Below are 55,021 nucleotides of genomic sequence, written 5' to 3'. Positions count from 1 at the left end.
CTGCCTATATCATTCTCCAGTATATAGCTCATAGTTTTAAAAGCAGCTATACTTAATTTCAAAGAACTCAAATCATATTTTAAACATTTATTACATATAATTCCGTTGAATTTAGTGCTGAATCTAAAATCCCGCTCATATATTCGTTGATTACAATTTACACAATCATGCAAATAAGGCTTATACCCTAATATATCTAAATATTTTAATTCAAAAATAAGTACAAGCTTTTCTAGTTCCTGATCTGAATAGGAAATTTGCTTTAAAATATTTACAAGAAGGTTAAAAAGACGTGGGTTTGGCTGTCCCTCTTGTACTGCTTCTCTGCATAGATTTATTATATATGAAGAATATCCCAATCGTTTTAAATCATTTCTTAAGCTATAAAAAGTTTCAAAAACATTACACTGGGATAGCGTATACAAATTCTTTCCTTTAAATAATAAATAATCCCCATAACAAAAAATTTGGGAGGCGGACAGTAGGCTGCTTTTAGTCCTTCGGCAGCCTTTACATAATACCTGTAATTTACCCATGGTGGGAGAAAATAATGTTAATATTTTGTCAGCTTCCCCGAAGTTCGTGTGCATTATAACCACTGCACTAGTATTTACTAGATTCACTTACATCCTCCCGCTTACTTTACATTAATTGTTTGGTTTTTAGTCCTATTTGAATACAACTCCTTATCCGGATTATTTATTTGTTTGTATAATAAATATATATTCACCATTCCAGATTTCTCAAATATGTTCCACAATAGATCAGTTATCATTTTGTTCCTCCTTTATGAGGTTTTCATAATATATTTTGCCCTGCCCGGGAAGTTGTATTCTATGAAAAAATAACCGCTAAATCAAACTAAAAACATAGTAAAAATATTATTTGTTACTTATAACCAAAAAATTTTAAATAATTTGACTTGTTTCTCCAATCTTTATTAACCTTAACCCATAAATCCAAATAAACCTTAGTACCCAGCAAATTTTGTATTTCAGCCCTTGACCTTCTGCCTATTTCTTTTAACATATTACCCCGTTTACCTATCACTATCCCCTTATGTGAATTTTTTTCACAAATTATATTAGCAGATATATAAATTATATTCCGATTGCTCCTCTCTTTAAAAGTATCAACCTCTACCATGATACCATGGGGCACCTCTTGTTCAAGCAGTTCTAATATCTTTTCTCTTATTATCTCGGCCACTATAGTCCTTTCAGGCTGATCTGTATACATATCATCGGGAAAATATTTAGGGCCTTCCGGCATAACTGAATAAATCTTGTCTACTAATATGTCAACATTAGTACCTCTTAAAGCGGATATCTCAATTATATCATTGAAATCATATAATGATTTATATTCGGCCTCTTTTTCTTTTATAATCCGATTATCAATTATATCAGCTTTATTGATTATCAAAAACACCGGTGTATCTACATCATTAAACATCTGAATAATCCTAGAATCTATATCTTTACTGCCTCTAGATAAATCTGTGACAAATAAAATTATATCTACTTCTTTAAAAGTATTTGTAGCAGCCTCCACCATATAATCCCCCAATTTATTTTTAGGTCTATGAATACCCGGGGTATCTATAAATATAAACTGATATTTTTCACTAGTTAATATGCTCTTTATTGTATTTCTTGTAGTTTGAGGTTTATTAGATACAATAGCAACCTTTTCCCCCGTCAACTTGTTGAGCAAAGTAGACTTCCCAACATTTGGCTGACCAACAATTGTAATAAAACCGGATTTGAATTTACTGCTCAAATAACAACCTCCTTATATTTATACTGTTATATAGATAACCAATTATAAAAATAAAATTATGATTAGAGTCAATGACCTATATCTTTTTTTGAAAATGAAAAAGGTATAAGTTCTGATATATTGAAAATTTTATAAGTTCCATCAGACTTTGCTACAATAACTAGGGTATCTTTGTTTGAAAACTCAAATATTACCTGCCTACAAATGCCGCATGGGAAAGTCAATTCCTGGGAGTCTCCTACAATTGCAATTGCTCTTATCTCCCTTTCACCCTCCGAAACTGCCTTATATATAGCTGTCCTTTCGGCACAGTTAGTAGCACCGAAAGATGCGTTCTCAACATTACACCCTGTATAAATATTCCCATTTGATGTCAAAACAGCAGCCCCTACTTTAAAATTAGAATAAGGAGAATAGGAACTTTTTCTTGCTTCATTTGCCATCTTTATCAGACCATAATTATCAATCATTATTTCACTTCCATCTTTATAAATTATGTTGTTGCTTAATTGTTCCTGCTGCACTAACATTCCGCAACGTTATTTATGTGAAAATTTGAAAGATCAAAGTAGTTATCAATGTTCCTAGCACAGCACCTGCTATCACCTCGTATACATTATGTATCCCCGATTCTATTCTGCTTTGAACTACAAGAATTGCAAGCAGTATTGAAAGAGAAATTATAAGGGTATTTTTTACAATAAAAGAAATTATTATAACTACTGAAAAAGCTATTGCACTATGCCCGCTAGGCATACCTCCCTTAAGAAAAGTGCCTTTTTTGCTGCGGGATTTTAATATAATTACTGCAAAAGAAACTATTATAAGGGTAATAAATGTAATATGAGCAGGCGAATTTGTAACTTTGTTAATTATATTATTGACAGATATATTCAACCTTTCAAAAAATAATAGATATCCCACAAATATCGCATTTATAGAAGTCACTAAAACAGATCCGGCTGCTACATTCTTGGCAACTTCCGCTTTAGGATGATAATCTTTGCATAAAATATCAACTACTGCCTCAACGGCTGTATTCAGTAACTCTGCTGCAATAACCAAGGATATCGTAACGAATAAAAGTATTATCTCATTTTTTTTAAAATCCATAAAAAGGCTGGCCAGCAGAACAACTATAGAAATGGAAATATGTATTTTCATATTCCTTTGTGTCTTAAATGCATAGATTAGCCCTTTTATTGCATAGTTAAAACTATCTATAAGATTTTTTGATTTCTTATACATAAATTTATCTCCTATCTTCTAATAGATAGAGCATCTAATACTTTTTCTTCTTTATCCCTCATTATCTTTGTTTGTTCCTCATCCATATGGTCATAGCCCAATAAATGCAAAGTCCCATGAACTAACAAATAAGATAGCTCCCTTTGAACTGAATGGGCGTATTCGATAGACTGTTCAACCGCCTTGGAAAAACAAATGACTATATCACCTAAAGGCGCCTCTTCACCTGGAATACAATCTAATTTATCGATATCTATAGGTTTGCCCGGCTTAAGGTCATATAGGGGAAAAGACAATACATCAGTAACTTTATCTGTTTTTCTATATTCATAATTCAGATATTTTATCTCGCATTCGTCCACTATCGACACGCTGACTTCAAAATTTATTGCTATATCTTCCTGTTTAAACACCTCTTGAACTACAATATTTATTAAATTATTGTATTCACTCATATCATAAGTATCTTGTCTATTGTCTATTAGCACCATGCCTATTCCACCTCATGTTTTGAATTTAAATCTGGATACTCTATTCGCTCGTGGAAAATTCCTACCAAGACTTCAGAAAAAGCCAATGCTATTTTATTTAAATCTTTTAATGTCAGATCAGATTCATCTAATTGTCCATCATCTAGTTTTTCCTTGATTATCTTTCTTATGAATCCGTCTATTTCTCCCTTTCCCGCCCCATTCATTGCTCTAACAGCAGCCTCAACAGAATCAGCAAGCATGATAACCGCCGATTCTTTAGTTTGAGGTTTGGGGCCTGGGTATCTAAAATTTTCCTCATATATTTCATCGGTTTTATTTTTTGTTTTCGCCTTATGGTAAAAATATGCCACTAAAGTAGTTCCATGATGCTGGACTATGATATCACATAACACTTTAGGAAGCTTATTCCTCTTGGCTATTTCCAGTCCATCTTTTGTATGTGATGTAATAATCAAAGTACTTAGATTTGGATTTATTTTGTCATGAGGGTTTTGGTTGTTTAATTGATTTTCCTTGAAAAAATACGGTCTCTTTAACTTTCCTATATCATGATAGTACGCACCCACCCTAGCCAATACAGGATTCCCCATTACTGCTTCCGCTGCCCTTTCAGCAAGATTACTCACGATTATACTATGATGATATGTTCCAGGAGCCTCTACTAATAGTTTTTTTAGTACCGGCTGGTTAGGGTTTGATAACTCAAGCAGTTTTACATGTGTTATTATACCAAAAAGGTTCTCCCACATCGGCAATGTTCCGATTGTTAAAACAGATGACAACACCCCATTGCCAACACCCCAAATACTCTCGCTTAATATACTATTTATCTCTGTATTTGATATTATCCCAAGAGATAGCATCATCAGGAAATTAGTCATACCTACTATCAGCCCAGCCCATACCAGTGAATTTCTCTGTTGAGAATTTGCTACCTTATATACACCTATTGAACCTGCCACAATTGAAATTATAATGAAATTTACATCATTGCCTGTTGCTAACCCGATCAAAAGTACTAAAACTACATTTATTACAATAGCTATTCGCGCATTTATCAATATACATAAAAGCATAGCAAATGCAGAAACAGGTATAAGATAAAGGTTGATCTTTGCTGTCAAATATGCCACGAATAAAAATAAAATTGATAAACAGCTCAGTAGCAACATATAACTGGGCTTTTCAATCAATTTTCTTTCATACAGTACTAAATACAATATGACTATTAGTTCCAACATAAATATTATAATTCCGATTCCAATATATATGGTAAAATCTATCTTTTCATTCTTTAGAATACCGAGACTATCAAGTACTGCAATCTGCTCCCGAGTTATTATCTCTCCTTCTTTTATTATATTTTGGCCCTTCTTATATATCTGTTTTTCTACCTTTTCAGCAGCTTTTTCTCTCTCCATAGTGGTAGTAGTTTCATCATATATTAAATTAGGTTTAATAGCAGAACAAATTATATTATAACCTAATGTTCTTACCTCGTTCGAGATATCCAAATCTTGGAGTTCAACCAGTATATCACTTTTTGCTTGGTAAAGTGAGTCTGACTTAATCCCAGCACTCATAATTTTTTTGAGCAACGATAAACCTTCTGATTGAATGAGGTTAATCTCTTCTATATCCGATGTAAATGCAGTTGTCAAATCCTTAGTAGATACTTTAAAAGGGAATTCGTCCTTGTATTTTAAAAAAAATTGTTGGTTTTCATCTGGTATATCTGTTGAAATGTTATCATTAACATTTTTTTGTTCTACAGTATCATCTTGCATAGATTGGGCGTTTTGTCTGATATTTTTTAAAATATTAAAAAAATCATTATATTGGTCTATGGCATTTTGAGTTATATCGGTATCTAATTTATAAGTATCCATCACTTTTTCCATTGCTTGTTCTTTCAACCGGTCAGTAGTCAATATATCCACAACATCTTTTGTAGCCTTTATATTTTGCTGTGCTACCTCTCCAGCCTTAACATCATACCTTTCTGGCATTATGCTGGATAAAATAATTATAAAAATTATTATATATGTCACAATAGCAACAAGGATATTTTTCAACGAATTGCTGCTCTTGAACTTATTTATAGAGATTTTTGGACGCTTGTCCAGTTTTAACCCTGTAGATGGCATAGAAAACATCTCCCAGCATTTTTATTAATTTGTTTCTTCTTTGTAAGTATCATAAGCTCTTATTATCTTTTTCACCAGCTCATGTCTTACCACATCATTTTCATCTAGATATACAAAATCAATACCATTTATATTCTGCAATATTTTAATAGCTTGTTTTAATCCAGAAAATTTGCCATTCGGCAGATCGGTCTGAGTTATATCACCTGTAACCACAACTTTTGAACCAAACCCCATCCTAGTCAAAAACATTTTCATCTGTTCTGGGGTAGTATTTTGAGCCTCGTCTAAAATTATAAAAGAATCATTCAGCGTTCTGCCTCTCATATAAGCCAGTGGTGCTACTTCTATCAAACCTCTTTCCATATATTTATCAAAAGCTTCGCCACCTATAATGTCATATAATGCATCATATAAAGGCCTTAAATAAGGATCAACTTTATTTTGAAGATCCCCTGGCAAAAAACCCAGTTTTTCACCTGCCTCTACAGCTGGTCTAGTAAGAATTATTCGATAAACGCTCTTGTCCTTAAATGCCTTGACTGCAGCAGCCATTGCAAGATAAGTCTTGCCCGTCCCTGCCGGACCAATCGAAAAAACAATATCATTCTTCAGCATTGAGTTCAGATATAATCTTTGGCCGAGAGTTTTGCATTTTATTGGCCTTCCTTTATAAGTGATACAAGCAACATCTGATGACGAATCGGTTAAAAAGTGTTCTTTACCGACTTTCGCAAGTTTTATGGCATATTTTATCTTGTAGGTATCTACTATTTCACCAGATTTAATAACTTCTAATAGTTTTTTTATCACCTTTTGCGCTAACTCGACGCCATACCTGTCTCCACTGATTTTAATTTCATCTTCTCTCAACACTACACTCACATTTAACTTGTGTTCCAGCACCTTTATATTTCTATCCTGACTACCAAACAAATTTATTACTTGATCTACAGACTCTACCTTTATGGTTTTCTCTTTTAGTTGATCACTCAATACTGTTTTCCTCCTGATTGATATTGATAGGATGTTTATTGCCTATATTTTCTAATGCTTCTATAATAGCTTTTACCTTTATTCTCTTTTTCCCTATGATACTAAAACTGAACTGTTTGTCAACTATTTTGGTATTTGGGGGTATTCTATCCATTATTTTTTGCAAAGCTTTATCTTTAACGATGTTTTGCGCTTGCTCTATATTTATCTTTTCTTTTTTTTCATATGTTTCATAGTATATCTCACTCTTTATATATATAGGAAAATCAAATATGTTGCTATTTATAAGTTTTTTTTCATTGGTTTGTTTTTGATACTTGTTAAAGTCTTGATCCCTCTCCTTAATAATTAACTCCAGATCGGATACTTTTAAAATTTTCCTTTCATCTTTATTGCCTGTACGAATTACTTTGATTTCTTGCAAATCCTGTTCCGCATCAGATTCATACCAAACCCTTCCTATAATTTCACCCATTGAATGTACATAAAAACAGCGTTCTTGGTCCAATTCAATAATACCTGTTATAAGGATATCACCCTTTTTTACAATATCCCCCGGCTGTACAACAGCATTCCCATTAAAAGCAACTATAGTTTCTACCATAGCATCCTTTACTGCAATTATATCACATGGTACTTGATCGTCTATTATTTCCGGCTTTTCTATACTTTCTACTACATTGACAATAATCTTAGTACCTCTAATCTCTATGCCTATCCAGCTAAACTCAGTGAGATTTAATAGCAAGTTATTCTCCAGCAGATTGGTATCTATGCTTCGTTTTTTTACACCTATCTTTACTCCATACTCATTTAATTTATCAATTACATAATTTTCATCTACCGTTTTAATACCCTGAATTTCTATATCCCAAATAAAAGAAGACAGATAATACAATATTAACAAAAACAGCACAGCCCCTGCTGCAAGCATCTTCCTTATCTTTAACCTATAAATAATAAAAGGCAGTCCTTTTTTTTCTATTATTGAAATATTACATTTAACCTTTTGAGCTATATTGCTTAATCTTTTAAAATCTTTAACTGTGGCTTTTGCTGTTAAAACTATATGACTGAGCTTGTGTACATCCCAGATATGGATGTCTTCACGGACAGCCAAATTTAAAAATTTTTCTACCGATAATCCTTCTATTTTTATAATAACATAACCTCTTACATAACTCCACAATTCTATTTTCAAAAGTACCACCCTTTATACGGTATAAACTAAATCAAAAAATAAACTCAACGTTTTCAATCTGACCTGCCACGATTATTTCGTCTGTTCGTATTTTACTTATTGAAAGATCCCTGCCAACAATTCTTATAATTCCAATGCTTGTATTTATTCTTGCTCTTTGTAAATTATATTCTATAATCCCTTTATGATTTTCTATATACATCTGCAAGTTTCCAATCATAGTTATCCTAGGTAAATCTAACATTACATCTTTGGGAAGCTCTAGCATTTCTGAAAGCAAAGCTTTTATATTATCTGTTTTTTTGCTGTCCATAGTCAGCCTCCTTTTTCCACATTGGGAATAATCAACTGGCACTAATTTTATTATTCGAATTTAAGGAGAAATGTCATTCATCTATATTTAAAATGTATGCTTTTAAAACAAAAAAAAGAATGGTAAATTTCATGTTACCATTCTTTTGCTCTTGATTGCCTTCCACCTTTCAAAGATTTCGGTGGCCCTAGAATTTCCTTCATTATGATACCTTGTAGTATACTTTTTTTGTTGAAAGCTAATAATTGCTTATTCACTTTGCGTTTCGTATTTTTAATACTATCCATTTCAGCGATATTTTGTTCTGTAGCTTTTTCTGGATAGTTCTGTTTTGGCTGTTGTTCAATATCATAATTCTTGTTTCCAGTTGCTTTATTCGCCACTCTCTTTGATGGGACCTTTACAGTATCTTGTTGAATGTCGGTATAAGGCGTTTGGGCTTTAGATACTTGTGATTTAATTGTTTGTCTAGTTTTGTTGGCCTTTTGGGATTGTTTTGCAATGTTATTCAATACCGCAACTATTATTGCAATTACTACAATAATCTCCATTATATTACACCTCCGTACATAAAAGAGGTAAATTTTTATTCTTCATGTTTACCGTCATTACCGATTTTAGAAATAGCTTCCCTCATACCTGTGTCTGCTAGGATGTTCTTCATATTGTAATAGTCCATAACGCCCAGTTTCCCTTCGCTTAAAGCTTTAGCCATGGCCTTAGGCACCTCTGCTTCAGCTTCTACAACTTTAGCCTTCATTTCCTGTACAGCTGCTATCATCTCTTGTTCTTTGGCAACTGCCATAGCTCTCCTTTCCTCTGCTCGGGCCTGTGCAATTCTCTTATCCGCTTCTGCTTGATCAGTCTGTAATTGAGCTCCAATATTTCTTCCCACATCTACATCTGCAATATCAATAGACAGTATTTCAAAAGCCGTTCCTGAATCCAGTCCTTTGTTTAAAACAGTCTTGGAAATCGAATCGGGATTTTCCAGCACTTCTTTATGTGTTGGTGAAGATCCTACAGTTGTAACTATGCCTTCTCCCACTCTAGCTATAATTGTTTCTTCCCCAGCGCCCCCTACCAGTCGATCAATATTGGCCCTTACTGTAACACGTGCTTTTACTATTACTTCTATACCATCTTTAGCAACTGCTGCCACATTAGGTGTTTCAATGACTCTGGGATTAACGCTCATCTTTACAGCCTGTAAAACATCTCTCCCCGCAAGATCGATAGCCGCAGCACGTTCAAACTGCAGTTCGATATCAGCTCTTTGAGAAGCTATCAAGGCATTTACAACTTTATCTACATTCCCTCCTGCCAAATGATGAGCCTCCAATTTATTTATCGACATATCCAAGCCTGCTTTATTTGCCTTAATAAGAGGGTTTACTATTTTTTGTGGAACAACCCTTCTCAGCCTCATTCCCACAAGAGTAAAAATACCTACTTTTACCCCTGCCGCAAGGGCAGAAATCCAAAGGCCTACTGGGATAAAAGTGAACAACGCTATTAGCGCAATGATAATTATCACTACCAAAATAACTAATGCAATCAAACCTTCAAACATACACATTCCTCCTTAAATTAAATTTTTTTAACAACTATTTTTCTGCCTTCAACTCTTACTACCTTTACTTCAGATCCTCTATCAATGAATTCTCCTTCCGATACCACATCGATTTTCTCTCCATTTACATCAACCGCCCCTGAAGGTCTTAAGTCGGTCAATGCATAACCGGATTTATCAAGATAATCCTGATATTTTGACCAGCCTATATTCCCTGAATCGTCTTTCTGTGAATATCTTAATATTATTTTATCAAATATTTTGCTTTTTGAAACATATTTAAATGTTATCGGCAATATTATTATGCTAAGTATAATAGCTGTAACCAATGAAATTAATGCGCTTTGAGGACTAGAAGAAGCCAAGAATATACTTAATATCACACATATTATTCCGCCTGCACCCACCACCCCAAAACCTGGTATACCTAATTCAATCAACAATAGCATAAGACCTGCTAAAAATAAAATAACCGCACCCCAATCTGCATTACCGGCTAGTATATTACCCCAAAAATACAATGAAAATGATACTATACTTATAGTTCCTGCTAATCCAAAGCCTGCAGCAAAAATTTCTATTATAAGACTGATTATCCCTATGCTCAATAAAAAAGGTGCAACATAAGCGCTGCTTACCATTTTAGCTAAATTAACCTTAAAATCAGAATCAACCCGTTGTGCTTTATAAGAATCAAACCCTTGAACTTCAGCTATTTTTGATATGTTTTGAAATGTTCCGTCACTAAATCCTATTTGTTGTGCCTTTGTAGAAGACAAGGTCAGCAATTTCCCTTTGTCTATCAACCCTTCAATTTCAACATCCCTATCTATCATAGCTGATACAATATCTGCATCCTTACCATTTACCTCAGCCGCACTGATTACATCCTCTTTCCATGCAGACAATATTTTCTCATCATTTGGTATTGTTTCAGCAGCGCCTATTGTACTGCCTGGTGCCATATACATTTTATCACAGGATACAGCTAACAGGACGCCTGCAGATAAAGCGCGCTTATTCACAAAGGATATTGTTCTAATATTACAATCGAATATAGCATCTTTTATCTCAAAAGCTGAGTCTATCAGTCCACCAGGAGTATTTATATCTAATATTATAAGATCGAATTTCTCTGCTTCCGCTTTCTCAATAGCGCTTTTAACAAAGCCTGCCTGTGCAGGATTGATTTCACCGCTTACAGGTATAACACATATATTCGCCTGGTCCTCTGATTCTGCATTTGCTGAATAAATTGGCAGAAACAATACAAGTATAACTAGAACCATGATAAATATATTTTTTTTATACATAAAGCTCACCCTTTACTTCTAAATTAAAGAAATACTCCATCTGCCTTACATTCAAGTCCCATATTGAATGGTTTAGCTTAAACTTTGTCGAAGATATATACAACAGGTGTTGTTTACACCTATGCTGCTTAATTAATAGATATTAACTATTAACATCAAATATCTCTTAATTAAGCAAAAAATAAAGGAAAACTATCAGTTTTCCTTTATATTATACCATGTTTTCGCAACTTGAATCTTCAAGAATTATATTCCACTTTTAAAGTGTTTGTAGATATTGCTTTACTAATTTACTAACAATGCTGCCATCAGCTCTTCCTCTTACTTTAGGCATTATTTTACTCATAATCTTTCCCATATCTTTCATGCTATTCGCTCCTACTTCACTTGCAGTCTGATCTACCATTTCCATTATTTCAGATTCAGAGAGTTGGCGAGGTAAATATTCCATCAAGACATTTATCTCTTCTTTTAAATCATCTACAATATCTTGTCTGTTACCTCTTTCGAATTCAGGGATTGAGTCCCTTCGCTGCTTTACTTCTTTCGCAATGATCTCAATAACACCTTGGTCATCAAGTTCTACTCTCTTATCTTTTTCGACTTGAAGTATAGCCGCCCTAGTCATGCTGATAGCGTTCTTTCTTAAAGTTTGTCTGTCCTTCATGGCAGATTTCATATCTTCTAACAATCTATCTTTGAGAGACATAGATATAATTCTCCTTTATTATCTTCTTCTTCTCTTTTTTCTTGCAGCCTCTGCCTTTTTCTTTTTCTTTATGCTGGGCTTTTCATAGTGTTCTCTTTTTCTTATCTCTGACAGCACTCCTGATTTTGCACATTTACGTTTAAATCTTTTTAAAGCACTGTCTAGGGATTCATTTTCCCCCACTCTGATTTCCGACATTTCTCTCCCTCCCTCCGCTACCTGGACAGATAGAAACTATAGAATATTATAACTTATATGAACTTGGATTGCAAAATAATTATCAGCCTGGAGGCCAATTCAACTGTCTACCACCCAAAAGGTGGAAGTGTATGTGCTCAACTGTTTGTCCTCCATCTTTCCCACAGTTATTAACAAGCCTAAATCCATTTTGGTGGATACCAAGTTCCTTTGCCAGATATTTTGCTACTTTAACTGCTTCTTTAACAACATAAACATTGCTTTCATCTATATCAAGAAGAGATGAAATATGCTGTTTAGGTATTATTAAAACATGTACAGGTGCTTTAGGATCAATGTCTTTAAATGCTATGATATTGTCATCTTCAAATAATATTTTGCTGGGAATTTCTTTGTTGGCAATTTTACAAAATATGCAATCCTGCATCCAATCACCTCCTCAATAAAAATCAATACAGCATTAAGTATAAAATATAAAAATCCAACTGCAAAATTTAATTTAAAACTTAATTAACAAACCTAAGTTTTAAACCGGATGTTTATATAAATATATTCAACAAAAATATTTAAAACCCTTCATGCATTTTGGTACAGCATTATTGTACAATATCACCAATAATGCTTTCATTAAATATTTTTGTAAGTTTTACATCCATTATCTTATTTATAATATCATAATCGCTTTTTGATAATACTTTAATATAATTATCAGTATGCCCTTCATAATAACCTTCAATTGCAGGCGATTCCTGCTCAAATAATACTTTAGCTTTCTTGCCTTTAGACGAAATCATAAAATCATATTTTAACTGTTGTGCAATCTCGTTCAGCTGTCTGCTTCTTTGTTCTTTTACTTTAGAATTCACCTGATTATCTAATAGAGCTGCATGGGTACCCTTTCTAGGAGAAAACTTAAATATGTGTATCTGGCTGAACTTTATCCTTTTCACAAAATCACAAGTCATTTTAAAGTCATCAGCTGTCTCTCCCGGGAATCCCACTATAATATCTGTAGTTACTGAAACATTTGGAATTGCAGATTTTAACTTCATTATTGCAGTCTCATATTCCTCTGTTGTGTATCTTCTGTTCATATCTCTTAAAATTTTATTGCACCCACTCTGTAAAGAAACATGGTAATGTGGACACATCTTGGTAATGATTGATACCCTTTCTATAAACTCGTCCGTCAACAAACGTGGATCAACAGAACTTAACCTTATTCTTTCTATACCAGATATTTCATTTATAGCCTCAATAACATCTATAAGCCCTGATTCTCCTGTATCTAATCCGTATGATGCTATATGAATACCAGTAAGCACAATTTCCTTGTATCCTTCAGAAGAAAGCTTCTTTACTTCGTTTATTATACTGCTTTGATTTCTACTCCTTATCCGTCCCCTTGCATAAGGTATTATGCAATAAGAGCAAAACTGGTTACAACCTTCCTGTATTTTTACAAACGCCCTAGTTCTTGTCTGATACCCGCTTATAGGTATTTCCTCAAATTGATTAATGTCCTTTATATCATCAACAATAGATATTTTTTGTCTGTTCTTTTTCACTTGATCAATATAATAAAGCAATTGACCTCTTTTATTAGTACCCAAAACTATATCTACATCTTCCAATCCTTCCAGCTCTTTTGGAGATATTTGAGCATAACAACCCATCACCACAACAATAGCTTTTTTGTTATGGCGTTTTGCTCTCCTTATCATCTGCCTGGATTTTCTAGCACTAATATTTGTAACAGTACAGGTATTTACAACATAAACATCTGCATTATCATCAAATCCAACTATTTGATATCCGTTTTGTTCAAACTGTTCTACAATTCCCTGGGTATCGTATTGGTTAACTTTACACCCTAGAGTATAAAATGCGGCTTTTGGCAACTTTTATCCTCCTATATCTCCAAACTCATATAAAAATATCGAAGCAACAACAATACCTGCTGTCTCGGTACGCAGTATTCTAGGTCCAAGTGTTATAGGTGTTATTTCTCTAGAAACAGCAGCATCTATCTCCTGTCTATCAAAACCACCTTCAGGCCCTATAAATATGCCCACACTTATTATTTTATCAATATTATCATTTATTACACTTTTTAACGATTTTTTTTGCTCCCCAACAAAGGGAATGATGTTTAAATCATTCTCCTTTGACTGAAACAATGCCTCATTATAGTTGATAGGAAAATCTATCTGAGGTATAATGGTCCTGCCTGATTGTTTACACGCATTCTCACTTATCTTTTTCCATCTTTCTACTTTTCTTTTAGCATTATTCCTATCTAGTTTTACTATTGTTCGTTTAGTCATTATCGGTATAATTCTGTTTACACCTATCTCGACACTTTTTTGAATTATATAATCCATTTTAGCCGATTTCGGTATTGCTTGGAACAACGAAATTTTTAGTTTTGGCTCTATATCTATAGACACTTTATCTTTTATGCAGCACACAATTTGTTCTTTATTGATTTGGGCAATCTCAGCAATATATTCATTGCCCTTCTTATCACAAATATTCAATTGTTGTCCTACTTGCATTCTAAGCACATTAATTATATGGTGCAAGTCATCACCGTTTATTAAAACCTTGCCATCCTTTATATCTTCATGATCCACAAAAATCTTTTTCACTTTAATGCTCCTCATGCTTTGCTACAATAGTAATCCATTCGCCCTTAGTTAGAACCTCAACTTCATCATACCCAAACATATTGAGTTCATCAACTACATCTTGATACCTTTCTTTGATTATTCCGGATGATACAAATAACCCGCCTGGTATTAAGTTTTTGTATGCTATTCCACACAACTCTATTATGCAATCAGCGATAATATTTGCAACAACTATATTAGCCTTAACATCAACATTATATAACAAATTAGCTTTACCCACTTCAACAATATTTGAAACGCAATTTCTGGCTACGTTTTCCTTGCATGCTTTTATAGCGTTATCGTCTGTATCCAATGCGATAACTTTTTCACAGCCAAGTTTTGCTGCAGCTATTGACAGTATACCGCTCCCACATCCAACATCAATGAGTGTATAGCCATTCTTCACATATTTCTCCAATAATTCCAAGCACATGCTGGACGTCTCATGGGTGCCCGTTCCAAAAGCCATCCCAGGATCCATTTCGATCACTATTTTATTTTTTTCTCTTGAATAACTTTTTTGGTCCCATGTAGGTTTAACAATAAAATTATTACCAACATTGAATGTCTTATAAAATTTTTTCCAGTTATTTTCCCAATCTTTTTGATAAACTTTCTTGAAGTCTATTTCAAAGCTGGCCTTAGGAAAAAACGCTTTTTTAATATAACCCAATCTATCCTCGATTAGATTTAGTTGGTCATGCAAAGATATATCATTAATCAAGTAAGCTTTAATTAAAACATATTCACCCGCATGTTTTACCGAATCTTCGTCAAAATAGTCCCAATAATCAATTTGTTGCCTGCAGTCCAATATGTCTTTTGAGTCTTCTATAACCAATCCATTAATCCCAGTTTCAAACAATACATTTGAAGCCGCCTCTTGTATATCCCTGGTAACCTTTATAGCAACTTCTATCCATTCCATTCTAAAGCCATTCCTTTCAGACTCCAAAAACATCTTTCATTTTCTTGAAAAACGTCTTTCTCTCCTCATAAATTTCCTTTCCACTAGTAGCTTCTTCAAACTTTTTCAGTAGCTCTTTCTGTTCATGATTAAGTTTTTTAGGTACTGAAATTTTTACATTTATAAATTGGTCACCTCTGCCGTAACCTCTTAAACTCGGTATGCCTTTATTTTTTATTTTAAAAGTAGTACCTGTTTGAGTGCCTTCAGGTATCTTAAATTTTATTTTGCCATCCAGAGTAGGGATCTCAAGTTCTGTACCCAATGCTGCCTGTGCAAAAGTAATAGGGATCTCACAATACACATCATTGCCTTGCCTTTCAAATAAATTGTGTGGCTTAACGTTGATATATACATATAAATCCCCTGGCGGACCACCATGCTCTCCGGGTTCTCCTTGTTCTCTTATGGTTATAGCTTGCCCTGAATCTATTCCTGCAGGTATATTAATACTAATCTTTTTAGTTGCTCTTACTTTGCCTTTACCGTGGCATTTATCGCAAGGTTCTTTGATAATTTTTCCTGCTCCATGACATTTATCACAGGTCTTAATATTTACAAACCTGCCAAAAGGTGTACTTTGAACTTGTTGATATTCACCAGTTCCATCACATTTGGGACAAACTTCTATTTCGGTACCTGATTTAGCGCCCGTCCCATTACAATTTCCGCATATATCCATTTTTGATATTTTCATAGTCTTTTTTGTACCAAATGCTGCTTCCTCAAACGTTATATCCAGGTCATACCTTATATCCGCACCCTTTCGTGGCCCGTTTCTTCTTCTTCGTGACCCAGTAAATCCAGTACCACCAAAAAACATGTCAAAAATATCGCCAAAGCCGGTCTCATCAAACCCCTCAAAACCTCCAAATCCGCCACCAAATCCATTCTGTTCCGCCCCTGCATGGCCAAATCTGTCATATCTTGCTCTAGTCTCCGGATTGCTCAAAACTTTATAGGCTTCATTAACTTCTTTAAACATGGCTTCAGCTTGCTTATCTCCTTGATTTAAATCAGGATGGTATTTCTTAGCAAGCTTTCTATATGCCCTTTTTATCTCATCATCATTTGCGTTCTTATCAATGCCTAATACTTCATAATAATCCCTTTTTGCCACGTTTTTATCACCTTCCCTTTTCATCCACATTAAAGCCAAAGCTTTTTAGCTTTGGCTTTAATGTGACAAAAAGCTATATTCTGTTTAATCATTTTTGCTTTCATCATCGTCCACTACCTCATAATCAGCATCTACTACATCATCATCTGATTTTGACTCCTGTTGTGGCCCTGTATCTCCTGCTGATGAAGCACCTTGCTGTTGAGCTTGACTCTGATAGATTTTACCGAATATTTCGTAAGAAACCTTGGACAGTTCATCCGCACTATTGTTTATTTCATCTACATTATCAGAATCAAGGGCTTTCTTTAATTTATCTATATTTTGCTGAATCTTTTCCTTATCTGTTTGATCCAATTTTTCATCCATTTCCTTTAATGTCTTTTCGGTTTGATAGACGAGTGAATCACCTTTATTCTTTGCCTCAACAAATTCTTTCTTCTTTTTATCCTCTTCTTCAAATTTTTTAGCTTCGTTTACTGCTTTTTCAATTTCTTCCTCAGACATATTAGTAGTAGCAGTGATAGTGATATCCTGTTTATTTCCAGTACCTAAATCTTTTGCAGATACATGGACTATTCCATTTGAATCTATGTCAAAAGTAACCTCTATCTGTGGAACTCCTCTTGGTGCAGGCGGAATACCTGTTAGCTGAAATCTTCCTAATGTCTTATTATACGTAGCCATTTCTCTTTCGCCCTGAAGCACATGAATATCTACGCTAGTTTGACCATCAGCTGCAGTAGAAAATACTTGGCTCTTTTTGGTTGGTATAGTGGTATTTCTCTCTATTATCTTGGTGAATACGCCTCCTAGAGTCTCTATACCCAATGACAAAGGAGTAACATCTAGCAGCAAAACATCTTTTACTTCGCCACCTAAAACTCCTGCTTGAATAGCCGCACCAATGGCTACACATTCGTCTGGATTTATTCCTTTATGAGGATCTTTACCGGTCACCTTTTTTACAGCCTCTTGAACAGCCGGTACCCTAGTAGAACCTCCTACAAGGATAATTTTATCAAGCTCACTTGGTTTAAGGGAAGCATCCTGCAATGCTCTTTTCATGGGTTCGGTAGTCTTGTCAATCAAATCTACAATCAATTCTTCGAACTTAGCTCTTGTGATATTTATGTCAAGATGTTTCGGTCCTGATGCATCTGCAGTTATAAAAGGAAGATTTACATTTGTAGTCATAGCAGTTGATAGCTCTTTCTTGGCCTTTTCTGCAGCATCCTTTAATCTCTGCATGGCGATCTTGTCGTTTTTTAAATCTATACCATTTTCCTTTTTAAACTCTTGGGCAAAATAGTCTATCAATCTTTGATCAAAATCGTCCCCCCCAAGCTTATTGTTACCGCTTGTTGCCAGCACTTCAAAAACTCCATCTCCAAGCTCCAGTATAGAAACATCAAACGTACCTCCACCAAGGTCATATATGAGTATCTTTTGATTGTTTTCCTTGTCTGCACCATAGGCTAATGCTGCAGCAGTAGGCTCGTTGATGATACGCAACACTTCCAGTCCAGCTATTTTCCCCGCATCTTTAGTAGCCTGCCTCTGGCTATCACTAAAATATGCAGGTACAGTTATTACCGCTTGCTTTACTTCTTCTCCCAGATAACTTTCTGCATCTGTTTTTAGCTTTTGCAGTACCATAGCGGAAATTTCCTGAGGAGAATAATCTTTATCATCGATATGTACAGTTTTATCTGTACCCATATCTCTTTTTATAGATATAACAGTTCTATCGGGATTTGTTATTGACTGTCTTTTTGCAACCTCTCCTACCAATCTTTCTCCTTCTTTGGTAAATGCTACAACAGAGGGAGTAGTCCTATTACCTTCTTGGTTCGGGATTACTACAGGTTCCCCACCTTCCATCACAGCGACACATGAATTTGTCGTTCCTAAATCTATACCAATTATTTTTCCCATATTTTGTCCTCCTTTATGATTAAATTAAAATTTTAAATTAGTTTGCTACTTTTACTATGCTATGTCGCACCACTTTTTCGTCTTTAATATATCCCTTCTGTAATACTTCTACAATTATATTTTCTTCCTGATCTTCCTGCCTGTCAACTGTCATCACAGCATCATGCAAATTAGGATCAAATTTTTCCCCCATACATTTTATCTCCACAATACCTTTGCTGGCCAATATACCTTCGTATTGCTTAGCTATCTTTTCAATACCATCTACAACAGCTTTAGGCCACTTTTCATTCTTGCCTGTTTCAATAGCTCTCTCAATATTATCCAATACGGGAAGAAAATCGTTTACCACATTAAATAAAGTGTCCTCATACATTTTAGACATCGCATTTTTGTTTCTCTTTTTATAATTTTCAAAATCAGCCTGAACCCTTTTGGCTAAATTTATATATTCTTCAGCTTTTGATTTGTATTCTTCACACTCTTTTTTTAAATCTTCAAATTCAGCTTTAGAAACAAAATTTTTTTTCTCATCGTCTGTGTCAATATTTTCCTCTTCATCAATATTTACTACATCTTCTTTTTCATGATTAGCTTCCACTTCTATTCACCTTCTTTTATTTGTTTTTTCTACTGAACAAAATATGCCAACTTATTTCAAAACCATATTTGTAAGCATATCACTCAGATTATTTTTTATGAAATTGATGAGCGTTATAACATTTGCATACTGCATTCGCGTAGGTCCTATAACACCAATAGTCCCGATTTTTTTATCACCTATTTTATAGGTAGCTTTAATTACGCTACAGTCATGCATTTCTTCATATTCATTTTCTTGACCTATTGATATCTCCAAATCTAAATTTGAAGGCATAGTGAGCAAATCTATCAATAACGACTTTTCCTCAAAAATTGATAAAAACCCTTTAGCCTTTAGAACATCATTGTACTCAGGAAAATTAAATATGTTTGTAGCACCATCCAAATATATGTCATTGTAATCTGGAGAGTTAGCACATTTATTGATATTATCAACAATGTTATTCAATATATCCTTGTATCTGGCTAATTCATTTTTTAGCTCGCCTAAAACCGATATATCAACTTCCGATACCGTCTTACCTCTAAATTTTGAGGTCAGCAGCCTAGATATCTTATGAAGCTCTTCCCGGGTTATCCCACTGGGTAATTTAATTATCACATCTTTTATGATACCAGCATTGGTAACAATTATCAATAATGCTCTTCTACTTGCTACCTGAATGATTTCTATGTTTTTTATCATCACATTATTGAGCTGAGGAGCTAATACTAATGATGTATACTTTGTTAAATCAGATATAATTTTTGCAGTATTTACTATTATAGTTTCAATTTTATCCAAATGCTTTTTATATATTCTGTTTATTTCTCTCGCCTGCACCTCGCTTAATTCATTTACTCTCATCAGATTATCTACATACAATCTGTATCCTTTATCAGAAGGAATTCTTCCTGCGGAAGTATGCGGCTGTATCAAGTATCCTAACTCCTCTAAATCTGACATTTCATTCCTTATGGTTGCGGAGCTAATACCTACATTATATTTCTTCGCTATAGTCCTTGAACCCACAGGCTCTGCATTCATGATATAATCATCAACCACAGCTTGAAGAATTGCCAATTTTCTTTCATTCAGTTCCACTAGAATCATCCCTCCTTTTTGTTAGCACTCTTGTTAGTAGAGTGCTAATTCTATGATATAGAGAATACCATTTGACATGGTTTTTGTCAATAGCTGTTTATCTTTATTTATTACTAATTTTTATCAATACTTTTAATTAACTCTTATTTTTCTGTTATATGTGTTTTATGGGTAACAATTCAATCATTACTGAATTATATATATCCATACCCTTATCCGTCAGGCTTATATACTTTTCATCTTGATGTAATAATTTTTTTTCTTCTAGAAAAGATATCGTTTCATTAGGTATAATCATTTCTATAGGCATTGCAAAATGTTTCTTAAATATATTCCTATTGACTCCCCTAATCAATCTCATTGCAAGCATTAACTCGTCATTTATACAGGTTGACAAATCTACATATTCTTTAAATTTTAATGGCAGACTTTCTTTATTTAATGATTGTATATATTCATGTATGCTATCTGTATTTGCAAACCTACTGTCAAACAAATAGGAATGTGCACTACACCCCAACCCCAAATATTTTCTGTTCAACCAATATATCAGGTTGTGTCTACATTGTCTTCCTTTCTTGCAAAAGTTCGAAATTTCATAGTGTTCATATCCATTTGTTTCCAAAACTTGTTTGACAAGACTATACATGTCTCTATCCAGATCTTCGTCGGGATGCGGCATCTGTCCACTATTGATCATGTCATACAAAGGAGTATTTTCAGATACTTGCAAACTATAACATGAAATATGTTCCGGCTCCAGCTTTATCACTTCATATAAGCTTTCTTCCCAGTCTTCCATTTTTTGTGTTGGGATACCAAAAATTAAATCTATGTTTATATTGTCAAACCCTGTATCCCTCGCCATTGAGTAACTGTATAAAAAGTCTTCTTTCGTATGTATACGTCCAATACGAGATAAAATTTTGTTTTGTAATGCTTGAAGACCTATACTCAATCGATTAATGCCTGCTCTTCTATATCGAATAAGTTTATTCTTATTTAAAGTTCCGGGATTAGCTTCAATTGAAATCTCCGGATTTCTAACTATATCAAATTTATTAAATACTGCGTCTAATACATAATTTATGCGCGATGAAGGTATATATGATGGGGTTCCCCCTCCAATATATATGCTGGTTATCTTACTATCTTTAATTTTGGAAGAATAAATATTTACTTCTCTTATCAACGCATCAATATAGGAATCTATATATTCCCCTGCACCTTCATATGAGTTAAAATCACAATAAAAACACTTTTTTTCGCAAAATGGCATATGAATATATAACCCAATTTTATCCATGTTATTACCCCGCTTCTTTATATCAGTCCATTTTCAAGACTGACATAAATGCTTCCTGGGGAATCTCTACCTTTCCTATCTGCCTCATACGTTTCTTTCCTTCCTTTTGCTTCTCAAGCAATTTTCTTTTCCTTGTTATATCTCCACCATAACATTTTGCCAATACATCTTTTCTGAGTGCCTTTACTGTTTCCCTAGCTATTATCGTATTCCCAATTGCAGCCTGTATTGGGATTTCAAATAATTGTCTGGGTATTATTTCTTTTAATTTTTCAGCAATCAATCTCCCTTTAGCCTGAGCCTTATCCTCATGCACTATCAAGGATAATGCATCAACAACTTCTTTGTTTATCAGTATATCAAGTTTAACTAGCGATGATTGCTGATAACCAATAAATTCATAATCAAAAGATGCATACCCACGGGTCTTTGACTTTAAGGAATCAAAAAAATCATATATTATCTCATTTAAGGGCATTTTATAAGTCATCAATACTCTAGTCTCTTCTATATATTTCATGTTGTCATACATACCTCTTTTTTCCTGGCACAGTTCCATCACAGCACCTACATATTCTGAAGGACACATTATCTGTGCTTCCACCAAAGGTTCTTCCATATATTCAATTTCTGAAGGATTAGGTAAATTAGTAGGATTATCTACCAATATTACCTCTCCATCAGTCCTTTTTACCTTGTATATTACACTGGGAGCTGTTGTGATGATGTCTAATTCAAATTCCCTTTCTATGCGCTCTTGCATTATCTCCATATGTAATAATCCTAAAAATCCACATCTGAATCCAAATCCCAATGCAATGGATGTTTCAGGCTCAAATTCAAGTGAAGCATCGTTCAGTTTTAATTTTTCTAAAGCCTCTCTTAGATCATCATACTTGGAACCATCAGCAGGATATATCCCACAATATACCATGGGCTTTACTTTTTTGTACCCTGGCAAAGGTTTGTCTGTTGGTTTATTTTCATCAGTAACAGTATCTCCAACATTTACATCCGCCACATTTTTGATGCTGGCAGCTATATATCCAACTTCACCAGCTTTTAACTGGTTAGTACTCACTAATGCCGGCGTAAAAAATCCCACCTCATTTACCTCAAACACCTTATTGTTTGACATGAATTTTATATTCATTCCAGGCTTTATAGTACCTTCTTTAACTCTTACATATGGGATTACACCTTTATAACTATCATAAAAAGAGTCAAAAACCAATGCCTTCAGCGGTGTATTACTATCTCCTTTCGGTGCAGGTACTGCATCTACAATTTTTTTAAGCACACTCTCAATTCCTATTTTTTCCTTTGCAGAAATAAGAGGAGCATCCGATGCATCTAATCCAATTACATCTTCTATCTCCTTTTTTACTTCTTCCGGGCGAGCACCTGGAAGATCAATTTTGTTTATCACTGGAAATACCTCTAAATCATGTTCCAAAGCCATATATACATTTGCCAATGTCTGAGCTTCTATCCCTTGAGACGCATCCACCACCAATATAGCACCTTCACATGCAGCTAAGCTTCTTGATACCTCATAGGTAAAATCCACATGACCAGGGGTATCTATCAAATTTAAAATATACTCTTCCCCATCTGTTTTATATATTAGCCTTACAGGCTGGGCCTTTATTGTAATACCCCGTTCTCTTTCTAGATCCATAGTATCCAATATTTGTTCTTCCATTTCTCTCTTTGTAAAGGTTCCTGTATCCTCTAACAATCTGTCTGCAAGCGTAGATTTTCCATGATCTATATGTGCAATTATACAAAAATTCCGTATTTTATCCTGTTTGTTTTGTTTCATTAAATGCTTCCTCCTTTTCAGAATCCATTATAACATATACAATTATACTAACTCCAGACACCAATTTCAAAAATAGCTGTTTTATTTTTTATACAAAAATAACTCCCCTGTTCATTTATAAAATCCCAGGGGAGCTACAGCTGAAAGTTCATTCAAAAGTCTTTTTAAAGAATCTATAAACTCAAATATCTTTTTAAAATCCAGCTTTATATTCATCCCTATCAAGTTCAAATTGTAAATATACTTCGAACCTTTTGATATGTTTATTAAGCTATCATCCAATTGTTGATTTGTTATTTTGGATACTTCTCGATTTATTATACCTATGCCTCCAACCAATATTGATATGCATAAAATGACTCCCAAAATAAAATTTCTTCTCTTTCGTTTTCGTTCTTTATTCCTTTCTAGCCTTCCCATATCTGCACCTCCAAAAATAGAATATGCAGTTATAGGCATTTTATTCTGACTTAACTGTATCTGCTATCGCTTTAGCTAAATATTTGGTGCTTTCAATTGCTTCTTCAAGAGTTGTTTCAGTGCTCCCTATTTCCAACAAAAGTGCATTTTGTGATATATGTTGATTGTATCTATAGGTCTTTACTAGCACCTTGCTGCACAAACCCGGATAAATTTTATTAAGCTTATCTTTTAGCAATAGTGCAAAAGCATAATTCTCCTTCCAGTTTGGATGGCTCAATCCTGCCTTATCACTTCCTACTACAATCATTATTTTTGCTGCTTTTTTACCCGATATATTGATACAATCTATTTCACTATCATTTGGCTTGTTTTTATAAGCGTTCCTATGGATGTCAAAAAAAATCTTTAACTGTTTGTACTTTTCCCTTTGTTTTTCTATCGTCTTTAATGATCTATTATAAGAATAATTGTAAACAGGATAATCGTGAATATCCGTTGCATGCACAACATCAATATTATAATCATTCTCTAAATGGAGAGCTAATTCTCTTCCTACCCGTGTCACATTATAAACTTGATCAGTAGTCCTAAATGGATCGGTTTCTTTATATTTGTTTTGTGAGGTAGATCTATAAGCTTCTGTAGTATGAGTATGATATATAAGTATTTCAGGTCCTTCTCCATCTAATTTCAAATCTGGCAATTCCTTTCTAGTATTGTCTATGTTATAATCGTTTTGTTCGTTTTTGTTTTTAAAAATTATTTCCCCTTCACTATCCACCTCATAAATATCCTGTGCTTCACCTTCTTTTTCATCCACTAAAGGTACATCTCTCTTCATATCCTCTCCTCGGTTTATATTTCCTGTTGCAACTGTTTGCTCATCATAAGTTAAAAATGGCATCTGAATGGACAACAAGGTTTTAGGATCTTTTAAATTCAAACTAAATGTGCGTCTAAAGTCTTTAGAATTTTTATCGTTAATTTCAGCTTTGTTTTCCCTATTTTCTGTATCAATATAGAACAATGGAATAGCTTTCTTTAATACGCTTTTCAGCGTCCATGACTTCTCTATTGTATCGTTTCCCTGATCAGATTTTTCATTAAAAACTTCAACTACCTGATTTCTATTTATAAAAAGTCTCATGGATAAAAATAATATTATCACAACTAATAATATTATTATTGTATAATATGCTATCTTAGTTACAGATATAGTTCTGTTCTTCACCCGAACAAACACCTCTCATTGATTGGAACAATTTTTATCCTTCTATAATAGATATTCCTTCCATAAAAAATTTATGAGTAGATTGTTATCTACTCATAAATTAATATAAGTATTTATTTCTTCTAAACTCATACCTTGGTGGACACTCATATTTATCCCATCTGCTATTATCTTTGATACATCGTCTATTAGTGCGTCAATCTCCTTAGGTGTCACCATCAAATTGCCTATATAAGGGGTTAAAACCTCGTTTATCAATGATGTCTTATCATTTTCATTCATTTTATCTAAAATTTTAAAAAAACTACTATCAGGTGATGTATTATTCTTTAATGCTTTCACCAACAAAGTTATAGTATCATTAACAATAGTAGCAGCATTAACCACAGTAGGCACTCCAATTCCAATTACAGGTACTTTCAATGTTTCTTCTGTGAGAGCCATTCTCCTATTACCTACCCCCGAACCTGGATTTATTCCTGAATCAGATATTTGAATAGTGGTATTGAGCCTTTCGGTCTTTCTAGATGCCAACGCATCTATTGCAACTACGACAGTAGGGCCTACTTTTTCTACAATACCTTTTATTATTTCGCCTGTCTCAATGCCAGTAATCCCCAATACTCCTGGAGCCATTCCACAAACAGGCTTTAATCTCTCATCCAACTTATCCGGAATTAATTCAAGCATATGTCTTGTGATTAATAGATTTGAAACTACCTTGGGGCCTAGAGCATCTGGTGTTATATTCCAGTTTCCCAGCCCTACTACCAACACCTTTGCTTTATTTTCCTTTAACTTATCCAGTTTAGAAAGTTGTTGAGCTAGAACATGACTAACTTCTTTTTCCAACTCTTTATCCCTATCTCTGAGCTTTGGCACCTCTATAGTTATATAAGTGCCTATAGGTTTGTTGATAATCTGCTCTCCCCTATAATCCAACACTTTAACATTAGTTATATTTATATCCTGTAGTTTTTCGACTTTAACCTCTACGCCAGGTATCTCTTGTTTTTTATCCTCCTGATATATCTCCCTTGCCTCGATAGCTAAATCTGTCCTAATATTGCTCATCCGAATTTCCTCCGTGTTTATTTATTTGCTATATTTTATATTTGCCTTTTGCTTGTGCAATTATTCGAGTCTAGGGCTTTTTATAAAAAATCTTGCAATAATTATCCATTCATGTTAAAATGATTTTTGTTAAGTAGCTCTTAAGGAGGTGAAGTAATGCCTAATATAAAGTCAGCTAAAAAAAGGGTTAAAATCATTGAAACTAAAACATTGAGAAATAAATCCGTTAAATCAGCGATGAAGACTCATATAAGAAAATTTGAGTCAGCCATTCAGGAAGGCGATAAAGAAAAATCGAAATCTTTGCTGGATATAACTCAAAAAGAAATAGATAAAGCTGCAGCCAAAGGAATAATCCATAAAAATACAGCTGCAAGGAAGAAATCTCTGCTTACAAAAAGTTATAATAAATTGGTATACAACGATTAAAGATATTCATAGCAAGAATAAACGTACATTAAAAAAATATGTACGTTTTTAATTTATGTTTATTCTTGCTATTTCTTTACACCAATATATTCCAATATCATGCACAACCTTCAAAAACTAATAGTTCAACAGCCAGCTTTTCATCAAATTGGCCTGTTTTTATCATATAATCAGCTTGAAGACATAATTTCATAAGTTTCTCCAAATCAGAAATACGAAAATTTTTGCATTGGTTGATACATTTTTTTGTTACAAATTCAGGTAGTCTCAGCTTTTTGCTTATCTGTTTAAATGAGTATCCTTTTTCTGTCATAAGCTTTATATTCACCAACAATCTAAATTGTCGCGTTATCATGGACAGTATTCTAAGAACAGGTTCATTGTTTGTAATAAGTTCATCCATAGCTTTCATTGCCTTAAAATAATCTTTTTCGCCAATTCCATCCACAAGGACAAATATATTATTTTGTATATAATCACTAACAATTGCATTAACTTGACTTACAGTTATTACTTTCATAGTACCGGAATAATCTATTATTTTGTCCAATTCGTTTTTTATTTCAATCAAACGATTGGAACAATTGGTTATAAAAGTATTCAATGCATCGTCGCTAAACTTCTTTTTTCTATCGCTTAAATATTTTTTTATCCATTTCTTTAATTGAAAAAAATTTAAAGTATTGAATTCTACTGAGGTACCGTTTTTGTCTATATATCTGAACAACTTTTTCCTCTTGTCTATTTTTCCATTCACACAAAAAACCATACAGGTACTTGATGATAGCTCTTTTAAATACTCCAACAACTTTTCAACTTGGTTTGTATCTTTATCAGAAAAACTGGTGGCATCAAAATCATTTATTAACACCATTCTATAGTCATTCATAAACGGAATAGTATCACAGCTATTTTTAATGTCATCAAAAGTCGCCTTATTGCCCTCTATTACTTGATAATTTAAAACTTCATATTCTGGTGGTATTATTTGCTTTTTTAATAGGTTTATAGCATATTGTTTGAGATAATCTTCTTCCCCATAAAAAAGATAAATATTATCTATGGTACCACTATTTATATTTTTAAATAAAGCGTTGAAATCCACTCAGCATTACCTTCCTATCATAAAATATATGTGTTTCGAATCATTATTTGACAACAGTATCAATAAAATACTCTTTTCCATCACTCTTTACTATTACAGCACCCTTTTGTTCAGTTGTATAGACTTCAGTATTATATCTAGCAAATCTATTGATCACCATAGGATCAGGTTGACCAAAATTGTTCCTGCCTACCTGAATTATAGCAACATCAGGATTTACCCATTTTAAAAAATCATCTGTACTGGATGTACTGCTGCCATGGTGGGGAACCTTTAATATATCCACATCCAATTGTCTTGAATATTTATCAGCAATATATGTCTCTGCTTGCTCTTCTATATCTCCGGTAAACAAAAAGTTCATATTATCATATTCCATCTTTAAAACCATGGAATTATTATTTTCATCCCATCCGATATTCTCCATTATATCTTTTTGTGGATGCAAAACATGAAAAACAACTTCATCTATTTTAATTATATCACCTGATTCAAGCTTATAAATGGGAATACTTTTATATTTAGCTATCTGCATTATATCATCAAAAACATCGTTTCTGAAAACATCCGTACCTATAAATACACTTTTTATTTTTATATTTTCAATAAGTGCTTTTAATCCTTTTATATGATCATCATGTGCATGGCTTATAAAAACAGCATCAATGCTATTTACTCCATTCTTTAGAAGGTAAGGCAAAACAATATCTTGTCCTGTATCAAAATCATCACCGTAAATATTACCACCTGAATCAATAAGTACGTTATAGCCGCTCTTGCTGATGTGTATACAATCACCTTGACCAACATCTACAAAAACAACTTTTAACAATCCATCATCTATTAACATCCCTAAAGGCAAAATCAAGGATATTGTAATTATGACAACAGTTATCTTTTTCAATAATTCTAGACTGATATACTTTAACTGGTCTACACTGATAACCAGCAACAACAACAAATAATATATAACTATGATCATTGTGGGAGGACTTACAGCTCTTATAGATGAAAAAGGGATTCGTCCTAAATAATAAACCGCTCTCTCTATAATAACCAACAACAAATTCACTATTCTAAATATATAATAGGATAAATAAAGGCTTATGAAACTTGCTAAACCACCTATAAATCCTAATATAACTGACACTCCTATCAAAGGGGTTAAGAAAATATTTGAAATAAAAGATATTAATGAAAACTTATTAAAATGGAACATCAATAAAGGCATTATTCCTAATTGAGCTGATAGAGTGATGAGAAAAAGGTCTATTGTCTTTCCTGAAATATTATCGCCCCTTATTTTATCTTTCATTGTAGGGTATAAAATAACAATAGATGTTGTAGTTAAGAATGAAAATTGAAAACCTAGATTAAACAACATAAAAGGATTCAATATTAAAATGACCAATGCTGCAATGGATATATTGGTTAAAGAATCAGAGTTCCTATTTATGTTTTTACCCATCAATACTAAACAAAACATGATTGTTGCTCTGATCACCGATGGAGTAGCACCACACATCAGACAATATATAACCAATATAAAACTTGTTAAAAAAAAAGCCCACCATTTTTTTATCTTTAATACTTTTAAAATATAAATTAAGCCGGCAGCTATAAAACCTACGTGAAGGCCAGATACTGCCAGCACATGTGCTATCCCTGTATCTGTGAACCCTTCTTTTGTTTGCTTGTCCATCTCCGACTTATCTCCAAACAACATCCCTTTTAGCATAGAACTTTGAGATGGCTTTAAATAGTCATCAATAGCATTAATCAATACATTTTTAAACAAAAACACAAATCTTTCAAATTTATTTAAATCTGTTTTACCTAGGTATTCTATTTGATGCCAATTAGATGACATCATATAATAAATACCCTTTTGCTTTAAGTAGGCTTTATAGTCAAAACAGCCGGGATTTCTCCTTCCAGGCGGTTGATATATTTTCCCCTGTACTGCTATCTTATCTCCATAGTTTAAAGCCAAATGATGTTGATCGCTGTAATGGCTATATATATTTAATAAAATATTGCTATTTATTTTTTGCTTCCGATTATTTACTTTTACATATTGAGGCTTTAATGTCAAAACTGTCTTTTCCTTCTGGTAATTAGGCTGTTCCACAATATTACCATATACCACAGCCGCTAAATCAGGCTGAAATATGATATCAATTTTATCATTCTCTTTATAAATATATGAAGTCATGCCTGACAAGATTATTATTACGGATAGTAATATAGAATAATTTTTGTTGTACGTAAAATATAAAATTAAAAATATTGTTATAGCTACTACCAGCATCGATACAAGGATGGAAATGTTAATATCAATTTTACTTCCCAATATAATGCCACTCATAAAAAAGAGACATATATACAAAAAAGGTCTTCTCAATATCAGCACTCCCGTTTATATGAATTGATGAAACGAAAAAATTTACTCTAAAATTTTGTCCATTCATCAAGTTATTTTAACTGAATATTTATGAATAGTTCATTAACCTATATATACAAGTTCCTGTTCGGTGATTTTTCCAACAATCATTTAAAACCTTTCGTTCTCAGCAATGCTGCAATTACTGCTGTAATGGGTATTGTCATAACCAATCCAATACTCCCTGCTAATGCCCTGACTACTTCAGTAGCTATAAGATCCATATTTATTATCCTGTCAAAGGGATTATTATATGCCATAAAAAGCAACATCATAGGTATCGCACTTCCTGCATATGCAAGAATAAGAGTATTAGACATGGTTCCCATTACATCTCTTCCTATATTCATACCTGATCTGATCAATTGTGCTAAATCTAAGTCGGGATTGACAGAACCAATCTCATAAATGGAAGAGGATATTGACATAGCTACATCCATTACAGCACCCAGCGAACCAATTATTATACCGGAAAACAGCAGCCCCTCCAGGTCAAAATCCACATTTTGAGGAATAAAGCTAAGCATCTGGGCTTCCTCCATGCTAAAACCAGTTAATCGTGCTGCATTACCAATAAAATAAGCAATAATTCCGGCTATACATACTCCTATTACAGTACCAACTATTGCAGCAATAGATTTTTCATTTATACCTCCTACTGTCAGCATTACAATAACTGTGATAATTATAGAAGTAATTATAGTGACTAGAACAGGACTGTACCCTGATAACATGAGAGGCAAAAGCACCTTATATATAATAGCTATAGTTAGACCTAAGGTTAAAAGAGTCTTTATCCCTTTTAATCCACCAACCAGCAAAATTACAACAACAAAAAGTAATAAAATATACTTCAAATATTTTATCCTCATATAATCTGCTATATGGGCATTAGCTATTTCATCATCCTTCAACTCAAGTAACAGCAATACTTCATCGTTTTGTTCTACTTTAATGTCTATTCCTGGATTTCCTGATAACATATTTTCTATATCAACAACCTTGTCTTTAAATCTTCCGTTTAATATTTTAGCCTTTACTAGCTGCTTACCAGTAAAAAAACCGTCTATATGCTGATTATTATCCTCTAGATGATCATCCTCCAGCCACTCATCCACTGATTTTTGTTCAGTATCCCCTTCAACTCCTTCTTTAAAATCAACTTCATGTACCTGGAGTATCTTACCCCTAAAATATTGGGTTTCAGATTGTCCATCATCAAAAGCTTTCACTATATTCGGAGCTATAATAATAAAAATGATTAATGCACAAAGAATCTTTAACCTTTTTTGCATTTCTTAATTCTCCTTTTTATATTCTGAAAGATAGTTGAATTCGTTGATATTTTACCATTTTTTATTATAACAAGTCAATTTATTGTGCTTTTTATATCTATACGCACAATAAATCATCCTCTTTTGCTGCCTGTGTTTTCTATCCGAATATTTATAAACAATTTATTTATCTTCTATACAAGTTTCTGTCAAGTGGTTTAATCCAAATTTTATTGAAAATACCACATGTGTCCGTGCTGGTACTTCTTTATTTGAATATGTATAACAATGCTGATAAAATAAATGTTAAATAAAGTAAAAATATAATTGATAAAAGGAGGAATTACATTGAAAGTAACAGTAATTGGCCATTATGGCCCCTTTCCCAAACAAAATGGAGCTTGTTCTGGTTACTTAGTGGAATACAATAACTGCAAAATACTGCTGGATTGTGGTAGTGGTGTAATGAGCAGAGTTCAAAATCTATGTGATATAAAACAGATAGATGCAATCGTTTTGACACATCTGCACAGCGATCACATATCCGACATATTGGTATTAAGGTATGTGCTAGATATATTGATACAAAAAGGTGAAATAGATAAACCTATACCTTTATATGCTCCTTCGCAGCCAAAAACTGAATATGATATGTTGAATTATAAAGATGTGTTTCAACTACATGATATTTATCCTGATCTAAATGTAAATATAAAAGGATTAAAGTTGTCTTTCGAAGAAATGACCCATCCTTATAAATGCTATGCAATAAAAATTCAAAACTCTGACTCCACGCTGGTGTATACCGGAGATACATCATATAATAAAAAGATAATAAATTTTGCTAACAGAGCAAATTTATTCATTTGCGATGCAGCATTTTTGGATGCTCCTGAAAATGGAGACATCCCCCACATGACTGTAAGGCAGGCATCCGAAATAGCTACTCAAGCAAAGGTAGAAAAGCTGCTATTGACTCATTTTTGGTATCAAGATGATGTGCTTGAGCACCTCAGAATGGCTAGGCAATCATTTGAAAATACTGAAGTCGCCGAAGAAATGAAAACATATATAATATAAAAAGAGGTAAGTTAGCTTACCTCTTTTCCTCTTCTTTTATCAGTTTTGCATTTCTAGCTATTGGCTGATCTATGGCTATATGACCTGCTAAAGTTTCTCTTGCCTTATCATCCACCAATATTTGAACTTTATCGATAGAATCAAATTGTGTAAGAGTATTAACTATAGAATATATTGTCATTGCTTCTCCAGCAGACCCGCCTTTGTGATTATCGATTATTTCATTGGAAAAATTTACATAGCATATTTCATCCTTTATAGATATTGACAACAATTGAGTCCCTTCTGGTATTGTAGGGAACAGCTTTTCATTTTTAGGTCCATTTATCAATTCCTGAATAGCTCTTCTGGCAACACTCTTAATGCCCATTTCTATAGCTCTATATTCCGGTATCAAGTTTTCAGCATTTTGTTCAGCAAAGTATAAGTTTATACGTTTGCCTATTCTTGATTCTATCCTTTCTATAGGTTTATCCAGTAAAAAATGTCCTCCAATAGTATTTATCCCATAGTTACCTTTTTTCTTATGTTTTATATTTATTTTTACATTTTTGATATGTGGAAGCTCTGTCAATGTATTTGCTATTGAGCTTATTACTGCTTCTTCATTCGCACTGCCACCATTGAAATTGCTGCTCATCTCTTCAGAAAAAGTAACTACAGCAGTACCCTTTGAGATATTAAAATCTAATAATTGTGTCCCTTCGGGTATAGTCCTTACAAGCCCTTGTTTTTGTGGCCCTTTGATAAGCTCATTTATCACTGCTTTTTCAAGAGAGTTATCTATTATTTCTATCTCCCTTATTTCAGGAATAACAAATTCTGAGTATTTATCTTTAAAATACAATATAATCTTTTTAAAACAAACTTTTTCTTCTTTTGATATTTTAGCATTAGCTTTTTCTTGTTTTAATACTTTCTCAATGTCTGTATCAAACTTTTCCAAGAACCCATACGGCTCATCGTTTAAATCCTTCAATTCTTCTCCTTCTATAAGTATTTTTACATACTTTACATTCTGTAGTTCAGCCAAAGTATTTACTATAGATATAGTTCGAATAATTTCAATATTGTTATTATCATCAGCAGTTTTGGCAAATTCTTTTGAAAGATTTACTTCTACTATGTCTTCATATTTTTTTACGTTTAACAATTTTATTTTACTATTAAAAACATTATTAAACTTTTCTTTGTCATATGGTCCTTTTAACAACTCATCTACAGCAGCTTGATATATATCATCATTATTTACCAATTTCACATTTCTTACTTCTGTAATCATCTTTGAATTCTGTTTGTCAGGAAAATATAAAACAAGACTCGCTTCAGTCTCTTCATTACCACCTGATTCATCTGTAACAGAGGAACTATCATATTCCTGATCTGCTTTTTTGTCTTTAGTTAAATTTGGTGCACAACCAATTACACATGTCGTAATAAAATAAACAATGATTAAAAATATAATTATCCTTTTCATTTTAAACTCCCCTCGTTACCAGTTTTCAGGAGGAAAAAGCCACTTAACCTTCCATATATCATCAACTTTTACTACAGAAATCAATTGTTCTTCCCTATGAATATCGGTATCATCGTTGAATTTTATTTCATAGTCAACCGATACCAAAGCCTTGTCCCCAGTATTCAAAATCTCATAATCATTAACTTCATACTTTACAAGAACTGCATCCTTTTTATTAGCATTTACTACAAATTGCTCATAGGTAATGATATCATTCTCATCAATATTTGTATAGACATATTTATATGCTTGCTCCCAGTTTTTAGCTGCAATTTCCTTGAAATATTCTTCTACAAGTTTTTGGGGATTTAATATATAATCTTTGTCTCTAGACAGCTTATTCTCTAAATTAAAATCAGTTATATCGCTTTTTATGACATCACCATTGACCAAGAAATTTACTCTTTCTACCCCTTCTGTTTCAGTTAGAGAATTTACTATTGAGTAAATAGCTAATTCATTTTTTCTTTTTAATTCTTCTTTATCTACTTTTTCTTCCTGTCCTTCTTGTGCCAGCTTCCCGGTAAGCATATCCATGAAAGTTTGATTAAAATCAACAAAAGCAACTCCGTCTATTTCAGCTGTAGACAGTACTTTTACCTCTTCATCAAACAATTTTTTCTTTTCAGGTTGATATGGTCCTTTCAACAATTGCCCAACAATCTGCTCCAGTACATCATCATCTTTTTTTATAACCCTTTGTTCAGGAACCAAATAATTAAAAGAATCATCAGCAAAATACAATGTAACCTCTATCTCATCTTCGGATAGTTCAGGACTGATGGGTATATTGTTGCTGTGATCATTTTCATCATCTGCTTGTAGGTCTTTTTTGTGTTTTGGTGTACAGCCATAAGTAATCATGAGTATAATTACCAAAACAAAAACAATAATTTTTTTCATATTTTTCACCTGATTGATGCCCTCCCTATTTCACCGACAATAAGAGTATAATATATTAATCTTACAAAACAGTTTATTTTTTGTTAACTATTTATTAATGAAACCCTTATACTTGGCCATTTTTTGGTAATTTAACAGTAAATGTTGTCCCTTTACCCGGTTCACTTTCCACAAAAATTTCTCCTTGATGAAGCCTTACTATTCTACTAACTATCGATAAACCTAATCCTGTGCCACCTGTTCCCCGGGCTCTAGCTTTATCTACCCGATAAAATCTTTCAAATATTAACTTTTTATCTTCTTCCGGAATACCAATCCCGGTATCAGATATCATAAAAATCACATAATCATTATCAGATGTCAACCTTATATTTACTTCCCCGTCATCTGGAGTATATTTTATAGCATTATCAACTAGATTTAAAGAAACCTGCTGAATTTTCAATTTATCTACATCAATGGTGCCTTTATAGTCACTGAGAAAGCTGATTTCAATATTTTTTTTCCGAGCTATCGGTTGTAATCTCTTTATAGTATAAGATAAAACATCTTCAATATTTACCTGTGTCTTCTTTAGTTCCATATCTTTCTTATCTATCTGTACAAGTACTAATAGGTCATTGATTATTGCAGTTAACCTATCTATCTCAGAATTAACATCTTTTAAAAACTCTTTAAAAATTTCTATGTCTCCGCCAGGCTGATGTATTAGGGATTCAACCAATACCTTCATAGAACTTAAAGGTGTCTTTAATTCATGGGAGGCATTTGCAACGAATTCTTCTCTTGCCTTATCTAAATTTTCTAACCTTTCACTCATGCTATTGAACGCATTTCCCAGTTCAGCTAATTCATTATTCCCCTTAATCTCAACTCTCTGATTGAGATGACCCTGTCCCATATTTCTTATAACTTCTGTTATTTTATTTAGAGGATCTGTAATATAACCTGAAATATAAAGGCTGAAGACTGCCACTAGAATACTTATCACTAAAGAATATATATTTAACCGCCACTTTATCATGCCTAATGAGTCATAAAACTGCTGTATTGAGGTGGACAAAAAAGTAACCCCTATTATCTCCGATCTATAATATATCGGCGCAGCAGAATACATCACCCATTGATGAGAGTTTTCTCCATTTTTAATTACAGGGATATAATGCTTTTGAGCAGTATTAGCTCCATTCAATGCATATAGTATCTCTTCATGCTCTAATTTCCTGTTAGCTAATTCTATTTGGTTAAAAGCATCGGATATGACAACTCCCCTGTTGTCAAGAATCAAAATCCTGCCATCTATTTCACCAGAAAAATCCTTTACCAAATTATTTATATAAGCAATCTCATCATTATAAAGGTACTCAGACACCACAACTGATATCATATTAGAATTTTTTTTTAATTCATTTTTTGTATCATCTATAAAATCCTTCTCTAATACAAAATTAGTTACATAGTTTATAACATAAAATGATATTATTATTATCAAAAAATATGACATTACAATCTTGAATCTAAGACTTGATGTAACCCTACTTCTTATCTGCAAAATAATACCCCACTCCCCACTTAGTGAAAATATACTCAGGTTGACTTGGATTCTTTTCTATCTTTTCTCTCAACCTTCTTATATGGACATCTACTGTTCTTAAATCACCTAAATAATCATATTGCCATATTATCTCCAATAATTTTTCTCTGCTAAATACTTTACCTGGATTAGATGCAAATAATTTTAACAGATCAAACTCTTTTGCAGTCAGATTAATTTCCTTTCCATCAATAGTCAAACTTCTATTGGAAATATTAATTTTCATGTTCTCTACTTCGATTATTTGGTTTTCATCCTTTTTAGTTAGAGAATTAAACCTTCTCAAAATAGCTTTTATACGTGCCTTAAGTTCAAGTATGTTAAATGGCTTTGTAAGATAATCATCTGCCCCATATTCAAGTCCTAGTATTTTATCCATATCATCACCTTTTGCAGTGAGCATTATTATAGGGATACTCACTTTTTCTCTAACCTTTTGACATACCTCCAATCCGTTCATTTTAGGCAACATCACATCCAGTATAATCAAATTATACTCATTGTTAAGTATTTTCTCCACAGCTTCTTCCCCGTCATATGCCACATCAGTTTTATAACCATCTTGTTCCAGGCTGAACTTTAGACCCTTTACTAGCATCGGTTCATCATCTACTATCAATATTTTAACGCTCATTTATATCACCTCATGATAAGTTATTGTTTTTGTACTTATAATCGATTTTAATATTCATAAATAAAACCTCAAATACATGTCCTTATTTGATTATATATTATCCTGCTTGATATTGTAAACTCGAATATATCAATCAACACATATATAATCTTTTATATTTTCAAATGTTCTTTCTCCTATATTGGTTACATTAGTAATCTCTTTTATGTCCTTAAATGGACCATTTTCTTCACGATATTTTATTATAGCTTCCGCTTTAACCGGTCCTATGCCTGGCAACGTTTCCAGTTGACCTTTATCTGCAGTGTTTATATTTATGCCGCTATCAGTATTATTCTCATCATTTTCCTGAAAATATTCTTCTTTAGGGTATTCCCCTACTTCCGGCACATAGATTTTGTCTTCATCCTTAACCTTTTTTGCAAGGTTTATATAATGCCTATCCGCACTTTCTTTGAGTCCGCCTGCCTTTTTTACTGCATCCTCAATCCTATCCCCCAGCTTGAGTTCTACAACTCCTGGATTTTCTACAGCTCCAGTTATGTATACCTTTATCAATTGGTCCTCTGGACTTTGTTCTTTTGTTTGGTGTTCAACCCATTGTTCATACTGGTCATCCGAATACTCTGTATCATTCTCTAAATCATTATCTAAAGAAACCCTTTCTCGCTCAAGGCCGATATCCGGCTCTTTAAAAACTTTAGATGCAAACAAAATGATTATTATAATTGTTAATATTATTATAATTATCTGTTCTTTTTTTGAAAAAATATTCATAATGGATGCACCCCCTTACAATATATTCGATATTTATCCTTTTTACCCTCCTTTTAAGCGTTGATTTTTAATGTTTAGATATACAACGATGATAAAATTTTTGTTATACTATAGAAGTGAGATTTTTAATATTATCACTGGAGGGGCCTCTATGAATAAAAAAATATTAATTGCAATTATCATCTTTTTAATTTGTTTTTTTAATCCTATAAAAATTTCTTTTGCCCAAGATTTACAAATAACTGCTGATAAAGTCATTTTGATGGAAGCAGAAACCGGCAAAATTTTATATAAAAAAAATGCTTATATTAAATCATATCCTGCAAGCACTACTAAAATATTAACAGCTATTCTAGCCCTGGAAAACTCAGGGAAAAATGAGATTGTTGTTCCCAACGATGATGTCTTAAATATTAACAACGGTAGCAGCAGGATATATCTTAACCCTGGAGAAAAAATGTCAGTAGAACAATTGCTATATGCATTGATGTTGCCTTCCGGCAATGATGCTGCCATAGCACTCGCTGATCATGTATCTGAATCAATTGAAAGCTTTGTTACTTTAATGAATTATAAATCAAAAGAGCTTGGTGCAAACAACACGCATTTTGTTAATCCTCATGGTTTTCATGACCCCGATCATTATACCACTGCCTATGATATGGCAATAATAGCTCGATATGCTTTGAAAAATCATGACTTCAGAAAAATAATAAGTACATATAAATATGTACTGCCGCCTACCAATAAGTTTGACCAAGAACGCAGATGGATAAACACAAATAAGCTTATAAATCCTGAAAGCAAAGAATACTACCCTAAATCTACCGGGATTAAAACAGGCTACACTAGTGTAGCCAAAAACTGTTTAGTAGCATCTGCAAGTAATGATAATATGGAATTAATAGCAGTTATATTAGGCTGTGAGAAAGATATGTTTTCTCAAGCTAGGGCATTGTTTGAGTATGGATTTGAACACTACAAGAAACTAAATATAGTCAATAAAAACAAAATAATTGAAACGGTAGAAGTATATGGTAGTGAATCAAAGACTGTAGACATAGCTACAGAGGAAGATATTATTGATGTTTTTCCTAAAGAAAACAGTGATTCTATATACCATGTTGTAGATATAAAAGATGATATCACAGCTCCAATTAAAAAGGGAGAAATACTGGGCAGAGTGACTTATCATATAGGAAACGAAAACCGAACAGTAAACCTCATTGCCTTAAATGATGTTGAAAAGAAAAATTTAATAAATATAGTTAAACCCAAAAAAGAATTATCAATCCCGGCATGGGTACTGATAATTCTAATATTAATATACATACCTTTACGAATTTATATAGCAATAAGGAGGAAAATAAGAAAAGCGAGAAAAATTAGAAGATTTTAAAGCACCTCACTTGCTTTAAAGCAAGTGAGGTGCTTTATCTACTTCACTACAATATTTACCAGCTTTTTAGGAACTACTATTGTTTTAACTACATCTTTTCCACTTAAGATAGTTTTTATCTTATCGCTTTGCTTTGCGATATTTTCCATGGACTCTTTGTCCACATCAGCAGGCATTTTAACCCTATCTTTTACTTTTCCGTTTACTTGTATAACAATTTCTATTTCTTCCTTTACCAAAGCTGCCTCATCATATTCAGGCCATTCCATCTGATGTACGCTGGTCTGTTTCCCTAAATTATGCCAAAGCTCCTCGGCTATATGAGGCGTAAAAGGAGATAAAAGTAATAATAACTTTTCTGCCGCTTCACTTAAAACATCTCTATTTACATCTTCTATATTTTCTTTATAATGATAAATTGAATTTACCAACTCCATAATCGCACTTATGGCAGTATTGAAATTAAACCGTTTATCAATATCCTCAGTCACTTTTTTTATAGCACTATGGGTTGCATATCTTAATCTTTTATCTTCTTTATCCAATTTGTTTTGATCAATATTATATTCAACGAATACATCCTTTATTTCAGTGACCAGCCTCCATACCCTGTTTAAAAACCTATAACAACCTTCTACTCCTTTATCGCTCCATTCTAGATCCCTCTCGGGGGGAGAAGCAAACAGAATAAACATTCTCGCAGTATCTGCACCATATTCATCCATAATTTCTTTAGGACTTACAACATTTCCCTTGGATTTTGACATCTTAGCACCTTCCTTGAGCACCATCCCCTGTGTCAAAAGGTTTGCAAATGGCTCATCAACACTGCTGATATCTAAATCATACAACACTTTGGCAAAAAATCTTGAATAAAGCAAATGCAATATAGCATGTTCCACTCCACCAACATACTGGTCTACCGGCATCCAATATTTTGCTTTATTGAAATCAAATACCTTCTTATCATTTTTAGCATCAGCATACCTGAAGAAATACCAAGATGAACACACAAATGTATCCAAGGTATCTTCTTCCCTTTTAGCACTAGAGCCACATACAGGACAAGTAGTATTAATAAATTCACTGCATTCTGAAAGTGGTGATTTACCTTTCCCTGTAAATTTTATATCTATAGGTAGCTCTACAGGTAATTGGTCTTCAGGTACAGGGACTATGCCACATTTATCACAATATATAATAGGTATTGGAACACCCCAATATCTCTGCCTGGATACTAACCAGTCTCTTAATTTATAATTGGTTTTTTGTCTTCCACTTTTGTTTTGTTCTAAAAATTTAATTATTTCTTTAATTGCGGTATTGTTATCTAAACCGTTAAATTTTCCTGAGTTTATCAATATTCCTTCAGCTTCAAAAGCATGCTCTAAATTATCTAAGTCAATATTATCTTCTTTTGGCTGTATCACAGGTACTATAGGTAAATTATATTTCTTTGCAAACTCAAAGTCTCTCTGGTCATGAGCAGGTACTCCCATTACAGCTCCTGTACCATAATCCATCAATACATAATTAGCAAGATATAAAGGTACTTTTTCTCCATTTAAAGGATTAATTACGTATCTGCCTGAAAAAACACCTATTTTTTCAGCATCATCTGAAGTTCTTGCTATGCTATTCATGGATGAAACTTTTTCTATAAACTCTTGCATCTCTTCTCTACGATCATTATTTTTCATCAACTCCGGCACAATGGGATGTTCTGGCGATAGCACCATATATGAAACACCGAATATAGTATCAGGCCTGGTTGTATAAACGCTTAAGTAATCATCCATTCCATCAATTTTAAAATCAATTTCTGCACCCATGCTTTTGCCTATCCAGTTTTTTTGCATGATTTTGACTTTTTCCGGCCATCCGGAAAGTTTTTCTATGTCTTTGAGCAATTGTTCAGCATAATCGGTTATCTTAAAAAACCATTGTTCTAATTGTTTTTGTACTACTTCTGACCCGCATCTTTCACATCCGCCATTCACTACTTGCTCATTAGCTAAAACAGTAGCACATGATGGACACCAATTAACAGGCTGTTTTTTCTTATATGCCAGGCCTTTTTTATAAAGCTGTAAGAACAGCCACTGAGTCCACTTATAATAGTCAGGATGGCTTGTAGTTACTTCTCTGTCCCAATCATAACTAAGGCCAAGTTGTTTTAACTGGCGCCTCATAGTATCAATATTGTCACGAGTCCATTCACTTGGATGAATTTTACGTTCAATAGCTGCATTTTCTGCCGGCAATCCAAAAGAATCCCAGCCCATAGGATGAAGCACGTTAAAACCTTTCATACGTTTATATCTAGCGATAACATCTCCTATTGAATAATTCCGTACATGTCCCATATGCAATTTACCGGAAGGATACGGAAACATTTCAAGTATATAATATTTCCTTTTTCCACTGGATTGTTCAAGTGTCTTAAAGGCTTTTTCCTTTTCCCAATTTTCCTGCCATTTTTGTTCTATATCTTTAAAATTATAGCTCATCGGCCATCCTCCTTGTAGTAATATATAAAAAAAACCTCTATCCCGTTAGGGACGAGGTTCTATTCCCGTGTTACCACCCTATTTGATATCTTGAAAATATCAACTCTTAAAGCTTTTAATGGAGCTAACCATTTAGATATCTAACGAGGCGAGTTCAATAAATAAAACTACTAGTTCACACCAACCACCAGCTCTCTTTTAGTTTATATTTATCTACTGCTCCTCATCTAATAATCACATATTTTGTGCTGTATCAGCTTGGAAATATTTGGCTTTAGCATCTGCCCATAATCTCTCCAGTCCATAAAACTCTCTTTCATCCTTACGGAAAATATGAACTATCACAGACCCGTAGTCTAACAATACCCATTTGGAAAGATCTAGACCTTCTTTTCTCAAAAGTCTATAGCCCTTTAGCTGCATTTTTTCCTCTACCTCTTCCGCTAAAGCCCTTGCTTCTCTAGTGGAATTTCCATGGCATATGACAAAATAATCAGCTATAACAGTAAGTTCATGTATATCCAATGAAATAATATCTTTTGCTTTTTTATCTTTCAAAATATTTATTATATCTTGCGCTATACCATCACTTGTTGCTGGCAATATGCAACCTCCCAAATTTTTTATTTATATTTCTAATTATACCTAATATATTATTTTTGTCAATAAATCATAAATTCACGATTGTTTTTCTAACAGATAATTCCTAGCATACACTGTTCTAGGGTGTAATGGTTTCTGGTTATGTACTACATATATTATGGTATTATCAAAGGCTTTAAGCACAGCACCATTCAAGTCCCCAGAAAAAGCGATTTTTCTCAGCTGCTCAACGCCTGGATATTCCCTTGCAGGCTCGATAAAATCTGCAAGGTACGTTATCTTCATTAAAGTAGACATGTTTTCACGCCCGGTGGTGTGATAGTATATTGCATTTAATATGTCATTGTCTTTTATATCAAATTCATGTTTTGCAACCACTGCTCCAATAGGCCCATGATTTAATGCAGATAAATTCATAGTTATACTATCCAATTCGAGCTTATATTTATTTACATAATATAAGCTCTTATTTCGAGTAAAACACTTTGCGCAGTCATGTAGCAATCCAGCTATCTCAAATTTTATGGGCTGTTGCTGGCATAGTTTTGCAAGCTCAACTGCAGTATTTGCTACATTTAAAGAATGCACATATCTTTTATCATCAAGATATCCTTTTAATCTCTCTTTTATCATATCTATTTTTAACATATTTCACACCACATTATTTGTATAAATTATTCTTTTTTATATAATTTTCTACAGCTTCAGGAACCAGGTATTTTATAGGTCTATCCATATTAACTCTTTCCCTGATATCAGTAGAAGAAATCGCAAGGGAAGGAACTTCCACCGCATAAATATGCTTGCCGAATCTGGTCCATATATTTTTCAATTGTTGATCAATTTCTTTAGAATCAAAACCCGGTCTCGTTGCAGCAATAAACTGACATAGTTCCAACAACTCCTCTGCATTCTTCCATGTGAATATCTCCAACAACGCATCTGCACCTGTTATAAAAAACAATTCATTACCCTCTCCATAGATCTCTCTAAATTCCTTTATTGTATCAATGGTATATGTATAGCCTTCTTTGTTCAGTTCAATCCTAGAAACATCGAAATATTCATTTGTGACAGTTGCCAATACAGTCATCAAATACCTATGTTTATTTCTAGTTATTAATCTATTTTTCTTATGGGGGGGATTCCCTGAAGGAACAAAAATTACTTTTTTAAGATCAAATTGATGTCTAATAGCTTCTGCAGTTACTAAATGTCCATAGTGAATAGGATCAAATGTTCCTCCCATAATTCCTATTCGATTATTCTCTGATATGCTTTCCATGACCTTCTCCTTTAAATCGGATATTCATACATAATGATATAATATTCATAGTATCTTTACAACATTGAGTAAACTCAAACAAAATTCAGAAATATCTACATATCATAGATATTTTTCTCTGATTTTTTATATAGTATTATTTTACTGCCAATAATTTGTACGATTTCAGATTTCGTCTCATCACAAATAAGTCTTGCAACATCCTTTATATCCTCTTTACAATTTTCTAAAACTTTTATCTTTATTACTTCCCTCGCTTCAAGCGCATCATTTAATTGAGATATGAGATTCTTGCTGAGCCCATTCTTACCCACCTGAAATATAGAATCCATACTATTTGCAACCGAACGCAACATGCTCCTCTGCTTACTTGTTATCAACATAATCACCCTCATTCAATAAAGTCAAATTCAATATCCCCAATTCTAACAGTATCACCATCATTTATTCCAGCTTCCCTTAATGCATCAAACACACCTTTTTTAATCAACATTTTTTGAAAATAATTAAAGGAATATTCATCATCAAAATTAATGTTTCTAATCAGTCTCTCTATATACTTGCCCTTTACAAGATAAGTACCATCTCTATTTTCTATTGATATACTGTTTTCGCCATGTTCTTCAATATTCTCTATACTATAATATTTTATTTTTTGGTCATCTGAATCATCAGCTTTAGCAGTATCTAAATTGTACTGTGACAATTGATACTTTATCTCATTTATTAAATCCCTTATACCTTTCTTAGTTACTGCAGAAATAATAAAGACTTTGTATCCTTCGCTCTGTATAAATTCAGTAAATTTTATTAATTTATCATCATCTGATACAATATCCGCCTTGTTTGCAGCTACGATCTGAAGCTTCTTTCTCAAATCTCGGTCATAATATTCTAGTTCCTCATTTACCTTGATAAAATCCTCTTTAGGATCTCTACCTTCAGATCCCGAAATATCAACAACATGTACAAGAATCTTGGTTCTCTCAATATGTCTTAAGAAATCATGTCCTAAGCCTATTCCTTTATGTGCTCCCTGGATTATACCAGGTATGTCTGCTACCACAAAGCTACTTCCCTCACCGGTTTGTACAACACCTAAATTGGGCTCTAATGTAGTAAAATGATAATTAGCGATCTTGGGATTAGCAGAAGAAATACTGGATAACAAAGTTGACTTACCCACATTAGGGAATCCTATCAATCCAACATCAGCGATCAACTTAAGTTCCATCTCTATCCACATCTCTTCACCTATGGTACCTGCATGTGCAAATTTAGGGGCCTGGCGAGTAGAAGTGGCAAATCTTGCGTTTCCTTTGCCTCCCTGCCCTCCTTTACATATTACTACCTTTTCTCCACATTTAGTAAGATCAAATAGTGTTTGCCCTGAAATAGATTCTCTAATAATAGTACCAACAGGAACTTTCAATACTATGCTTTGTCCATCTTTGCCTTTTCTATTGTTCTTACCACCACTCTCTCCTCTAGGTGCTTTAAAATGTTTTTTATATCTAAAATCTATCAAAGTATTTTTAGAATCATCTGCTATTATAACAATGTCTCCTCCATTACCACCATCACCGCCATCTGGGCCTCCATTCGGAATATACTTTTCTCTCCTAAAAGATATAGCTCCATCGCCGCCATCCCCTGCTTTGACATATATCTTGGCCTTGTCTACAAACATATTCCTCAGTCACCTCCTAAAACTATTATTCACCTTAAAACACAAAAATACTGTCCTTTCGGACAGTATTTTTATGCCATTGCCTCATCGCTATAAATGCTAACCTGCTTTCTGTCTTTTCCTTTTCTTTCAAACTTAACGATTCCATCTACCTTTGCAAACAATGTATCATCACTGCCCCTACCTACATTAATTCCGGGGTGGATCTTGGTCCCTCTCTGCCTTACTATTATATTCCCTGCAAGTACAAACTGGCCATCTGTTCTTTTTAATCCTAACCTTTTTGACTCGCTATCTCTTCCGTTTCTAGAGCTACCAACTCCTTTTTTTTGAGCAAATAGCTGCAAATCAATCCTCATCACCGTACTGCACCTCCTTTTCACATATCTTTATATATCCTCTATAATCGCATTCAATACCTCTCAATCCGGTATACATAGTTTCTAAAAGTAGATTTACTTTTTGTTGAAGATTTTCATCATCCAGAGGTGGAATTATACATTTAATATATCCTGGATGAACTCTGAAGTTTGCATCTATATTCAAAACTTCAACAATTCCCAACAATATAGTCTGAGTCAACATGGATACAGCAGAACAAACAATATCTTTGCTGTATTCGTCAAAGCCGGCATGTCCTTCAGCCAAAAAACCACAATAACCTTTTGAATTGTCTTTATAGAATACTACATTTATCATAAAAATCAATTTCCTTAGAATTCAATCTTTGTTATCTTCACCTTGGTATATGGCTGTCTATGTCCTTGCTTTCTCCTATAATCTTTTTTAGGCTTATATTTAAAAACAATAATCTTCTTTCCTTTGCCGTTTTTAACTACATCAGCACATACTTTTGCATTTTTAAGATAAGGAGTTCCATACTTTAAGCCATTTTCATCTGATATTGCTAAAACCTCATCAAATTCTACAGCTTCTCCCTCATCTATCCCCAGCTTTTCTACAAATATTTCGTCCCCTTCTTTAACTCTATACTGTTTTCCGCCAGTCTTAATTATTGCATACATGTTGTGAATACACCTCCTCGTTCCCAGTCTCGCCAAAATCAGGTATCAAAAATTGATTTTAAACCCATTTTGAGCGGCTTACCTCTGTAATTCTAGCACAATGCATATTGCATGTCAACTTGTTATTATTGCTTTTGCATATGTCCTAAATACCTTTTCAATTTTTATCTTTACTCGCTTACCAACTAAGTTTCCCGCATTTTCAACATCTACTATATAACCATCGATCCTTCCTATACCATTTCTGTTTTGAGCAACATGTCTCCCTTCAATGTTCAGATAGAGTATTTCTCCTTGCTTTACCGGCATTGCAAGGGAGTTTATCGCTTTATCATCACCTATTGCTTTGATTTTTATATCTTCAATATGTAGATTATAGTTACCTTTTATATAAACTTTTCCTTTAAATTGATTTTCTAGTTGTAATAATCCCTCTCCGTTCTGACCAATAACCATAGAGGCAACATCAGGATACACTTCAATAAGAACTGCTTCAGCCCCACTATCAGCAAAAAGCTTGCTTATCTTTCGTTTTACCTTTATCACCATTGTCTCTTCAGAAAAAACTTTCCCTGTACCTTCACAATATGGGCAAGGCTTTTGCAACACAGACCTTATTCTCTGTCTTATTTTTTTTCTAGTTATTTCAACTAGTCCTAATTTTGTAATGCCTAGCACGTTAGTTTTAGTTCTGTCCTTTTCCAGACTCTGTTTTAATAATTCCAAAACCTCATTCTGATGCTGTTCAACCTCCATGTCGATAAAATCAATTATTATTATTCCTCCTATATCCCTAAGCCTCAGCTGTTTCGCTATTTCTTTTGCAGCTTGTAGATTAGTTATAAATACAGTATCTTCTAGATTTTTTGATCCCACAAATTTTCCTGTATTTACATCAATTACAGTCAAAGCTTCTGTCTGATCTATTACAAGATATCCACCACAATCCAACCAGACCTTTCTGTTTATAGCCTTCAATATCTTTGATTCAATGTTATATTCATCAAATATATGTATGTTATCTGAATATATTATCCTATCAACCAGTTCTGGTGAAGAACATCTGGCATAATCACATATGTTTTGATAGCATTCTCTATCGTTTATTACAAACTTATCTATATCATCACAAAAAATATCCCTGAATATCCTATACATCAAATTTTCATCTTGATATATAGTCGAAGGAGCTTTGGCATCCGCGATTTTCTGCTTAATATTTTCCCAAAGACTTTCCAAATACGACAGTTCTTTCTTTAGTTCTTCTTCTGTTTTATTTCTAGCTGCAGTCCTTACAATTATACCAATATCATCCCGCTTTATTTTTTCAGCTATTAGCTTTAACCGATTCCTTTCATCTTCCTCTTGTATCCTTTTAGATACCCCTGTATGATTGACTGTTGGCATCAAAACAAGATATTTACCGGGTATAGTGATATTAGTAGTAATCCTTGGCCCCTTTCTTTCTATGGGTTCTTTTACAACTTGGACTACTATTTCCTGTCCTGGTCTGAGAACATCCGTTATTGATATGTTGTCTATATTCATTTGCGAGTTTTCAAATTCAAACACTGATTTATCTGTAGCAATATCTCCTATGTATAAAAACGCATTTTTATCAAGTCCTATATCCACAAAGGCCGCCTGCATACCGGATAAAACATTTGAAACCTTTCCTTTGTATATATTACCCACTATTCTGCGATTATCATGTCTTTCTATGTAAATTTCGACCAAGTCTCCATCTTCTAATAAGGCTACTCTTGTTTGTTCAAAATTTATATCAGATACTATTTCTTTGCTCATTTAGCAACTCTCCCGCATAATTAAAGTTTATAGTCAAAAGGTGTCTCCTTTAATTCTGTTCGATTATTTATAAATAATCCCTTTCTTTGAATGTCGATAATATCCATATCCAAACTTAAATCAGTATAATCGTTCAACGCCTGTATAAATTGCTCCGGTGTAGCATTGGCTACACTACCGGTTTTCAAAAAAATTTCAAAATAATTGTTTTTATATGAAGCGCTCACAATTAAAGGTTTTAAATCAACCTTTTTCCATCCTTTTTTGGTTTTTTTATCGATAAAAACATCTTTTTTATTCAACATTTCAACTATGCATTGATTTATGTGTCCCTCTGTTTTAATTAAAGGTTCAGTTAAAGTTAATTTATATTCAGCCCCTCTAATTAAAGACATTAGAGATGGAAAATCCGCTTCCACCTCTTTAATATCTGTAACTATTATGCCATCAGGTAAACTACAATTCAGTCTGTTCATAACATCTAAAGCATGCAGTTGAGAATCTAAATATATGTCTATATATTCAGAAGTACTGCTAGTACCTACCGGCAAAGCAGATGCAAATGCAAATTTTACATGTGGATTATATCCTTTTGTAAAAGTAACAGGAAGTCTGCTTCTCCTGAAGCTTCTCTCAAAAGTCCTTACTAGGTCTAAATGAGATAAATATTTTAATTTTTCTTTTTTGGTGAATTTAGCCCATAGTCTCATCGCTCACAAACACCTTCTTTTAAGTTCTTAACCCCGCAATTAATGCATGCCTCTCTGCAATCAGGAGTTGTAATTCCCTTTAGAGCTCTTTTATGCTCTTTTATCAAAAATTGCTTTGATACTCCTGCATCTATATGATCCCAAGGCAATATTTCATCATAATTTCTCTTTCTATATACATAAAAATCAGGATCAATATGGCATTCTTCAAATGCCTGCATCCATTTTTGATAATTAAAATTGCTGTTCCAGCTATCAAATCTGCATCCTTTCTGCCATGCCCTATACAATACTTTGTTGAGCTTTCTATCCCCACGTGCAAAAACTGCTTCTAGATAAGACAGTTCAGCATCATGCCAATTATATGTTATTCTTTTGTTCTTAAATAAAGAATTCAAATATTGCTGTCTCCTATGTATTTCTGATATTGACAACTGAGGTTCCCATTGAAAGGGAGTAAATGCTTTAGGAACAAAAGTAGAGGTGCTCACAGTTATCTTTAATCTCTTTAAAGGCTTTGACATTTTTTTATATTCATCTACAACCTTTTGCGTAAGATCAAATATTGCCTCCACATCCTCATCCTGTTCAGTAGGTAACCCTAACATAAAATAAAACTTCAAGCTTGTCCATCCAAATTCAAAGGCGGTTATAGCAGAATTTATCAAATCCTTCTCATCTATTCCCTTATTTATGACATTTCTCAATCTTTGAGTCCCTGCCTCTGGTGCAAAGGTCAATCCTGTTTTCTTTACTTTTTTTATTTGTTTGATAAATTCTTTTGAAAAACTGTCCAACCTTAAAGACGGTAGTGATAAAGAAACTTTTTGTCCCTCATTTTTCTCCATCAACTTAAGGATAAGATCTTCAATTTCAGAATAATCCCCTGTACTCAATGAAGCCAACGAAATCTGTTCATACCCGGTATTTTTTATTAAATCTTGTGATAGTTCCATCAATCTAGATATAGACTTCTCCCTAACCGGCCTATATACCATCCCCGCTTGACAAAATCGGCAGCCTCTTGTACACCCCCTGAATATTTCAAGTACTATTCTATCGTGAACTATATCGGTAAACGGTACTATGACATTGTCCGGATAATAAACTTTATCCATATCAGTTATTATATTTTTTTTAATTTTCACCGGACAGCCTTCTTGCATCGGATAAAACTCTTTTATCCTACCATCCTTATAATACTCTACATTATAAAATTTAGGGACATATATACCAGGTAGTCTAGCTGCTTGTTTCAAAAAATCATCTCTGCTCTTGCCTGGTAAATGCCTCCATTCCTTATATACATCGATAATATCGTTTATTACATTTTCTGCTTCACCTACCACAAAAAAATCAATTATATCCGCCAATGGTTCGGGATTATAAACACTTGGTCCACCGGCAATTATAAAGGGATGCTCCAATTCTCTTTCTTTTGAAAATAAAGGGATATTTCCAAGATCAAGCATAGTTAATATGTTTGTATAACACATTTCATATTGCAACGTAAATCCAATCAAATCAAAATCATTTAATGCTGTCCTTGTCTCGAGGGAAAACAATGGGATATTCCTACCTCGCATTTGCTCTTCCATATCCAGCCATGGGGCAAATACCCTTTCACAAAACACATCATCTCTTTCATTCATCAAGTGGTATAAAATTTTAAGGCCCAAGTGGGACATTCCCACTTCATAAGTATCTGGAAACGCAAACGCAAAGCGAACATCTACAGTTTCTACATCTTTGATAACCATGTTATATTCATTGCCTATGTATCTAGCTGGTTTCTGGACTTTCTTTAAAACTCTGTCTATTTCTTGATACACTGCTACTCCTCCTAAAAATAAAACGTACTATCATTTTATTCTACATAAATTTTATAAATCCTTTATATATACCAATTTTCCTATTGGCACATCTATACCATATTCTATCATCCCATCGATTAAACTGGATTCATCTAAGCAGCCTAATACTTTCCCATCGTGATCTGTTAAGACTACAATATAATAATTATAGGGTTTAAAATCATCGACTATGTTTTTTGCTTTTGTGTCTTTATCCGTAATAATGTGCCTAATATTAGACTGATTCCTCCTCAAATTGCTATATTCTTGTCTTGACAAGATATTTCTTATGCTTATGTAAGGCAAAATCTTTGATTCTTTTCTAGAATTTATCAATAAAAATATCGATACAAATAAAGATAATATATTTTTCCCACCTTCAATTATTATACACAAACTAAATATAAATAATCCAACAGCGATTACTCTAGTTAAAGCTATCAGTATTTTTGTAGCCTTCTTATATCCAATAAAATAATGCAATATTCCCCGCAAAATTCTTCCGCCATCAAGGGGTAGTGCAGGAATCAGATTAAAAATCCCTAGCATTAGGTTACCGCAACTAAAAAAGTGCAATAAGCTTCCATCTATTTTTGTATTGAAGTTTAATGATCTGATCATAAAAACTATCATAAAATTTACAGCAGGCCCTGCTAAAGATATTAATATTTCTTGTTCAGGAAATAATCCCTGCATATTTTCTATTTTAGCAGTTCCACCTATAGGAAGTAACTCTATTTCAACTACTTTTAACCCATATAAAATAGCAACTATAATGTGTGAAAATTCATGTATAAAAATAATTGACAGCATTACTGCTGTCTCCTTTATAAAACCGGCAATTATTATTAATGCAAACAACAATATAGTAAAAACCCCTATCTTGAACTTTATACCATAAATATCGAACATCCTCATTATCAGCTGTAGCCTTCCCCATCTACTTAACTATCTTGTTTTCTGGTTTAATGAATTTTAACGGATCTAATCTCTGCTGATTCACTATCACTTCAAAGTGCAAATAAGAGTTTTTACCTATATTTCCTATTATATCAGATTGTTTTACTATATCACCTTTTTGTACCAAAATATTAGAACAATTGCTGTATATAGTATATGTGTCCTTTTCATGCTTTATCTTTATATAATTCTTATATTCATTATTTGTCCCTGTTTCAACCACCTCACCATCATAAACTGCAAACACCGGACTATTATCTTCTCCGGCTATATCTATTCCGTAATTCATTACATCTTTATCGTATATAGGATGTTTCGCTTTTCCAAACTTTCGTTGCAAACTACCCTCTAGCGGAGCTATAAAATATATATGAGTTCCTGAATTCACTTGTTCTTGCTCTATATCCTCTGTTGTAATCTCATCTTCCGAAGATTCAAAATCCCCCTGTTCTTCACTAAAAACTTGAGAAATTTTTTGTGTAAAATTAGGAAATACCTCATCTACAAATTTAAGTTTGCCAATGTTCTTCTCTATATCAAAAGAACTAGTGATTACACTCCTTATTCCATCCGTAACCGATTGTGTAAAAGGAGTATTTATACTCTTTATCAATAATACAATCAATACTATTACCACACATATCCCTAACTTTTTGAGCATAACGTCTCCTGTACCGCTTTCTTCATCGTCTTTTTGTATATTATAGCGGGTCCTAAGCTCTCTGCTTCTTTCGAGAATCTTTTCCTTTAATTGTTCTCTGTCCAACTTTATTTTATCCACTATACCACCTCCTGCTTAATATAATATATTTAATTGTGATTGATAATATTACTCGAACATTGGCATGATATATAGATAATCAACTTTTGAAATACCAGCACCAGTATATATAATACCTTCAGAGCTCCTCAATTTAGTGCATTATATTATATAAATACAAAAAAGGATGCGCCGCCTTTCACGCATCCTCTTATAGTATACAATCAATCCTTTTTATCAGAAGGATTCACTACCTTCCTCCAATCCAAATCTCCTCTCTCCAATGCCTTTATCATAACCTCAGCAGTTGCCATGTTAGTGGCCAGTGGTATATTGTGCACATCACATAACCGCAGTAGCGCGTTTACATCAGGTTCATGGGGTTGAGCAGTTAATGGATCCCTCATAAATATCACCACATCCATCTTATTGTATGCAATCAGCGAGCCTATTTGCTGATCTCCACCCATCGGACCAGATAAAAACCTATGAACTTTAAGCCCGGTGTTCTCTATTATCAATTTTCCCGTTGTTCCTGTAGCATACAGGTTATGATTTGTAAGAATATCTCTATATGCAATGCACAGATCAATCATTAAACTCTTTTTTTTATCATGTGCGATCAATGCTACATCCATAATATCCCCCCTATTACTGTCAAAATTTAATTACATTTCTCCTCATACCAACATTCAATACAATACCTATCGAAATCATTGAAACTAGTAAAGAACTTCCCCCATAGCTTACAAACGGAAGAGGGATACCCGTTACAGGCATAATCCCTACGTTCATACCTATATTTTCAAAAATTTGAAACATTAAGACAGATACTACACCTATGGCGATTAGCTGTCCAAATTTATCCTTTGCCAACCTTGAGATTCTAATAATCCTCATTATCATTATAAAATATAACAAAATTAACCCTATACACCCGACAAACCCAAGGGATTCACCCAATACCGAAAAAATAAAATCCGTTTGTTTTTCAGGTATAAAGTTTAACTTACTCAATGCATTGTCATTGAACAAACCTTGCCCAAACATCTGCCCGGAACCTATCGCCGTTTTTGCAAGTCTTACATTATAGCCTACGCCCAACTTATCCATTTCAGGGTATTTATAAGCCAGCAGTCTCGCCTTTTGAAATTTTCCCAACCCAAAGAAAAACATAAGAACTCCGGATACCACACCTGCTGCCGTTAGACCTGCAAGAAGCTTATATTTTATACCTCCAATATAGAGCATAAAGAAAGTTATCACCAAAAAAACAATAGAAGTACCCAAATCAGGTTGCTTCAATATCAAAATCATAGGAATACCCACATGTAATAAAACCAAAAAAAGCTCGCCAATGCTATCGATATCTTCAGTCTTTTTGGATAAAAGCTTTGCAAGAGTTATTATTATTGCAACTTTAGCAAATTCAGAAGGCTGTATCTTAATTGTCCCTATCTCTAACCACCTAGCAGCACCCTTGGTCTCATCAGCAAATAATTCTACCATGATCAATGGCACCAAATTGAGAACATATATATAATTAGCTAAATTCCCCAGCACATGGTAATCAATGCTTATAATAATTATCATAGCAATTAAACCTACTATAAACCATATAAACTGTCTTTTTATAAAATATAAATTTCCCAGTACCATCTCTCCAGTATCCGGATCTATATCTACAGCATTTGTAGCTGCCCCTATTATTACTAATCCGTACAATATAGTAATTATCATTACAATAAATAAAATCCAATCAAAATTTTTAAATAATTTTTTCTTAAACAACTATACTTCACCCCCCTCTTGCAAAACAAGGAAAATAATTAAAATTCAACTGTATTATAACATAATACAATCACTTACACTATTCATCTCCCTTGCTATCTTTAACTGTAACACAGTTTCTCCTTTGTTCAAAAAGTCTAAATTCTCTCTTTTCCTCTTCAGTCTCTGGCTCTAAATGCGGTACAGGGGTGGGACTGCCTTCATCGTCCAATGCAACAAATGTCAAATATGCCGAATTGGTATGCCTTTTCTTACCTTCTTTAAGGTCTTCAGAAAAAGCATCGACTTTTACCGCCATAGAGGTCCTACCTGTCCATACCATTTTGGCTTCTAGGATAACGACCTCACCCAGCTTTACAGGATGCTTAAATTCCAAACTATCAACAGCGACAGTGACAACAGTACTGTTTGAATGCCGGGAAGCTACGATTGCACCTGCTATGTCCAGCCAATGCATCATCCTGCCACCTAGTAAATTGCCCAGCATATTCGTATCATTTGGAATCACCATCTCTGTCATTTCAAGTTGCGATTGTGAAGGTGTCTTTATCTTATCCATATCATATTCCTTTCTTGTAAACTGATTATAAACATACCTATATTATAATTAAAATCATCATGTTTATAAAGCATAAACTGAATAAACTTTTA

The 55,021-nt window shown here is 33.4% G+C and carries 55 protein-coding genes and 1 other annotated feature; of the genes, 3 read left to right on the top strand and 52 right to left on the bottom strand.

Going from position 1 to position 55,021, the window contains the following annotated elements; all coding sequences use genetic code 11:
• From recO to gpr, 27 genes are all read right to left on the bottom strand, one after another.
• On the bottom strand, positions 1 to 623 hold a 623-nt coding region (gene recO, locus PHP06_00845; GenBank protein MDD3839107.1), incomplete at its 3' end, for a DNA repair protein RecO.
• 265 nt (positions 624 to 888) lie between these two features.
• Positions 889 to 1,782 carry a GTPase Era gene (gene era / locus PHP06_00840; GenBank protein MDD3839106.1) on the bottom strand — a complete coding sequence of 298 codons (894 nt, stop codon included), beginning with the start codon at positions 1,780 to 1,782 and terminating at the stop codon, positions 889 to 891.
• A 68-nt stretch (positions 1,783 to 1,850) separates the two neighbouring features.
• Positions 1,851 to 2,312 (bottom strand): cytidine deaminase, encoded by a 462-nt coding sequence (cdd, locus tag PHP06_00835; protein MDD3839105.1) that lies wholly within the window; start codon positions 2,310 to 2,312, stop codon positions 1,851 to 1,853.
• 13 nt (positions 2,313 to 2,325) lie between these two features.
• Positions 2,326 to 3,030: a diacylglycerol kinase gene (locus tag PHP06_00830; GenBank protein MDD3839104.1), complete on the bottom strand. Its 705-nt coding sequence runs from the start codon at positions 3,028 to 3,030 to the stop codon at positions 2,326 to 2,328.
• Between the two features lie 11 nt (positions 3,031 to 3,041).
• A complete protein-coding gene (gene ybeY, locus PHP06_00825; protein ID MDD3839103.1) occupies positions 3,042 to 3,521 on the bottom strand; it encodes an rRNA maturation RNase YbeY in 480 nt (159 codons plus the stop codon).
• Between the two features lie 2 nt (positions 3,522 to 3,523).
• Complete coding sequence (locus tag PHP06_00820; GenBank protein ID MDD3839102.1) at positions 3,524 to 5,671, bottom strand: HDIG domain-containing protein; 2,148 nt, start codon at positions 5,669 to 5,671, stop codon at positions 3,524 to 3,526.
• Positions 5,672 to 5,695: 24 nt separating this feature from the next.
• Positions 5,696 to 6,667, bottom strand: coding sequence for a PhoH family protein (locus PHP06_00815; GenBank protein ID MDD3839101.1), 972 nt, complete (start codon positions 6,665 to 6,667; stop codon positions 5,696 to 5,698).
• Positions 6,660 to 7,868 (bottom strand): sporulation protein YqfD, encoded by a 1,209-nt coding sequence (yqfD, locus tag PHP06_00810; protein MDD3839100.1) that lies wholly within the window; start codon positions 7,866 to 7,868, stop codon positions 6,660 to 6,662. Before yqfD ends, PHP06_00815 begins: the two co-directional genes overlap by 8 nt.
• Positions 7,869 to 7,899: 31 nt before the next feature.
• Positions 7,900 to 8,181, bottom strand: coding sequence for a sporulation protein YqfC (gene yqfC / locus PHP06_00805; GenBank protein ID MDD3839099.1), 282 nt, complete (start codon positions 8,179 to 8,181; stop codon positions 7,900 to 7,902).
• Between the two features lie 134 nt (positions 8,182 to 8,315).
• Positions 8,316 to 8,732: a hypothetical protein gene (locus PHP06_00800; GenBank protein MDD3839098.1), complete on the bottom strand. Its 417-nt coding sequence runs from the start codon at positions 8,730 to 8,732 to the stop codon at positions 8,316 to 8,318.
• Positions 8,733 to 8,767: 35 nt separating this feature from the next.
• Positions 8,768 to 9,754: a flotillin-like protein FloA gene (gene floA / locus PHP06_00795; GenBank protein MDD3839097.1), complete on the bottom strand. Its 987-nt coding sequence runs from the start codon at positions 9,752 to 9,754 to the stop codon at positions 8,768 to 8,770.
• Positions 9,755 to 9,771: 17 nt separating this feature from the next.
• Positions 9,772 to 11,067, bottom strand: a complete 1,296-nt coding sequence (locus PHP06_00790; protein ID MDD3839096.1) for an NfeD family protein — start codon at positions 11,065 to 11,067, stop codon at positions 9,772 to 9,774.
• A 259-nt stretch (positions 11,068 to 11,326) separates the two neighbouring features.
• Entirely contained in the window at positions 11,327 to 11,776 is a 450-nt protein-coding gene (locus PHP06_00785; GenBank protein ID MDD3839095.1) for a GatB/YqeY domain-containing protein, read from the bottom strand.
• 18 nt (positions 11,777 to 11,794) lie between these two features.
• Complete coding sequence (gene rpsU, locus PHP06_00780) at positions 11,795 to 11,974, bottom strand: 30S ribosomal protein S21 (GenBank protein ID MDD3839094.1); 180 nt, start codon at positions 11,972 to 11,974, stop codon at positions 11,795 to 11,797.
• An 82-nt stretch (positions 11,975 to 12,056) separates the two neighbouring features.
• On the bottom strand, positions 12,057 to 12,401 hold the full coding sequence (locus tag PHP06_00775; GenBank protein MDD3839093.1) for a histidine triad nucleotide-binding protein: 345 nt from the start codon (positions 12,399 to 12,401) through the stop codon (positions 12,057 to 12,059).
• 169 nt (positions 12,402 to 12,570) lie between these two features.
• Positions 12,571 to 13,875, bottom strand: coding sequence for a tRNA (N(6)-L-threonylcarbamoyladenosine(37)-C(2))-methylthiotransferase MtaB (mtaB, locus tag PHP06_00770; GenBank protein MDD3839092.1), 1,305 nt, complete (start codon positions 13,873 to 13,875; stop codon positions 12,571 to 12,573).
• 3 nt (positions 13,876 to 13,878) lie between these two features.
• Positions 13,879 to 14,625, bottom strand: coding sequence for a 16S rRNA (uracil(1498)-N(3))-methyltransferase (locus PHP06_00765; protein ID MDD3839091.1), 747 nt, complete (start codon positions 14,623 to 14,625; stop codon positions 13,879 to 13,881).
• A 1-nt stretch (position 14,626) separates the two neighbouring features.
• A complete protein-coding gene (gene prmA / locus PHP06_00760; GenBank protein MDD3839090.1) occupies positions 14,627 to 15,577 on the bottom strand; it encodes a 50S ribosomal protein L11 methyltransferase in 951 nt (316 codons plus the stop codon).
• A gap of 16 nt (positions 15,578 to 15,593) precedes the next feature.
• Positions 15,594 to 16,760 carry a molecular chaperone DnaJ gene (dnaJ, locus tag PHP06_00755; protein ID MDD3839089.1) on the bottom strand — a complete coding sequence of 389 codons (1,167 nt, stop codon included), beginning with the start codon at positions 16,758 to 16,760 and terminating at the stop codon, positions 15,594 to 15,596.
• A 60-nt stretch (positions 16,761 to 16,820) separates the two neighbouring features.
• Positions 16,821 to 18,674 carry a molecular chaperone DnaK gene (dnaK, locus tag PHP06_00750; GenBank protein MDD3839088.1) on the bottom strand — a complete coding sequence of 618 codons (1,854 nt, stop codon included), beginning with the start codon at positions 18,672 to 18,674 and terminating at the stop codon, positions 16,821 to 16,823.
• A 37-nt stretch (positions 18,675 to 18,711) separates the two neighbouring features.
• Positions 18,712 to 19,275 carry a nucleotide exchange factor GrpE gene (locus PHP06_00745; GenBank protein MDD3839087.1) on the bottom strand — a complete coding sequence of 188 codons (564 nt, stop codon included), beginning with the start codon at positions 19,273 to 19,275 and terminating at the stop codon, positions 18,712 to 18,714.
• Positions 19,276 to 19,326: 51 nt separating this feature from the next.
• Positions 19,327 to 20,361, bottom strand: coding sequence for a heat-inducible transcriptional repressor HrcA (hrcA, locus tag PHP06_00740; protein ID MDD3839086.1), 1,035 nt, complete (start codon positions 20,359 to 20,361; stop codon positions 19,327 to 19,329).
• Positions 20,362 to 20,515: 154 nt separating this feature from the next.
• Positions 20,516 to 21,667, bottom strand: a complete 1,152-nt coding sequence (gene hemW, locus PHP06_00735) for a radical SAM family heme chaperone HemW (GenBank protein MDD3839085.1) — start codon at positions 21,665 to 21,667, stop codon at positions 20,516 to 20,518.
• A 22-nt stretch (positions 21,668 to 21,689) separates the two neighbouring features.
• Positions 21,690 to 23,492 (bottom strand): translation elongation factor 4, encoded by a 1,803-nt coding sequence (lepA, locus tag PHP06_00730; GenBank protein ID MDD3839084.1) that lies wholly within the window; start codon positions 23,490 to 23,492, stop codon positions 21,690 to 21,692.
• Positions 23,493 to 23,603: 111 nt separating this feature from the next.
• Positions 23,604 to 23,912 (bottom strand): hypothetical protein, encoded by a 309-nt coding sequence (locus PHP06_00725; GenBank protein ID MDD3839083.1) that lies wholly within the window; start codon positions 23,910 to 23,912, stop codon positions 23,604 to 23,606.
• A 40-nt stretch (positions 23,913 to 23,952) separates the two neighbouring features.
• Complete coding sequence (locus tag PHP06_00720) at positions 23,953 to 25,146, bottom strand: stage II sporulation protein P (GenBank protein MDD3839082.1); 1,194 nt, start codon at positions 25,144 to 25,146, stop codon at positions 23,953 to 23,955.
• A gap of 93 nt (positions 25,147 to 25,239) precedes the next feature.
• Positions 25,240 to 26,220 carry a GPR endopeptidase gene (gene gpr / locus PHP06_00715; GenBank protein ID MDD3839081.1) on the bottom strand — a complete coding sequence of 327 codons (981 nt, stop codon included), beginning with the start codon at positions 26,218 to 26,220 and terminating at the stop codon, positions 25,240 to 25,242.
• A 156-nt stretch (positions 26,221 to 26,376) separates the two neighbouring features.
• Between gpr and rpsT the strand changes: the two genes are divergently transcribed.
• Positions 26,377 to 26,649 (top strand): 30S ribosomal protein S20, encoded by a 273-nt coding sequence (rpsT, locus tag PHP06_00710; protein MDD3839080.1) that lies wholly within the window; start codon positions 26,377 to 26,379, stop codon positions 26,647 to 26,649.
• A 97-nt stretch (positions 26,650 to 26,746) separates the two neighbouring features.
• Here rpsT and holA read toward each other — a convergent pair whose 3' ends face one another.
• From holA to PHP06_00695, 3 genes are all read right to left on the bottom strand, one after another.
• Positions 26,747 to 27,754, bottom strand: coding sequence for a DNA polymerase III subunit delta (gene holA / locus PHP06_00705; GenBank protein MDD3839079.1), 1,008 nt, complete (start codon positions 27,752 to 27,754; stop codon positions 26,747 to 26,749).
• A 43-nt stretch (positions 27,755 to 27,797) separates the two neighbouring features.
• Positions 27,798 to 30,158 carry a DNA internalization-related competence protein ComEC/Rec2 gene (locus PHP06_00700; protein MDD3839078.1) on the bottom strand — a complete coding sequence of 787 codons (2,361 nt, stop codon included), beginning with the start codon at positions 30,156 to 30,158 and terminating at the stop codon, positions 27,798 to 27,800.
• 146 nt (positions 30,159 to 30,304) lie between these two features.
• Positions 30,305 to 31,492, bottom strand: a complete 1,188-nt coding sequence (locus PHP06_00695; protein MDD3839077.1) for a YibE/F family protein — start codon at positions 31,490 to 31,492, stop codon at positions 30,305 to 30,307.
• A 327-nt stretch (positions 31,493 to 31,819) separates the two neighbouring features.
• Here PHP06_00695 and PHP06_00690 point away from each other — a divergent pair, with 327 nt between their 5' ends.
• The gene (locus PHP06_00690; GenBank protein ID MDD3839076.1) at positions 31,820 to 32,551 is read left to right on the top strand and encodes an MBL fold metallo-hydrolase; all 732 of its coding nucleotides are present in this window, start codon (positions 31,820 to 31,822) and stop codon (positions 32,549 to 32,551) included.
• A gap of 16 nt (positions 32,552 to 32,567) precedes the next feature.
• Here the strand turns inward: PHP06_00690 and PHP06_00685 are convergent, their stop codons facing one another.
• From PHP06_00685 to PHP06_00665, 5 genes are all read right to left on the bottom strand, one after another.
• Positions 32,568 to 34,028: a GerMN domain-containing protein gene (locus PHP06_00685; GenBank protein ID MDD3839075.1), complete on the bottom strand. Its 1,461-nt coding sequence runs from the start codon at positions 34,026 to 34,028 to the stop codon at positions 32,568 to 32,570.
• A gap of 15 nt (positions 34,029 to 34,043) precedes the next feature.
• Positions 34,044 to 34,973 (bottom strand): GerMN domain-containing protein, encoded by a 930-nt coding sequence (locus PHP06_00680; protein ID MDD3839074.1) that lies wholly within the window; start codon positions 34,971 to 34,973, stop codon positions 34,044 to 34,046.
• 106 nt (positions 34,974 to 35,079) lie between these two features.
• The gene (locus PHP06_00675; GenBank protein MDD3839073.1) at positions 35,080 to 36,525 is read right to left on the bottom strand and encodes an ATP-binding protein; all 1,446 of its coding nucleotides are present in this window, start codon (positions 36,523 to 36,525) and stop codon (positions 35,080 to 35,082) included.
• Entirely contained in the window at positions 36,509 to 37,201 is a 693-nt protein-coding gene (locus PHP06_00670; protein ID MDD3839072.1) for a response regulator transcription factor, read from the bottom strand. The genes PHP06_00675 and PHP06_00670 overlap by 17 nt, the downstream gene beginning before the upstream one ends.
• 129 nt (positions 37,202 to 37,330) lie before the next feature.
• On the bottom strand, positions 37,331 to 37,978 hold the full coding sequence (locus PHP06_00665; GenBank protein MDD3839071.1) for a helix-hairpin-helix domain-containing protein: 648 nt from the start codon (positions 37,976 to 37,978) through the stop codon (positions 37,331 to 37,333).
• Positions 37,979 to 38,129: 151 nt separating this feature from the next.
• Here PHP06_00665 and PHP06_00660 point away from each other — a divergent pair, with 151 nt between their 5' ends.
• Positions 38,130 to 39,377: a D-alanyl-D-alanine carboxypeptidase gene (locus PHP06_00660; GenBank protein MDD3839070.1), complete on the top strand. Its 1,248-nt coding sequence runs from the start codon at positions 38,130 to 38,132 to the stop codon at positions 39,375 to 39,377.
• Positions 39,378 to 39,415: 38 nt separating this feature from the next.
• On the opposite strand, the gene leuS is transcribed toward PHP06_00660, so the two are convergent.
• The 17 genes from leuS to PHP06_00575 all read right to left on the bottom strand — a co-directional run bounded on the left by leuS (position 39,416) and on the right by PHP06_00575 (position 54,929).
• Positions 39,416 to 41,887, bottom strand: coding sequence for a leucine--tRNA ligase (leuS, locus tag PHP06_00655; GenBank protein MDD3839069.1), 2,472 nt, complete (start codon positions 41,885 to 41,887; stop codon positions 39,416 to 39,418).
• 44 nt (positions 41,888 to 41,931) lie between these two features.
• Positions 41,932 to 42,120: a binding site (T-box leader), on the bottom strand.
• A 1-nt stretch (position 42,121) separates the two neighbouring features.
• Positions 42,122 to 42,490, bottom strand: coding sequence for a ribosome silencing factor (gene rsfS, locus PHP06_00650; GenBank protein ID MDD3839068.1), 369 nt, complete (start codon positions 42,488 to 42,490; stop codon positions 42,122 to 42,124).
• 75 nt (positions 42,491 to 42,565) lie between these two features.
• Positions 42,566 to 43,138, bottom strand: a complete 573-nt coding sequence (gene yqeK / locus PHP06_00645; GenBank protein MDD3839067.1) for a bis(5'-nucleosyl)-tetraphosphatase (symmetrical) YqeK — start codon at positions 43,136 to 43,138, stop codon at positions 42,566 to 42,568.
• A gap of 13 nt (positions 43,139 to 43,151) precedes the next feature.
• Positions 43,152 to 43,775, bottom strand: a complete 624-nt coding sequence (nadD, locus tag PHP06_00640) for a nicotinate-nucleotide adenylyltransferase (protein ID MDD3839066.1) — start codon at positions 43,773 to 43,775, stop codon at positions 43,152 to 43,154.
• Positions 43,776 to 43,870: 95 nt separating this feature from the next.
• On the bottom strand, positions 43,871 to 44,155 hold the full coding sequence (gene yhbY, locus PHP06_00635) for a ribosome assembly RNA-binding protein YhbY (protein MDD3839065.1): 285 nt from the start codon (positions 44,153 to 44,155) through the stop codon (positions 43,871 to 43,873).
• 11 nt (positions 44,156 to 44,166) lie between these two features.
• A complete protein-coding gene (gene obgE / locus PHP06_00630; GenBank protein ID MDD3839064.1) occupies positions 44,167 to 45,465 on the bottom strand; it encodes a GTPase ObgE in 1,299 nt (432 codons plus the stop codon).
• 71 nt (positions 45,466 to 45,536) lie between these two features.
• Positions 45,537 to 45,827 carry a 50S ribosomal protein L27 gene (gene rpmA, locus PHP06_00625; protein ID MDD3839063.1) on the bottom strand — a complete coding sequence of 97 codons (291 nt, stop codon included), beginning with the start codon at positions 45,825 to 45,827 and terminating at the stop codon, positions 45,537 to 45,539.
• Entirely contained in the window at positions 45,814 to 46,164 is a 351-nt protein-coding gene (locus tag PHP06_00620) for a ribosomal-processing cysteine protease Prp (protein ID MDD3839062.1), read from the bottom strand. Before PHP06_00620 ends, rpmA begins: the two co-directional genes overlap by 14 nt.
• A 14-nt stretch (positions 46,165 to 46,178) precedes the next feature.
• Positions 46,179 to 46,490 (bottom strand): 50S ribosomal protein L21, encoded by a 312-nt coding sequence (gene rplU, locus PHP06_00615; GenBank protein ID MDD3839061.1) that lies wholly within the window; start codon positions 46,488 to 46,490, stop codon positions 46,179 to 46,181.
• A gap of 114 nt (positions 46,491 to 46,604) precedes the next feature.
• Positions 46,605 to 48,296 carry an Rne/Rng family ribonuclease gene (locus PHP06_00610; protein MDD3839060.1) on the bottom strand — a complete coding sequence of 564 codons (1,692 nt, stop codon included), beginning with the start codon at positions 48,294 to 48,296 and terminating at the stop codon, positions 46,605 to 46,607.
• A gap of 20 nt (positions 48,297 to 48,316) precedes the next feature.
• Complete coding sequence (locus PHP06_00605; protein MDD3839059.1) at positions 48,317 to 49,006, bottom strand: TIGR03936 family radical SAM-associated protein; 690 nt, start codon at positions 49,004 to 49,006, stop codon at positions 48,317 to 48,319.
• Positions 49,003 to 50,838 (bottom strand): TIGR03960 family B12-binding radical SAM protein, encoded by a 1,836-nt coding sequence (locus PHP06_00600; protein MDD3839058.1) that lies wholly within the window; start codon positions 50,836 to 50,838, stop codon positions 49,003 to 49,005. The genes PHP06_00605 and PHP06_00600 overlap by 4 nt, the downstream gene beginning before the upstream one ends.
• A 51-nt stretch (positions 50,839 to 50,889) precedes the next feature.
• Complete coding sequence (locus tag PHP06_00595) at positions 50,890 to 51,777, bottom strand: M50 family metallopeptidase (protein MDD3839057.1); 888 nt, start codon at positions 51,775 to 51,777, stop codon at positions 50,890 to 50,892.
• A 22-nt stretch (positions 51,778 to 51,799) separates the two neighbouring features.
• On the bottom strand, positions 51,800 to 52,600 hold the full coding sequence (locus tag PHP06_00590) for a M23 family metallopeptidase (protein ID MDD3839056.1): 801 nt from the start codon (positions 52,598 to 52,600) through the stop codon (positions 51,800 to 51,802).
• A 203-nt stretch (positions 52,601 to 52,803) separates the two neighbouring features.
• Entirely contained in the window at positions 52,804 to 53,217 is a 414-nt protein-coding gene (locus tag PHP06_00585; protein MDD3839055.1) for a methylglyoxal synthase, read from the bottom strand.
• A 19-nt stretch (positions 53,218 to 53,236) separates the two neighbouring features.
• Positions 53,237 to 54,370: a rod shape-determining protein RodA gene (rodA, locus tag PHP06_00580; GenBank protein MDD3839054.1), complete on the bottom strand. Its 1,134-nt coding sequence runs from the start codon at positions 54,368 to 54,370 to the stop codon at positions 53,237 to 53,239.
• 79 nt (positions 54,371 to 54,449) lie between these two features.
• A complete protein-coding gene (locus PHP06_00575; protein ID MDD3839053.1) occupies positions 54,450 to 54,929 on the bottom strand; it encodes an acyl-CoA thioesterase in 480 nt (159 codons plus the stop codon).
• Between the last annotated feature and the right edge of the window lie 92 nt (positions 54,930 to 55,021).

This window comes from Clostridia bacterium (genome assembly GCA_028698525.1).
GTDB lineage: Bacteria > Bacillota > Clostridia > JAQVDB01 > JAQVDB01 > JAQVDB01.
Note: the sequence above shows the minus strand (reverse complement) of the source record. Positions and strands in the feature narration are given on the sequence as shown.

Coding starts and splice junctions, on each gene's coding strand:
- cdd (MDD3839105.1), bottom strand. CDS start 2,312: ATGTTAGTGCAGCAGGAACAATTAAGCAACAACATAATTTATAAAGAT.
- PHP06_00830 (MDD3839104.1), bottom strand. CDS start 3,030: ATGTATAAGAAATCAAAAAATCTTATAGATAGTTTTAACTATGCAATA.
- ybeY (MDD3839103.1), bottom strand. CDS start 3,521: ATGGTGCTAATAGACAATAGACAAGATACTTATGATATGAGTGAATAC.
- PHP06_00820 (MDD3839102.1), bottom strand. CDS start 5,671: ATGCCATCTACAGGGTTAAAACTGGACAAGCGTCCAAAAATCTCTATA.
- yqfC (MDD3839099.1), bottom strand. CDS start 8,181: ATGGACAGCAAAAAAACAGATAATATAAAAGCTTTGCTTTCAGAAATG.
- PHP06_00800 (MDD3839098.1), bottom strand. CDS start 8,732: ATGGAGATTATTGTAGTAATTGCAATAATAGTTGCGGTATTGAATAAC.
- floA (MDD3839097.1), bottom strand. CDS start 9,754: ATGTTTGAAGGTTTGATTGCATTAGTTATTTTGGTAGTGATAATTATC.
- PHP06_00790 (MDD3839096.1), bottom strand. CDS start 11,067: ATGTATAAAAAAAATATATTTATCATGGTTCTAGTTATACTTGTATTG.
- PHP06_00785 (MDD3839095.1), bottom strand. CDS start 11,776: ATGTCTCTCAAAGATAGATTGTTAGAAGATATGAAATCTGCCATGAAG.
- rpsU (MDD3839094.1), bottom strand. CDS start 11,974: ATGTCGGAAATCAGAGTGGGGGAAAATGAATCCCTAGACAGTGCTTTA.
- PHP06_00775 (MDD3839093.1), bottom strand. CDS start 12,401: ATGCAGGATTGCATATTTTGTAAAATTGCCAACAAAGAAATTCCCAGC.
- prmA (MDD3839090.1), bottom strand. CDS start 15,577: ATGGAATGGATAGAAGTTGCTATAAAGGTTACCAGGGATATACAAGAG.
- dnaJ (MDD3839089.1), bottom strand. CDS start 16,760: ATGAAAAGGGAAGGTGATAAAAACGTGGCAAAAAGGGATTATTATGAA.
- dnaK (MDD3839088.1), bottom strand. CDS start 18,674: ATGGGAAAAATAATTGGTATAGATTTAGGAACGACAAATTCATGTGTC.
- hemW (MDD3839085.1), bottom strand. CDS start 21,667: ATGGATAAAATTGGGTTATATATTCATATGCCATTTTGCGAAAAAAAG.
- lepA (MDD3839084.1), bottom strand. CDS start 23,492: ATGAAACAAAACAAACAGGATAAAATACGGAATTTTTGTATAATTGCA.
- PHP06_00725 (MDD3839083.1), bottom strand. CDS start 23,912: ATGGGAAGGCTAGAAAGGAATAAAGAACGAAAACGAAAGAGAAGAAAT.
- gpr (MDD3839081.1), bottom strand. CDS start 26,220: ATGAGCAATATTAGGACAGATTTAGCTATCGAGGCAAGGGAGATATAT.
- rpsT (MDD3839080.1), top strand. CDS start 26,377: ATGCCTAATATAAAGTCAGCTAAAAAAAGGGTTAAAATCATTGAAACT.
- PHP06_00695 (MDD3839077.1), bottom strand. CDS start 31,492: ATGCAAAAAAGGTTAAAGATTCTTTGTGCATTAATCATTTTTATTATT.
- PHP06_00685 (MDD3839075.1), bottom strand. CDS start 34,028: ATGAAAAGGATAATTATATTTTTAATCATTGTTTATTTTATTACGACA.
- PHP06_00680 (MDD3839074.1), bottom strand. CDS start 34,973: ATGAAAAAAATTATTGTTTTTGTTTTGGTAATTATACTCATGATTACT.
- PHP06_00670 (MDD3839072.1), bottom strand. CDS start 37,201: ATGAGCGTTAAAATATTGATAGTAGATGATGAACCGATGCTAGTAAAG.
- PHP06_00665 (MDD3839071.1), bottom strand. CDS start 37,978: ATGAATATTTTTTCAAAAAAAGAACAGATAATTATAATAATATTAACA.
- PHP06_00660 (MDD3839070.1), top strand. CDS start 38,130: ATGAATAAAAAAATATTAATTGCAATTATCATCTTTTTAATTTGTTTT.
- leuS (MDD3839069.1), bottom strand. CDS start 41,887: ATGAGCTATAATTTTAAAGATATAGAACAAAAATGGCAGGAAAATTGG.
- yqeK (MDD3839067.1), bottom strand. CDS start 43,138: ATGTTAAAAATAGATATGATAAAAGAGAGATTAAAAGGATATCTTGAT.
- nadD (MDD3839066.1), bottom strand. CDS start 43,775: ATGGAAAGCATATCAGAGAATAATCGAATAGGAATTATGGGAGGAACA.
- obgE (MDD3839064.1), bottom strand. CDS start 45,465: ATGTTTGTAGACAAGGCCAAGATATATGTCAAAGCAGGGGATGGCGGC.
- PHP06_00620 (MDD3839062.1), bottom strand. CDS start 46,164: ATGATAAATGTAGTATTCTATAAAGACAATTCAAAAGGTTATTGTGGT.
- rplU (MDD3839061.1), bottom strand. CDS start 46,490: ATGTATGCAATAATTAAGACTGGCGGAAAACAGTATAGAGTTAAAGAA.
- PHP06_00610 (MDD3839060.1), bottom strand. CDS start 48,296: ATGAGCAAAGAAATAGTATCTGATATAAATTTTGAACAAACAAGAGTA.
- PHP06_00605 (MDD3839059.1), bottom strand. CDS start 49,006: ATGAGACTATGGGCTAAATTCACCAAAAAAGAAAAATTAAAATATTTA.
- PHP06_00595 (MDD3839057.1), bottom strand. CDS start 51,777: ATGAGGATGTTCGATATTTATGGTATAAAGTTCAAGATAGGGGTTTTT.
- PHP06_00585 (MDD3839055.1), bottom strand. CDS start 53,217: ATGGATGTAGCATTGATCGCACATGATAAAAAAAAGAGTTTAATGATT.
- PHP06_00575 (MDD3839053.1), bottom strand. CDS start 54,929: ATGGATAAGATAAAGACACCTTCACAATCGCAACTTGAAATGACAGAG.